Origin of the sequence: Reyranella sp. (assembly GCF_965279465.1) — a bacterium.
GTDB lineage: Bacteria > Pseudomonadota > Alphaproteobacteria > Reyranellales > Reyranellaceae > Reyranella.
In genome coordinates this window covers 1067209-1121520 of record NZ_OZ257242.1, presented here as the reverse complement: position 1 = coordinate 1121520, position 54312 = coordinate 1067209, and the positions used below count along the sequence as shown (strand labels likewise).

The 54312-nt window shown below is 66.1% G+C and carries 58 protein-coding genes (2 of these 58 cut by a window edge); 26 read left to right on the top strand and 32 right to left on the bottom strand.

Annotated features, from left to right (window positions below; genetic code table 11):
- The 3 genes in view from yidD to yihA are tightly spaced (at most 2 nt apart) and all read left to right on the top strand, a layout consistent with a single transcriptional unit that may run on beyond the window.
- On the top strand, positions 1–206 hold the 3' portion of the coding sequence (gene yidD, locus ACQY8M_RS05425) for a membrane protein insertion efficiency factor YidD (protein ID WP_428669644.1). The gene continues 100 nt to the left of window position 1, outside the view; 206 of the gene's 306 nt are visible here — the last part of the coding sequence; the start codon falls outside the window, past its left edge; the stop codon is at positions 204–206.
- Between the two features lie 2 nt (positions 207–208).
- Entirely contained in the window at positions 209–2041 is a 1833-nt protein-coding gene (yidC, locus tag ACQY8M_RS05420; protein WP_428669642.1) for a membrane protein insertase YidC, read from the top strand.
- Positions 2041–2691 (top strand): ribosome biogenesis GTP-binding protein YihA/YsxC, encoded by a 651-nt coding sequence (gene yihA / locus ACQY8M_RS05415; RefSeq protein WP_428669640.1) that lies wholly within the window; start codon positions 2041–2043, stop codon positions 2689–2691. Before yidC ends, yihA begins: the two co-directional genes overlap by 1 nt.
- A gap of 34 nt (positions 2692–2725) precedes the next feature.
- On the opposite strand, the gene ACQY8M_RS05410 is transcribed toward yihA, so the two are convergent.
- On the bottom strand, positions 2726–3397 hold the full coding sequence (locus ACQY8M_RS05410; RefSeq protein WP_428669638.1) for a 2OG-Fe(II) oxygenase: 672 nt from the start codon (positions 3395–3397) through the stop codon (positions 2726–2728).
- Between the two features lie 119 nt (positions 3398–3516).
- Here ACQY8M_RS05410 and argB point away from each other — a divergent pair, with 119 nt between their 5' ends.
- A complete protein-coding gene (gene argB / locus ACQY8M_RS05405; protein WP_428669636.1) occupies positions 3517–4431 on the top strand; it encodes an acetylglutamate kinase in 915 nt (304 codons plus the stop codon).
- A 40-nt stretch (positions 4432–4471) separates the two neighbouring features.
- Positions 4472–5053, top strand: a complete 582-nt coding sequence (gene def / locus ACQY8M_RS05400; RefSeq protein ID WP_428669634.1) for a peptide deformylase — start codon at positions 4472–4474, stop codon at positions 5051–5053.
- A gap of 2 nt (positions 5054–5055) precedes the next feature.
- Here the strand turns inward: def and ACQY8M_RS05395 are convergent, their stop codons facing one another.
- On the bottom strand, positions 5056–5439 hold the full coding sequence (locus tag ACQY8M_RS05395) for a hypothetical protein (RefSeq protein ID WP_428669632.1): 384 nt from the start codon (positions 5437–5439) through the stop codon (positions 5056–5058).
- 93 nt (positions 5440–5532) lie between these two features.
- Between ACQY8M_RS05395 and ACQY8M_RS05390 the strand changes: the two genes are divergently transcribed.
- On the top strand, positions 5533–5931 hold the full coding sequence (locus tag ACQY8M_RS05390; protein ID WP_428669630.1) for a globin family protein: 399 nt from the start codon (positions 5533–5535) through the stop codon (positions 5929–5931).
- A gap of 27 nt (positions 5932–5958) precedes the next feature.
- Here the strand turns inward: ACQY8M_RS05390 and ACQY8M_RS05385 are convergent, their stop codons facing one another.
- Positions 5959–7707 carry a cation:proton antiporter gene (locus ACQY8M_RS05385; RefSeq protein ID WP_428669628.1) on the bottom strand — a complete coding sequence of 583 codons (1749 nt, stop codon included), beginning with the start codon at positions 7705–7707 and terminating at the stop codon, positions 5959–5961.
- A 252-nt stretch (positions 7708–7959) separates the two neighbouring features.
- On the opposite strand from ACQY8M_RS05385, the gene ACQY8M_RS05380 reads away from it, so the two are divergent.
- Positions 7960–10173 carry a di-heme-cytochrome C peroxidase gene (locus tag ACQY8M_RS05380; RefSeq protein ID WP_428669626.1) on the top strand — a complete coding sequence of 738 codons (2214 nt, stop codon included), beginning with the start codon at positions 7960–7962 and terminating at the stop codon, positions 10171–10173.
- A 129-nt stretch (positions 10174–10302) separates the two neighbouring features.
- Here ACQY8M_RS05380 and ACQY8M_RS05375 read toward each other — a convergent pair whose 3' ends face one another.
- The 6 genes from ACQY8M_RS05375 to ACQY8M_RS05350 are packed head-to-tail and all read right to left on the bottom strand — an operon-like array spanning position 10303 to position 15634.
- Positions 10303–11667, bottom strand: a complete 1365-nt coding sequence (locus ACQY8M_RS05375) for an NAD(P)H-dependent oxidoreductase (protein WP_428669624.1) — start codon at positions 11665–11667, stop codon at positions 10303–10305.
- Between the two features lie 15 nt (positions 11668–11682).
- Positions 11683–12483 carry a phytanoyl-CoA dioxygenase family protein gene (locus ACQY8M_RS05370; RefSeq protein WP_428669622.1) on the bottom strand — a complete coding sequence of 267 codons (801 nt, stop codon included), beginning with the start codon at positions 12481–12483 and terminating at the stop codon, positions 11683–11685.
- 28 nt (positions 12484–12511) lie between these two features.
- Positions 12512–13183, bottom strand: a complete 672-nt coding sequence (locus ACQY8M_RS05365; protein ID WP_428669620.1) for a GntR family transcriptional regulator — start codon at positions 13181–13183, stop codon at positions 12512–12514.
- 35 nt (positions 13184–13218) lie between these two features.
- Positions 13219–14112: a glycerophosphodiester phosphodiesterase gene (locus tag ACQY8M_RS05360; RefSeq protein ID WP_428669618.1), complete on the bottom strand. Its 894-nt coding sequence runs from the start codon at positions 14110–14112 to the stop codon at positions 13219–13221.
- A 4-nt stretch (positions 14113–14116) separates the two neighbouring features.
- Positions 14117–15076, bottom strand: coding sequence for a M48 family metallopeptidase (locus tag ACQY8M_RS05355; protein ID WP_428669616.1), 960 nt, complete (start codon positions 15074–15076; stop codon positions 14117–14119).
- 6 nt (positions 15077–15082) lie between these two features.
- Complete coding sequence (locus ACQY8M_RS05350; RefSeq protein WP_428669614.1) at positions 15083–15634, bottom strand: LemA family protein; 552 nt, start codon at positions 15632–15634, stop codon at positions 15083–15085.
- Positions 15635–15700: 66 nt separating this feature from the next.
- Here ACQY8M_RS05350 and ACQY8M_RS05345 point away from each other — a divergent pair, with 66 nt between their 5' ends.
- Positions 15701–16168 (top strand): nuclear transport factor 2 family protein, encoded by a 468-nt coding sequence (locus ACQY8M_RS05345; RefSeq protein WP_428669612.1) that lies wholly within the window; start codon positions 15701–15703, stop codon positions 16166–16168.
- 74 nt (positions 16169–16242) lie between these two features.
- Here ACQY8M_RS05345 and dapD read toward each other — a convergent pair whose 3' ends face one another.
- Entirely contained in the window at positions 16243–17082 is an 840-nt protein-coding gene (gene dapD, locus ACQY8M_RS05340) for a 2,3,4,5-tetrahydropyridine-2,6-dicarboxylate N-succinyltransferase (protein ID WP_428669610.1), read from the bottom strand.
- 31 nt (positions 17083–17113) lie between these two features.
- Between dapD and nudB the strand changes: the two genes are divergently transcribed.
- From nudB to ACQY8M_RS05315, 5 genes are all read left to right on the top strand, one after another.
- Entirely contained in the window at positions 17114–17560 is a 447-nt protein-coding gene (gene nudB, locus ACQY8M_RS05335) for a dihydroneopterin triphosphate diphosphatase (protein ID WP_428669608.1), read from the top strand.
- Positions 17561–17591: 31 nt separating this feature from the next.
- On the top strand, positions 17592–17822 hold the full coding sequence (locus ACQY8M_RS05330; protein WP_428669606.1) for a FitA-like ribbon-helix-helix domain-containing protein: 231 nt from the start codon (positions 17592–17594) through the stop codon (positions 17820–17822).
- Positions 17819–18217 (top strand): type II toxin-antitoxin system VapC family toxin, encoded by a 399-nt coding sequence (locus ACQY8M_RS05325; RefSeq protein ID WP_428669603.1) that lies wholly within the window; start codon positions 17819–17821, stop codon positions 18215–18217. The genes ACQY8M_RS05330 and ACQY8M_RS05325 overlap by 4 nt, the downstream gene beginning before the upstream one ends.
- Positions 18214–19554, top strand: a complete 1341-nt coding sequence (locus ACQY8M_RS05320; protein ID WP_428669601.1) for an MFS transporter — start codon at positions 18214–18216, stop codon at positions 19552–19554. Before ACQY8M_RS05325 ends, ACQY8M_RS05320 begins: the two co-directional genes overlap by 4 nt.
- Positions 19555–19631: 77 nt before the next feature.
- Positions 19632–19898, top strand: coding sequence for a hypothetical protein (locus ACQY8M_RS05315; RefSeq protein WP_428669599.1), 267 nt, complete (start codon positions 19632–19634; stop codon positions 19896–19898).
- On the opposite strand, the gene nth is transcribed toward ACQY8M_RS05315, so the two are convergent.
- Positions 19899–20546, bottom strand: a complete 648-nt coding sequence (nth, locus tag ACQY8M_RS05310; RefSeq protein ID WP_428675313.1) for an endonuclease III — start codon at positions 20544–20546, stop codon at positions 19899–19901.
- Positions 20547–20559: 13 nt separating this feature from the next.
- On the opposite strand from nth, the gene ACQY8M_RS05305 reads away from it, so the two are divergent.
- Positions 20560–21042 (top strand): DUF2244 domain-containing protein, encoded by a 483-nt coding sequence (locus ACQY8M_RS05305; protein ID WP_428669597.1) that lies wholly within the window; start codon positions 20560–20562, stop codon positions 21040–21042.
- A gap of 168 nt (positions 21043–21210) precedes the next feature.
- Here ACQY8M_RS05305 and dapB read toward each other — a convergent pair whose 3' ends face one another.
- On the bottom strand, positions 21211–22023 hold the full coding sequence (dapB, locus tag ACQY8M_RS05300) for a 4-hydroxy-tetrahydrodipicolinate reductase (RefSeq protein ID WP_428669595.1): 813 nt from the start codon (positions 22021–22023) through the stop codon (positions 21211–21213).
- Positions 22024–22077: 54 nt separating this feature from the next.
- Here dapB and ACQY8M_RS05295 point away from each other — a divergent pair, with 54 nt between their 5' ends.
- A complete protein-coding gene (locus ACQY8M_RS05295) occupies positions 22078–22350 on the top strand; it encodes a DUF3303 domain-containing protein (protein ID WP_428669593.1) in 273 nt (90 codons plus the stop codon).
- Positions 22347–22943 (top strand): class I SAM-dependent methyltransferase, encoded by a 597-nt coding sequence (locus ACQY8M_RS05290; RefSeq protein ID WP_428669591.1) that lies wholly within the window; start codon positions 22347–22349, stop codon positions 22941–22943. The genes ACQY8M_RS05295 and ACQY8M_RS05290 overlap by 4 nt, the downstream gene beginning before the upstream one ends.
- Before the next feature lie 108 nt (positions 22944–23051).
- Here ACQY8M_RS05290 and ACQY8M_RS05285 read toward each other — a convergent pair whose 3' ends face one another.
- Complete coding sequence (locus ACQY8M_RS05285) at positions 23052–24512, bottom strand: M81 family metallopeptidase (protein WP_428669589.1); 1461 nt, start codon at positions 24510–24512, stop codon at positions 23052–23054.
- Positions 24509–25102, bottom strand: coding sequence for a DNA-3-methyladenine glycosylase I (locus ACQY8M_RS05280; RefSeq protein ID WP_428669587.1), 594 nt, complete (start codon positions 25100–25102; stop codon positions 24509–24511). Before ACQY8M_RS05280 ends, ACQY8M_RS05285 begins: the two co-directional genes overlap by 4 nt.
- A 12-nt stretch (positions 25103–25114) precedes the next feature.
- Here ACQY8M_RS05280 and ACQY8M_RS05275 point away from each other — a divergent pair, with 12 nt between their 5' ends.
- Entirely contained in the window at positions 25115–25834 is a 720-nt protein-coding gene (locus ACQY8M_RS05275; protein ID WP_428669585.1) for a haloacid dehalogenase type II, read from the top strand.
- A gap of 99 nt (positions 25835–25933) precedes the next feature.
- Here ACQY8M_RS05275 and ACQY8M_RS05270 read toward each other — a convergent pair whose 3' ends face one another.
- From ACQY8M_RS05270 to ACQY8M_RS05260, 3 genes are read right to left on the bottom strand one after another with little or no spacing between them, the layout of a single operon-like run.
- A complete protein-coding gene (locus ACQY8M_RS05270) occupies positions 25934–27532 on the bottom strand; it encodes an ABC transporter substrate-binding protein (protein ID WP_428669583.1) in 1599 nt (532 codons plus the stop codon).
- A gap of 13 nt (positions 27533–27545) precedes the next feature.
- Entirely contained in the window at positions 27546–28940 is a 1395-nt protein-coding gene (locus ACQY8M_RS05265) for an amidase (protein ID WP_428669581.1), read from the bottom strand.
- Between the two features lie 9 nt (positions 28941–28949).
- Positions 28950–29141, bottom strand: coding sequence for a hypothetical protein (locus ACQY8M_RS05260; RefSeq protein ID WP_428669579.1), 192 nt, complete (start codon positions 29139–29141; stop codon positions 28950–28952).
- A gap of 98 nt (positions 29142–29239) precedes the next feature.
- On the opposite strand from ACQY8M_RS05260, the gene ACQY8M_RS05255 reads away from it, so the two are divergent.
- From ACQY8M_RS05255 to ACQY8M_RS05230, 6 genes are all read left to right on the top strand, one after another.
- Complete coding sequence (locus ACQY8M_RS05255; protein WP_428669577.1) at positions 29240–30841, top strand: ABC transporter substrate-binding protein; 1602 nt, start codon at positions 29240–29242, stop codon at positions 30839–30841.
- Between the two features lie 115 nt (positions 30842–30956).
- Positions 30957–31910: an ABC transporter permease gene (locus ACQY8M_RS05250; RefSeq protein WP_428669575.1), complete on the top strand. Its 954-nt coding sequence runs from the start codon at positions 30957–30959 to the stop codon at positions 31908–31910.
- A gap of 2 nt (positions 31911–31912) precedes the next feature.
- A complete protein-coding gene (locus ACQY8M_RS05245) occupies positions 31913–32818 on the top strand; it encodes an ABC transporter permease (RefSeq protein WP_428669573.1) in 906 nt (301 codons plus the stop codon).
- 1 nt (position 32819) lies between these two features.
- Positions 32820–33848 carry an ABC transporter ATP-binding protein gene (locus tag ACQY8M_RS05240; RefSeq protein WP_428669571.1) on the top strand — a complete coding sequence of 343 codons (1029 nt, stop codon included), beginning with the start codon at positions 32820–32822 and terminating at the stop codon, positions 33846–33848.
- 1 nt (position 33849) lies between these two features.
- On the top strand, positions 33850–34827 hold the full coding sequence (locus ACQY8M_RS05235; protein WP_428669569.1) for an ABC transporter ATP-binding protein: 978 nt from the start codon (positions 33850–33852) through the stop codon (positions 34825–34827).
- A complete protein-coding gene (locus ACQY8M_RS05230; protein WP_428669567.1) occupies positions 34824–35960 on the top strand; it encodes an AAA family ATPase in 1137 nt (378 codons plus the stop codon). The genes ACQY8M_RS05235 and ACQY8M_RS05230 overlap by 4 nt, the downstream gene beginning before the upstream one ends.
- Before the next feature lie 99 nt (positions 35961–36059).
- On the opposite strand, the gene dnaJ is transcribed toward ACQY8M_RS05230, so the two are convergent.
- Both dnaJ and dnaK read right to left on the bottom strand, forming a co-directional pair.
- Positions 36060–37190 (bottom strand): molecular chaperone DnaJ, encoded by a 1131-nt coding sequence (gene dnaJ, locus ACQY8M_RS05225; protein WP_428669565.1) that lies wholly within the window; start codon positions 37188–37190, stop codon positions 36060–36062.
- A gap of 92 nt (positions 37191–37282) precedes the next feature.
- On the bottom strand, positions 37283–39214 hold the full coding sequence (gene dnaK, locus ACQY8M_RS05220; RefSeq protein ID WP_428669563.1) for a molecular chaperone DnaK: 1932 nt from the start codon (positions 39212–39214) through the stop codon (positions 37283–37285).
- A 210-nt stretch (positions 39215–39424) separates the two neighbouring features.
- Here dnaK and ACQY8M_RS05215 point away from each other — a divergent pair, with 210 nt between their 5' ends.
- On the top strand, positions 39425–40015 hold the full coding sequence (locus ACQY8M_RS05215; RefSeq protein WP_428669561.1) for an alpha-ketoglutarate-dependent dioxygenase AlkB: 591 nt from the start codon (positions 39425–39427) through the stop codon (positions 40013–40015).
- 101 nt (positions 40016–40116) lie between these two features.
- The gene (locus ACQY8M_RS05210) at positions 40117–40515 is read left to right on the top strand and encodes a hypothetical protein (RefSeq protein WP_428669559.1); all 399 of its coding nucleotides are present in this window, start codon (positions 40117–40119) and stop codon (positions 40513–40515) included.
- A 16-nt stretch (positions 40516–40531) separates the two neighbouring features.
- Here ACQY8M_RS05210 and ACQY8M_RS05205 read toward each other — a convergent pair whose 3' ends face one another.
- The 9 genes from ACQY8M_RS05205 to pip all read right to left on the bottom strand — a co-directional run bounded on the left by ACQY8M_RS05205 (position 40532) and on the right by pip (position 50157).
- Complete coding sequence (locus ACQY8M_RS05205) at positions 40532–41110, bottom strand: nucleotide exchange factor GrpE (RefSeq protein WP_428669557.1); 579 nt, start codon at positions 41108–41110, stop codon at positions 40532–40534.
- A gap of 278 nt (positions 41111–41388) precedes the next feature.
- Positions 41389–41757 (bottom strand): hypothetical protein, encoded by a 369-nt coding sequence (locus tag ACQY8M_RS05200; protein WP_428669555.1) that lies wholly within the window; start codon positions 41755–41757, stop codon positions 41389–41391.
- Between the two features lie 11 nt (positions 41758–41768).
- Positions 41769–42134, bottom strand: a complete 366-nt coding sequence (locus ACQY8M_RS05195) for a hypothetical protein (protein WP_428669552.1) — start codon at positions 42132–42134, stop codon at positions 41769–41771.
- Entirely contained in the window at positions 42131–45316 is a 3186-nt protein-coding gene (locus ACQY8M_RS05190) for an efflux RND transporter permease subunit (protein ID WP_428669550.1), read from the bottom strand. Before ACQY8M_RS05190 ends, ACQY8M_RS05195 begins: the two co-directional genes overlap by 4 nt.
- Before the next feature lie 9 nt (positions 45317–45325).
- Positions 45326–46288 (bottom strand): divalent metal ion exporter adaptor subunit IhpB, encoded by a 963-nt coding sequence (gene ihpB, locus ACQY8M_RS05185; protein WP_428669548.1) that lies wholly within the window; start codon positions 46286–46288, stop codon positions 45326–45328.
- Positions 46285–47460, bottom strand: coding sequence for a TolC family protein (locus ACQY8M_RS05180; RefSeq protein WP_428669546.1), 1176 nt, complete (start codon positions 47458–47460; stop codon positions 46285–46287). The genes ihpB and ACQY8M_RS05180 overlap by 4 nt, the downstream gene beginning before the upstream one ends.
- Positions 47461–47621: 161 nt before the next feature.
- Positions 47622–47963 (bottom strand): hypothetical protein, encoded by a 342-nt coding sequence (locus tag ACQY8M_RS05175; protein WP_428669544.1) that lies wholly within the window; start codon positions 47961–47963, stop codon positions 47622–47624.
- A 101-nt stretch (positions 47964–48064) separates the two neighbouring features.
- Positions 48065–49120, bottom strand: coding sequence for a TauD/TfdA family dioxygenase (locus tag ACQY8M_RS05170; protein WP_428669542.1), 1056 nt, complete (start codon positions 49118–49120; stop codon positions 48065–48067).
- 23 nt (positions 49121–49143) lie between these two features.
- Positions 49144–50157, bottom strand: a complete 1014-nt coding sequence (gene pip, locus ACQY8M_RS05165; RefSeq protein ID WP_428669540.1) for a prolyl aminopeptidase — start codon at positions 50155–50157, stop codon at positions 49144–49146.
- A 114-nt stretch (positions 50158–50271) separates the two neighbouring features.
- Here pip and ACQY8M_RS05160 point away from each other — a divergent pair, with 114 nt between their 5' ends.
- Entirely contained in the window at positions 50272–51684 is a 1413-nt protein-coding gene (locus ACQY8M_RS05160; protein WP_428669538.1) for a M48 family metalloprotease, read from the top strand.
- Positions 51685–51851: 167 nt separating this feature from the next.
- Here the strand turns inward: ACQY8M_RS05160 and ACQY8M_RS05155 are convergent, their stop codons facing one another.
- The 4 genes from ACQY8M_RS05155 to ACQY8M_RS05140 all read right to left on the bottom strand — a co-directional run.
- The gene (locus ACQY8M_RS05155; RefSeq protein WP_428669536.1) at positions 51852–52379 is read right to left on the bottom strand and encodes a CarD family transcriptional regulator; all 528 of its coding nucleotides are present in this window, start codon (positions 52377–52379) and stop codon (positions 51852–51854) included.
- 286 nt (positions 52380–52665) lie between these two features.
- Positions 52666–53001, bottom strand: a complete 336-nt coding sequence (fdxA, locus tag ACQY8M_RS05150) for a ferredoxin FdxA (protein WP_428669534.1) — start codon at positions 52999–53001, stop codon at positions 52666–52668.
- Between the two features lie 63 nt (positions 53002–53064).
- Positions 53065–53319, bottom strand: a complete 255-nt coding sequence (locus ACQY8M_RS05145) for an RNA-binding S4 domain-containing protein (protein ID WP_428669532.1) — start codon at positions 53317–53319, stop codon at positions 53065–53067.
- A gap of 12 nt (positions 53320–53331) precedes the next feature.
- On the bottom strand, positions 53332–54312 hold the end of the coding sequence (locus tag ACQY8M_RS05140; protein ID WP_428669530.1) for a helicase-related protein. It continues 2415 nt past the right edge of the window; only the last 981 of its 3396 coding nucleotides appear in the window; its start codon lies off the right edge, out of view — the gene reads right to left on this strand; the stop codon is at positions 53332–53334.

Below are 54312 nucleotides of genomic sequence, written 5' to 3'. Positions count from 1 at the left end.
TGACGCTCGCCTACTTCTTTGTCGGCGCCTGCCGATACGAACCGTCCTGCTCGGCCTATGCGGCCGAGGCAGTGACGCGCCATGGCGCCATGAAGGGCAGCTTCCTCGCCGCGCATCGTCTATGCCGCTGCGGTCCGTGGACCGCGGGCGGCTATGACCCGGTGCCGCCTTCGCCCCTTTCCTGCCATCCCGCCGAGCGCGCCTGAAAATGGACCAGAAGAACTTCATCGTCGCCATCGTGCTCTCGGTGGTCATCATCATGGGCTGGCAGACGCTGTTCCCGGCCAAGCCCACGCCGCCGCAACAGCAGGCCAGCCAGACGACCGCTCCGAACGCGCCGGCGGGCGGTGCGGGCACCGCGCCGAGCGCGCCCGGCGCTCCTTCGCCCGGCGCTCCTGCCGTCCAGCAGGTGCTGAGCCGAGCCGAAGCGCTGGCAGCCTCGCCGCGCGTGACTTTCAGCACGCCCGAGCTGCTCGGCTCGATCGCGCTCAAGGGCGCCCGCATCGACGATGTGGAGCTGGCCAAGCATCGCGAGGAGCTCGATCCCAAGAGCCCGCCGGTGTCTGTCCTGTCGCCGGTCGGCGTGGCCCATCCCTACTACGCCGAGTTCGGCTGGTCTTCGTCCGATCCGGCGGTAAAGGTGCCGGGGCCGGACACGCTGTGGACCGCCGACAAGAGCACGGTCGAGCCCGGCAAGCCGGTGCGCCTCACCTGGGACAATGGCGGCGGCCTGATCTTCGCGCTCGATATCTCGATCGACGAGCACTTCATGTTCGCGGTCAAGCAGAGCGTGGAGAACAAGACCGACAAGCCGGTGACGCTGTTCCCCTGGAGCCTCGTCGTACGCTACGGCGAGCCCAAGGCCGAGGGCACCTATGTGCTCCATGAAGGTCCCTACGGCGTGTTCAACGGCAGCCTGAAGGAGTTTGGCTACTCCGACTTCAAGGACAACAAGAGCCAGAAGTTGTCGAGCACGGGCGGCTGGGCAGGCATCACCGACAAGTACTGGATGGCGACTCTGGTGCCCGACCAGAAGGTCAAGGTCGACGCGACGTTCAAGGGGACGGGTGCCGGACCCAACATCAAGTTCCAGGTCGACTATGTCGGACCGGGCGTGACCATCGCCCCGGGTGCGTCCGGCAGCTATGAATCGCACCTCTTCGCCGGTGCCAAGATCGTGCGCGTGATCGACGCCTATCGCGAGAACCTCGGCATTGACCGCTTCGACCTGACGATCGACTGGGGCTGGTTCTGGTTCCTCACCAAGCCGATGTTCTGGGTGCTCGAGTGGCTCTATGTGCAACTCGGCAACTTCGGCGTCTCGATTTTGATCCTGACCGTGATCGTGAAGGCGATCTTCTTCCCGCTCGCCAACAAGTCCTATGCGGCGATGAGCAAGATGAAGCGCCTGCAGCCGGAGATGGAGAAGCTCAAGGCGCGCTACGGCGAGGACAAGCAGCGGATGAACCAGGAGCTGATGCAGCTTTATCGCCGCGAGAAGGTCAACCCGGCGGCGGGCTGCCTGCCGATCGTGGTGCAGATTCCGGTGTTCTTCGCGCTCTACAAGGTGCTCTACACCACGATCGAGATGCGCCATCAGCCGTTCTTCGGCTGGATCAAGGATCTCAGCGCACCCGATCCGCTCACCATCCTGACCGGCTTCGGCCTGTTCCATTGGCAGGTGCCGGAGTTCCTGCACTTCTTCAACATCGGCATCTGGCCGCTGATTATGGGTGTGACCATGTATCTGCAGCAGAAGCTGAACCCGGCGCCTACCGACCCGGTGCAGGCGCGCGTGTTCCAGTTCCTGCCGATCATGTTCACCTTCATGCTGGCGCCGTTCTCGGCCGGGCTGGTGATCTACTGGGCGTGGAGCAACACGCTGTCGATCGCTCAGCAGTATTACATCATGCGCAAGCACGGAGCCCCGATCGGCGGCAAGGCGCAACCCAATGTGGCGCTGCCGGCGACGACGCCGACGCCGGTTCCCGCCAATGGCGGCGGCGGCAGCGGCGGCAAGAAGGGTAAGAAGAAGGGCTGATGCCTCCTCAGGAGGCAAAGGGACGATCGCCTGCCGAGATCGACGCGGCGCGCCGGCTGTTCGCCGGTCCCTGCGAATTCGTGGCCGGTGCGGCGTCGTTCGAATCGCTGATCCCGATCTCGCTGCCCGAGGTCGCCTTCGCGGGCCGCTCCAACGTCGGCAAGTCAAGCCTGGTGAATGCGCTAACCGGCCGGCGCACGCTCGCCCGCACCTCGTCGAGTCCGGGACACACACGGCAGATCAATTTCTTCAATCTCGGCGACCGGCTCACCCTGGTCGACCTGCCGGGCTACGGATTCGCGCAGGTGTCGCGCTCGATGAAGGAGACCTGGCAGGACCTCGCCTCGGCCTTCCTGCGCGGCCGCCCGACGCTCAAGCGCGTCTGCCTGCTGATCGATTCGCGCCACGGCGTGAAGGACAGCGATCGCGAGACGATGAAGAACCTCGATGCGGCCGCGGTCTCGTACCAGCTCATCCTGACCAAGACCGACTATCTCAAGCATGGCGGCATTCCCCGCGCCGTCGCGATGGCGGAAGAGGTGGCGCGCAAGCATGTCGGCGCGCATCCCGTCGTGCTGCCGACCAGCAGCGAGACTGGCTTCGGCATCCCCGAGCTCAGGGCGGAAATCCTCGCCGTTGCGACCGGCTGAGTGGGCGTCCTCTCCCGGTCGTCCTGAGCGAAGCTCACGTCGCATCGTGGAAGATGATGCCGAGGGTGAAGCGCTCACCGTCCTGCAGACTGGAGACACCGTGGCGCATGGCAGTGCGGTGCCAGCCGCGCGTGCCCTTCGCGGGGCGCTGGTTGACCGCGAACAGCACGGCGTCGCCCTGCTGCAGCGGCACGACCTCGCCGCGCGACTGCATGCGCGGACGTTGCTCGACCAGCATGAACTCGCCGCCCTCGAAGTCACGGCCGGGCTGGCTCAGCAGCACGGTGGCCTGCAGCGGGAAGACCAGCTCGCCGTAGAGATCGCGATGCAGGCAGTTGTAGTCGCCCGGCCCGTACCGCAGCAGCAGCGGTGTCGGCCGCTTCTGGCCGCCGGCATGGCACTCGCCGAGCCAACCCTTCAAGGTTGGTGGAAAGCGCCGCTCGATTCCGAGCACCTCGTTCCAGCGGTTGGCCACGGCCGCCAGCTCGGGATACAGCGCCTGGCGCAGCCGCTCGACCGCTGCGGGCAGCGGGTAGGTGAAATACTGGTACTCGCCCTGCCCGTAGCCGTGGCGCTGCATGACGATATGCTTGCGGAAATGTGACGGGTCGGGCCACAACCCCGCCAGCGCCCGGCAGTCGTCGGGCCCGATCAGGCTGCGGGCCACGGCGAAGCCGCGATCGGTGAGATTTCCGCTGTCGAACATCAGGACATCCTGCCGCGCTTGCCCGGCTTCTTCTATCCGCCGCCCGCCTGATATATGATGCCGCTTTAGCCCCCTTCCGCTCCGGGAGGGGGCTTTTGCGCAACTTGGGAAGCAGTGAAATGGCCGAGCCGGTCCAGTCCGACAAGGAGCAGAAGCGGCTCATCCGCATGGCGGAGACGATCTCCAAGGCGCTGCCCTACATGCGACGCCACAACGACGCGACCTTCGTCGTGAAGTACGGCGGCCATGCCATGACAGATCCGAAGCTCGGCGACCTGGTGGCACGCGACATCGTGCTGATGAAGCAGGTCGGCATGAACCCCATCGTGGTCCACGGCGGCGGCCCGCAGATCAACAAGATGCTGGAAAGGGTAGGGCTGAAGAGCACGTTCGTGAACGGCCTGCGGGTGACCGACGCGGCGACGATGGAAATCGTCGAGATGGTTCTGGCCGGCTCGATCAACAAGGCGATCGTGGCGGACATCAACGAATGCGGCGGCATCGCCGTCGGCATCTGTGGCAAGGACGGCAACTTGATCCTGGCCACCAAGGTGACCGAGATGCGCGATCCGCGGACAGGTGAGCTGCTCAAGGTCGATCTCAAGCAGGTCGGCGAGCCGGCCAAGATCAACGTCATGGTGCTTGAGCAGCTGCGCAAGGCCGACGTGATCCCGGTGGTGGCGCCGATCGGCTTCGGTGTCGACGACGAGCTCACCTACAACATCAATGCCGATACCTCGGCCGGCGCGATCGCAGGCGCGATGAGGGCCAAGCGGCTGTTGTTCCTGACCGACGTGCCGGGCGTGCTCGACAAGGAAGGCAAGCTGATCCCCGAGATGAGCGTCGAAAAGGCCCGCGCGCTGATCGCCGACGGTACGATCTCCGGCGGCATGATCCCCAAGGTCGAGAACTGCATCGATGCCGTGAACCGCGGTGTCGAGGCGGCGGTCATCATGGACGGACGGGTACCGCACTGCCTGCTGCTTGAGGTCTTCACTGAGGCCGGCGTGGGGACCATGGTGAAGCGCGTCTGATTGGCTTGAAACTGCTGATTTCCTTGCATATTTAAGCAGAATGGCACTCCGGACCATCCTCACAGCACCCGATCCGCGCCTCAAGAAGAAGGCCGCAGCCGTCGCTGCGGTCGACGCCGAGGTGCGCCAGCTCATGGACGACATGCTGGAGACGATGTACGCGGCCCCCGGCATTGGCCTGGCCGCGCCGCAGATCGGCGAGCTGAAGCGGGTCGTTGTGCTCGATATCGACCGCGAGGACGTCAAGACTGGCCCGCTCTGCATGGCCAACCCCGAGATCGTCGAGGTCTCCGACGAGGACGTGACCTATGAGGAAGGCTGCCTGTCGGTGCCCGAGCACTATTCCGACGTGGCGCGTCCGGCCAGGGTGACTGTGCGCTACCTCGACCGCGACGGCGAGACGAAGGAACTGGCCTGCGAGGGCCTGCTGGCAACCTGCGTGCAGCACGAGATCGACCATCTCGACGGCATCCTGTTCATCGACCACATCTCCTCGCTCAAGCGCAACATGATCCTGCGCAAGCTCCTTAAGGCGCGGAAGGAGAAGGAGCGCGAGGAGGCCGAGGGCAAGCCCGCGCCCAAGCTCAAGATGACGGCGAAGGAAGAGGCCGCCGAGGCCTAAAGTCAGGCCGGCACCTCGCGGTGCATGTGCAACCAGACCTCCGCGCGCGCGACACTCGAGAATATCTTCATCGGCCGGTCGGCGGGAGCAAGGTTCAGGCACCGCCGGATGACGTCGTGTACGCCCGGCGACGTGACCACGAAGGCGATCGGGCCGAACTTGAACTGTCCCGCATAGGCGCTCATGCGGGCACCGAACCGCATGAAATCCTCGTCGCTGGCATGCTTGTCGTCGAGGCCTCTGGCGTCGAACAGCCTGGCGTAGGACAGCGCGTCGGCAGCGACGATCGCGTCGTAGTATTCCTCGACTTCCTCGACCGGGATGAAGCCCTCCGCGACGATGGTGACGCGGCGCTCCCGATGCGAAATCTCCCATTTCAATGGCATGCTTTGCCTCACTCCAAAAGCAGCCCCGACAGTCTGCCCGAACGGCACCAAGATTGCACGGCATTCGGCAACTCAACCCGCCGGAGAGAGCCGATGACGCCCGAGCAGATCACCCTGGTGCAGGCCAGCTTCCAGAAGGTCGTGCCGATCGCCGGCACCGCAGCCGATTTGTTCTACGATCGCCTGTTCGAGACCGCGCCGCAGACCCGCGCGCTCTTTCCGCAGGACATGGCCGAGCAGAAGAAGAAGCTGATGGCCATGCTGGCGACCGCCGTCACCAACCTGCACAAGCTCGATACGATCCTGCCCGCCGTGCAGGCGCTCGGCCAGCGCCACAAGGGCTATGGCGTCACCGCCGATCAGTACGCGCCGGTCGGCGCCGCTTTGCTATGGACTCTGGAGAAGGGCCTCGGCCCCGATTTCACGCCGGAGACCAAGGCGGCCTGGACCGAAGCCTATACCGCGCTTGCCGGCGTGATGACGAACGGCTGACGGCAGGCGCATCGAGCTCGTTTGGGCTCACACCGGCCGTTGGTCGGCAGGAATGCCGTCGACCGGCGGGGCGAGGTTCATTGTGCGTCGTTCCTCGGCGACGCTCGTGATCGCTGCCCGCAGGGCCGGATGGCGGGCCGTGAACTGATTGAAATCGCGCCGGTCGAGTACCAGGAAGTTGCAAAAGTCGACGGCGACGACGTCGCTGTTGCGCCGGCCGCCCGAGAGCAGTGCCATCTCACCGAAAAAGTCGCCCGGCCCGAGGAGGATATTGCGTTCCTTGACCTTCACCTCGACGGCTCCCGAGGAGATGAAGTACATGCCGTCGGCGCGGTCGCCATGGCGAATAACCTTTTGGCCCGGCGATGCCGACTTCGGCCGGAACAGCAGCAGGAGCGCCTCCTGGTCTCGCGCCTCGACAAGCTGCAGGATCGGGAAGCGCTCGAGCAGATGTTGCAGCCTTAGATTCTCCGCCCGCGTGCGTTCCTCGTGCCGTGCCTTGATGACCTCGAGCTCGCGCTCCAGCGCCCCGTAACGCTGCTGTCCGTAGAAGCGTGCCTCCTCCGGCACCGCGGCCCCGAGCCGCCGTTGCATTATTTCGACTGCGTAAAAGAACAGCGGATTCAGCATGATGGAGAACAGCGATCCGGCGACCACGAGGTCGCGGCCCTCGCCCGTCACCAGGTTGGCAGAGATGCCGAGCGCGATCAGGATGAACGAGAACTCTCCCACTTGCGCCAGGCTGGCCGAGACTACCAGCCCGGTGCTGACCGGGTACCGTAGCAGCAGGACGATCGCGAAAGCGATCAGCGACTTGCCGAACACGATCAGGGCGAGGGCTGCCAGTACCTTGCCGGGCTCGCGCAGCAGGATCGTCGGATCGAACAGCATGCCGACGGAGACGAAGAACAGCACTGAGAATGCATCCTGCAGCGGCAGGGAGCCTTCGGCCGCCTTGTGGCTGAGTGGCGATTCGCTCAGAACGACACCGGCGAAGAAGGCGCCGAGCGCGAACGACACGCCGAAAAGCTGCGCCGACCCATAGGCGATCCCCAGCGCTGCCGCGAGGACTGCGAGCGTGAACAGCTCGCGCGACCCGGTTCGCGCCACCCGTGCCAACACCCATGGCACGACCTTCGGCCCGACCAGGATGGCAATTGCGGCAAAGGCCGCCACCTTGGCTAGCGTGATGGCAAGCTCCAGCAATACCGGCATGTCGGAGTGGCCGTGGCCGCCAATCGGCTTGCCGCCGAGCATCTCGGCGAAGGCCGGCAGCAGGACCAGGGTCAGCACCATGGCCAGATCCTCGACGATCAGCCAGCCAACCGCGATACGGCCGTTCACGCTGTTGACCAGGTTGCGCTCCTCGAGCGCCTTTAGCAGCACGACCGTGCTGGCGACCGACAGGCTGAGGCCGAATACCAGGCCGGTGCCGTGGCTCCAGCCCCACAGCCAGGACACGCCGAGCCCCAGGAGCGTGGCCAGCACGATCTGGCCGACCGCACCGGGGAGGGCTATGCCGCGCACCGCCAGCAGGTCGGACGTCGAGAAGTGCAGCCCGACGCCGAACATCAGCAGGATGACACCGACCTCGGCGAGCTGGACGGCGAGGCCGCCGTCGGCGACGAAGCCCGGCGTATAGGGTCCGATCAACACGCCGGCCAGCAGATAGCCGACCAGCGGCGGCAGCCGCAGCCGGTCGGCGACATAGCCGAACGCGAAGGCGAGGACGAAGCCGATGGCGATGGTGGAGATCAACGTCGCTTCGCTATGCACTTCCCAACCCTGTCGTTGTGGCGTCGACCGAACGGCGCGGCGCGGGCGGCCAGCAGTTCGCACCGTTTGATTGCAGGCAGAGTGTTATGCCACGGATCTTCCGTCCGCCAAGCAGACCTTGGTCGACTGGCGCGCGACATCAATCGGTCCGCTCGTTCGCCGGGCCGTGTATCCAACGATACACGCCCGCGGTTGACGGTCCTGCCGGCGTTGACCAGCCTTCGTGCGAGACGAGCCGGGGGGCGGATTGCGATGCGTTGGGCCATTAAGCTTCTGCTTTGGACAGGGGGCGTTGTCGTCGGATTGGTTGCGGTCGTCTATGCCGCGATCTTCTTCGCACCGCTCACGTTCTCCCGGCTGCTGGACAAGGCGTCGCTCGCGGTCGGCGTCGCCAAGGGATTCATCCCGCCGCCGTTGCCGACCCAGAGCGAGGTCAAGGAAGCTTACTGGCTCGATCAGACCTGGTCGCACCGCGACCGGTTCTGGTTTCACCACGCTTCCCAGGGCACGGCGACCCTGCCTGTGCCCTATGACTGGTTCGTCGAGCTCCAGAGGGGCGAGCTGCCGTTGCCGACCGGCCTTCGCCGGCTGGCGGACTCCGAGTATCTGGAGCGCTTCGGTTTCATTCCGAGTCCAAGGGTCGCAAAGGGCGAGAAATTCGCCGGCGCCGCGGCTCCGGATGCCGCGAAATTCGGCTATCGCGCCGAAGGTCCGGCCGACGTCGCCGACGCGGCGGATCGCGATCGCATTGCCGGCTATCCCGACAATCCGGACGGGCTGCCGGTCGGCTTCGCGCGCCTGGCCGCGGGCCTCGATCCGACGACCAACGCCAAATATCCCGATCAGCTCGGTCTCACCTGCTCCGCCTGCCACACCGGGCATCTCGAATACAGGAACGTCAGCCTTCGCTTCGATGGCGGGCCTGCGATGGTCAATCTCGATGCCCTCTCCAAGGCCATCGGGCTGGCGATCGGTTACACGCTGGAACTGCCATGGCGCTTCGACGCCTTTGCTGAACGGGTTGCGAAACGAAATCCCGAATGGAAGGACAAGGACAAGCTCCAGGCGGAGATGAGCAGGATCGTGTCGATGCTGCTCACCATCAACGCTTGGGAAAAGCAGAGCAACGGCACGCCCGATGTCGAGGAGGGAATCGGCCGCCTCGACGCGCTCAATCGCATCGGCAACCAGGTTTTCTTCAACGATCTGCTGACGGAGGAAGATTTCAAGAATCCCAAGCGCGTGCCGGCGCGCGTCGTTTCAAACTACAGGGCGATCAACGCGCCGGTCAGCTTTCCGCCGCTCTGGGACACGCCGAGCCTGTTGTGGGTGCAGTACGACGCATCGATCTTCAACGAGCTCGTGCGCAATGCCGGCGAGTCGCTCGGCGTGACGGCCAAGATCAACATGACCGGTGCCGATCCCGGCAAACATTTCTCCTCGTCCATACGGCTCGCGGCGATGGCCGAAATGGAGAAGATGTTGCGCGGCACCGACCCGCTGGCCGGCAAGGCTTTCAACGGCTTGACCGCGCCGAAATGGAGCGACGCCGCGAAGCTATTCGGCAAGGGCGCGGGCTGGGATCTCGACGACGCGAAAGTCGACCGGGGACGGGACCTCTACCGGACATTCTGCGTCGAGTGTCATCGCGGCCCTGTGCGGGATGCCAAGTTCGATAGCCGTTGGCCGGAGCTCTCCTTCTGGGCCGCTACGAGTCCCGACCGGACCGAGCCGAATTGGCTGCAGATCGGCGACCGCAACTATTTCAACGTGGTGCAGAAGCCGGTGGCGGACATGGGGACCGACAGGCAGCAATCGCGCGTTCTCATCGAACGCCAGGTTGCGCTGCCGCCCGAGCTCAATCTCCACCCGGTGAGCGACCTCAACAAGCGATGGAACTGCCGCATACCCGACGACGAGGGACTCAATTCCTCGTTCGGCCTGGCCCTGATGGCGGTCGTTGACCGCACGATCGATCGCTGGTTCGCCGAAAATCCGACCGACCCAAAGACGGAAGCGGAGATGCGGGGGCCGCGGCCCAACTGCCCCAATCCCCGCACGTTCACGGGGATGCAAACGGCCGATCCGGCGGCTCCGGCCGCGAGCCCGATCGTGCCGCACTACCGGGCTCGACCGCTCGATGGCGTCTGGGCGACGGCGCCCTATCTCCACAATGGCTCGGTTCCAACCCTGCGGGCGATGCTGACGCCGCAGAAGGACAGGCCGACGAAATTCTGCGTCGGCTCGCGCCAATTCGATCCCGCCGCCGTCGGACTGAAGATCGACGTGCCGCCCTGCGCCACCGGCTTGACGGAGATCGACACGAGCGAGCTCGGCAACAGCAACGCCGGTCATTCGTTCGAAGGGATGCAGACCGACATCAGGAAGCTGCCGCCGGGAGTCATCGGCCGCGCCTTGACCGACGGCGAGCGCGACGATCTGGTCGAGTATCTCAAGACGCTGTAGGTCGTTGCTCCGGCGCCGTCATCCCGACCGGAGCCCGTAGGGCGGAGTGGAGGGACCATTTCTTGTGCTGCCAGCACATGAGGAGGTCCCTCGACTTCGCTTCGCTCCGCTCGGGATGACGGGGCTTTGCTACTGCGCGGCGATCTTCGACGCTGCGGGCGCGAAAGCGTGCTCCATCTCGCGGCGGAGCTTCACCGCCGTGAGGCTCTCGTCCATCGCCACGTCGGCGTAGGTCAGCGACTGGCCGGCCTTGATGGGCCGCAGCAGCTTGACGTTGTGGGCGAGGCCGAGCGGCAGGCTGCCGAGGCCGGTCGACTTCTCGGCCGGGAACAGCTTGCCGTAGACCGTGTAGCCGCCCTCGCCGTCGAGCATCTCGCCGGGCTTGAGGTCGCGCTTGGCTGTCGCGATCACGTCGGCATGGAAACCGATCGGGCAGCCGGTCGGCTCCTTGCGCAGGCCGACCGAGGCGACCGAGATGCCGACCTCGAGCCCGATCAGGTGCCAGCGCTTGTACATCACCGAGTGCCGGCCCGACGGGTCGGTCTGCAGCATGTATTCCTCGAAGCAATTCTTCTGGTACTCGGTCGACGCCTCGAACACGACCCACACGCCCTTGCGGATCTCGTAGGGGATGGCGCGGCCGTCGCGCTCGAGCGACGAGGCGACCTCGACCTGGCCCTTGTGGTGGAGATGCCCGCCCTCGGAGGCCGGCCGCATCACGAACGGCAGGTCCTCGACCGAGCAGGGCGGGAAGGCGAGCCCGTCCGGCGCCGGCGTCAGGCCGGTGGCGTTGGAGACGGCGGTCGATTCGATCGCCGGCTTGGAGCCATCGAGGAAGGAGTTGAACATCTTGGGGTTCAGTCCGCCGCGCTTGGCCTGCTCCTCGTTGAGGCCCCAGTACTTCCATACCGTCTCGGGCGTCGACTGCGCGAAGTGCGGCAGCCACTTGTGGCCGCGGCCGGCCGCCGTCACCGAGAAGCCGGACGCGCGCGCCCAATCGACCAATTCGCAGATCAGCGCCGGCTGGTCGCCGTAGGCCAGGCTGTAGATCACGCCGGCCTCGGCCGCGCGGCGCGCAAGCAACGGTCCGCAGAAGGCATCGGCCTCGACTGTCACCATCACCACGCTCTTGCCGTTGCGGAAGGCTTCGAGCGCATGCTCGACGGCGGCGATCGAATCGCCGGTCGATTCGACCACGACATCGATCTCCGGATGTGCGACCAGCGCGCGCCAGTCGTCGGTCAGGAAGGTGTTGCCAGCGCGCCGTGCCTCGGCGAACGAGCCGGCGGAGGTGACCTCGGGGCTCCAGCCGAGGCGCGCCAGGTTCTCGCGCGCCCTGGGCGGCGAGAGGTCGGCGATGCCGAGCAGATGGATGCCTGGCGTCGTCGGGATCTGGCTGAGATACATGGCGCCGAACTTGCCGGCGCCGATCAGGCCGATGCGCAGCGGATTGTTGTTGGCTGCGCGCTCCAGCAGCATGCGATGCAGGTTCATGGTTTCCTCCGATGGTTATTCAGCGGCTGCCTTGCGCCGCGCCGCCTGCGCCACCGCATTGTCCTGCCAGGCGTCGACCGGCGTGAAGTCGCGATGGGCGATATAGGCCGGCCGCTTGTAGCGGCGGATGGCGTTGGAGACGGCGTTGTAGGTCACGTAGATGATCTGGCGGTCCCACGGCGACATGTTCGGCGGGCTGCCGTGAACGAGAGTCCCGTGGAAGAATATAGCCGAGCCCGGCCCGCCCTTGGGCGCCACGATGCCGCCCTGCTCGACCAGCTTGGCGATCGTGTCGTTGTCGATCACCCATAGCGGATAGGACGTCGTGGTGAGATCGTGCTTGGCCTCGATCGCGCCCTTCTTGTGGCTCCTGGGAATGAACCAGAGCGGGCCGTTGAACTCGTTCACCTCGTCGACGAACACCGCGAGGTTCATGGCGCGCGCCGTCGGCATGTCGTCGTCGGCCTTCCAGGTGCCGTAGTCCTGGTGCCATTGCCACACGTCGCCGTCGAACGCGGCCTTCCCGTTGATCTTGAACTGGTGGATGTAGGTCTTGTCGCCGAGGAGCTGCTCGGCCGGCTCGACGAAGCGCGGATGATGGACCAGCGCCTCGAACACCGGATGATAGGTGTGCACGGCGAAGGCGGTGCGCACCACGCCGCCGGTCTTCTCGCGGACATTCTCCTCGCGGTGCTGCTGGAAGACGCCGGGAATCTCCGACTTCAGGATCTCGGTCTCTTCCGGCGAGAAATAGTTCGGAAAGAAGAGATAACCCTCCTCGTCGAATTGCCTGAGCTGCTCGGGAGTGAGCTTCATCGTTTCCTCCTGTCTTGTCGTCTTGCCATCAGGCCGCGCGTGAGATCACGACCTTCAATCGTCCGGTGAGGATGTCGGCCATCTGCTCGGCATGGCCGCGGCAGAGCGCTTCGGCCTCCTCGATTTGCCCCGCCTCGAACGCGCGCAGGATGCCCTCATGCTCGTCCCAGACGCTGACCCGCAGATCTTCCTCACTGAGCGCCGCCGCCATCACGCGGCGCAGATGCTGCCAGTGCGGCTGGGCAGTCTCGCCGATCAGCGGGTTGCCCGAGGCTTCGTAGACGAAGAGATGGAAGTCGATGTCCGCCTCGATCACCGATGGCACGTTGCCGCTCGCCACGGCGCGCCGGCCGACATCGATCAGCAGGCGGCCGCGATGGGCCAATTCCGGCGTGTAGCGCGCCGCCGCCAGGCGCCCCGCCGCCCCGTCGAGCGCACCGCGCACGACATAGAGGTTGAGGACCTGCTGCATGTCGAGCGGCGCCACGCAGACACCCTTGCGGCCGGTCTCGATGAGGAAGCCTTCGCGGCGCAGCAGCATCATGGCCTGCAGCACCGGCTGGCGTGAGACGCCAAACTGCTGGGCGAGGTCTTCCTGGGTGAGCCGCGTACCGGCTTTCAGCTCGCCCGAGCAGATCGCTTCGAGGACGGCGTCGTGGATGCGTTCGGACAGGTCGGGCTCGGGGAGGAAGGCTCGCATGGTGATTGTGTATACAGAACACAGCGCTGTCCAAGTCAACGCGTTTGGCGTGCCGTCAGACCTTTTTCGGCAACTACGGCAAGGCCTCGATCGGGGTAATCGGTGATCAGGCCGTCAACTTTCAGGTCGATCTGACGTGCCATCTCGACCGGATCATTGATGGTCCAAGGAATGACCTTCAGTCCCAGTGCGTGCGCCTCGGCCACGTTTCGCGCCGTGACGTTGCGCCAGAAGGGCGACCAGGTCGAGCAGCCGGCGGCCTTGGCGAGTTCCGGGACCGAGCTGCCGTCGAGGCCTCCCAGCCAGGGCGAGGGATTTCCGGCGACGGTGTTCATGTTCGAGGTTTCGATGGTGAGGCAGACGGTATCGATCTCCGGCGCGATCCGGCGGGCCTCGATCAGGGTGCGCCAGTCGAATGATTGGATCGATGTCCGTCGCTCCATCTTCGCCGCCCGCACCGCGTCGACGACCCGCCTCGCGAAGCGGACGGGATCGACGGTTTCGTCCGGTTTGGTCGGGTTGATCTTGGTTTCGATGTTGTAGCGCACCGCCTCCCCGCCAAGCGCAAAGAGGTCGGCCAGCGTCGGGAAGCGCTCGCCGTCGGCTGGCTTTTGTGCCGGGAACTGCTGGCCGTAGCGCGTCGCCGGATTGAGCCGGCCGATGTCGTAGCGTCGAAGCTCGTCGAGCGTCAGCGAGTGGATCGTCGGGCCGACGGCATCGAGCCATCGGCCATCAGGCGCCCGGACGAGATCGGGATTGAGCCGCGGCTCGTGGCTCAGCACGACGATATCGTCCCTGGTGATCGCGAGATCCGTCTCGAGCGTGGTGACGCCGAGCGACAGGGCGTTGCGGAAGGCGGCCAGCGTGTTCTCGGGTGCAAGCCCGCGCCCGCCGCGATGAGCTTGCAGGTCGAAGGCCTGGGCGGCCAAAGCGCTAAGCGCCCAGATTGCGCAGGCGAGCGATGCGATCGGCCACGTCGGGATGCGTAGCCATGAGCGCCGAGGATTTGGCTGTGAAGGTCTTGATCGGATTGACGATGAACAGGTGCTGTGTGGCACGGCTCACTCCGGGAAAGGGCGCGGCGGCTGCGGCAAGCTTCTGCAGCGCCGAGATCAGGCCACTGGGATTGCGGGTGAATTGCACCGAGGTCGCGTCGGCGAGGTATTCGCGCTGGCGCGACACCGCCATCTGCACCGCCTTGGCCGCGATCGGCGCGATGATCGCGACGACCACCAGGACGATGATGAGCAAGCCCGCGCCACTGCTCTTCTTGTCGCTGTTGCTGTTGCGCGAGCTCCTCGTGCCGCCCCACCGCATTGTGCGCAGGATCATGTCGGCGATCAGCGCGATCAGGCCGACCGTGACGCCGACGATCGTCATGTAGCGCGTGTCGAGGTTGGCGATATGCGCCATCTCGTGCGCGATCACGCCCTGCAGCTCGTCGCGATTGAGCGTGTTCAGCAGGCCGCGCGTCACCGCGATCGTGGCATTCGACGTCGATGTGCCGGTGGCGAAGGCATTGAGCGCGTCGGTCTCCATCACCCGCACGCCGGGCATCGGCACCCCCGAGGCGATCGACATCTCCTCGACCACGTTGAAGAGCTGCGGTGCGTCGTCTTTGGCGATCTCTTTCGCGTCGGCCATCGCCACGACGAGACGGCTGCCGTAGGTGAGCGAGATCAGGCTCCAGACGACGCTGGCGACGGCCAATCCGCTCGCCATCACCAGGCCCGCCTGGCTGACCAGCGGGACCTCGTCGGTCGCCTCGCTTTGCAGGACCCAGCCAATCAGATAGCCGAACCCGGCCGCGAAAAGGGTTAGGACGACGAGCAGGATCAGTGTGTTGCGGCGATTGGCAGCCTGCGCCGCGACGAAGTTCGTTGTTGTGGCCATCGCGCGTCAGCGCAACGCGATCTTGGGCACTTCCTTCTCGGCTTCCGGCATGTTGAACAGCTCGATCGGGCCGAAGCCGAGCGAGGCGGCGGCGAGCACGGCCGGGAAGCTCTGGCGCCGCGTGTTATAGGAGGCGACCGAGTCGTTGTAGAACTGGCGCGCGAAGGCGATCCTGTTCTCGGTGCCGGTGAGTTCCTCCTGGAGCTGCTTGATATTGTCGTTGGCCTTGAGCTGCGGGTAGCTCTCGACCAGCCCGAGCAGCCCGCGCGTCGCCTGGGTCAGCGCCGCTTCCGCCGGTCCCGCTTGCGCCGGTCCGGAAGCCGCGGCGGCCGCGTTGCGCGCCTGGATCACCTTGGTGAGCGTTTCCTGCTCGTATCCCATGGCGTCCTTCACGACCTGCACCAGGTTGGGAAGGAGATCGTGGCGGCGCTTGAGCTGGACGTCGATCTGGCGCCAGGCTGTCTGCGCCTGGTTCCGGCCGCCGACGAGGCCGTTGTAGACACTGATCAGCCACACGGCGATCAGCGCGATGACGCCGAGGACGATCCAGAAAGTCATGCCGGCAGCCTCCTTTGCAGGGGGCGGCAGTTTAGTCATGATTGCAGCCAGCTGGGAGGAACAACGATGGAAGTGTCAGCGCTGCTGAAGGAATTCACGTCGGCCGTCGAGCGTCGGGACGGCAAGAGCTTTGCCGCGCTGTTCACCGAGGACGGCGTCTATCACGACGTCTTCTATGGCGCCTTCAAGGGCCGCGAGAAGATCGCCGAGATGATCGACGACTGGTTCTACCGGACCGCACGCGACTTCCGCTGGGAGATGTTCCGGCCGGTGAGCGACGGCACGACGCTCTACGCCTATTACACCTTCAGCTATGTCTCGGTGCTGCCGGAGGCCAAGGGCAAGCGCGTCGGCTTCGATGGCGTGTCGATCATGCGGCTCGAGAACGGAAAGATCGCCGAGTACCGCGAGGTCGCCAATTCAAGCATCGGCCTGCTCGATATCGGCTTCGCACCGGAGAGGGTCGCGAAGATCCTGGGCAAGGAAGCCAGGCACATCAAGGAGCGGCCGGAGTGGCAGCGCCACGCGGGGTGAGCGGGAAAGATCCCTCGCTTCGCTCGGGATGACAAAGAAGGGTGTCATCCCGAGCGAAGCGAGGGATCCTTATCTCAATCCCGAAGGAGCTCGTTGATCGAAGTCTTCGAACGCGTGCGCTCGTCGACGGTCTTCACGATCACCGCGCAATAGGTCGAGGGGCGGTCCGGGCCGCCGCCGATATTGCCGGGAACGACCACCGAATAGGGTGGCACCTTGCCGATATGGATCTGGCCTGACGCGCGGTCGACAACTTTCGTTGTGGCCGAGATGAACACGCCCATCGACAGCACAGCGCCGGTGCCGACGATCACGCCTTCGACCACTTCCGAGCGCGCGCCGATGAAGCAGTTATCCTCGATGATCACCGGGTTGGCCTGCAGCGGCTCGAGCACGCCGCCGATGCCGACGCCGCCCGACAGGTGGCAGTTTTTGCCGATCTGCGCGCAGGAGCCGACGGTCGCCCAGGTGTCGACCATGGTGTTGCTGTCGACATGGGCGCCGAGATTGACGAACGACGGCATCAGCACGACCGACGGCGCGATGTACGAGCCGCGCCGAACGACCGAGCCCGGCACGGCGCGGAAACCCGCCTTGGCAAAGCGGGCGGCATCCCAGCCGGTGGTCTTGAGCGGCACTTTGTCGAACCATGGCGCACTGCCCATGCCCGGGAAGCTGGCGCCGCCGTCCATCGGGACCGAATCGTAGAGACGGAAGGACAGCAGCACGGCCTTCTTCAGCCACTGGTGCACGACCCACTCGTCGCCGAACTTCTCGGCGGTGCGGAAGCTGCCGTCGTCCAGGCCGGCGATCGCCGCTTCGACGGCCTCGCGCACCTCGCCCTTGGTGGCGCTGTTGACGGTGTCGCGCTTTTCCCAGGCCGCGTCGATGGCGGCTTCCAGCTGCTTGCTCATTGTCCCCTCAAAATAGGCCGGCGGACCTTATATGCTGCGCCCGATGGCGTTCAAGCTCCCCGAATCCGTGCTGGTCGTGGTCCATACGGCAGCCCTGGAGGTCCTTCTGATCGAACGGGCTGCCAATCCCGGCTTCTGGCAGTCCATCACCGGTTCGCGCGAGCCGGACGATCCCGACCTCGAGGCCACGGCACGGCGCGAGCTGCTGGAGGAAACCGGCCTGTCGGCCGGCACGCTGACCGACTGGCGGCTGATCAACCGCTACGAGATCTGGCCGCAATGGCGCGCCCGCTACGCGCCCGACGTGACGCACAATGTCGAGCACGTCTACGGCTTCCGCGTGCCGCAGATCACGGTCGCGACGCTCGATCCGGCCGAGCATACGGCGCAACTCTGGCTGCCCTGGCAGCAGGCGATGGAAAAGGTCTTCTCCCCGACCAATCGCGACGCCATCTGGCAACTGTCGCGTCGCCGATGACATGTGCAGCACATGCATGTATGTTTGGTACATGTCAGCCATGATCCAAATTCGCAACGTCCCTGACTCGCTGCACCGCCGGCTCAAATCACGCGCGGCATTATCGGGCATGTCGCTGTCTGACTACCTGCTCAGTCACCTTCGTGCCCTGGCTGATCAGCCGACAATGGAGGAGCTACGGGTGCGGCTGGAGCGCCTGCCTCCGTTCACCCCCTCCGTTTCGCCCGTCGACGTGATTCGCGCTGAACGCGACCGTCCGTGATCGTCACAGACGCTTCGGCGCTGGTCGCGGCGTTGCTGCAAACCTCGGCGGCGGAGGCGGTCAGGCGCCATCTGTTTGCGCCGAACCAATCGCTTCACGCTCCGCACTTGTTGGACGTCGAGGTCACGCACGTCCTTCGGCGCTATACCAAGAGTCGTGAGCTTGACGAGGAGCGAGGTCGCGGCGCGCTGGGCACTCTGGCCGCCTTTCCGATCCGCCGCTATGCACACGATCTTCTGCTCCCGAGGGTGTGGCAACTGCGCGACAACTTTAGCGCGTACGACGGCGTCTATGTAGCGCTTGCTGAGGCGCTGGGCGCTTCGCTGCTCACCTGTGATCGACGTCTTGCCAGTGCGGCTGGCCAGTATGTGTCGATTGCATTGATCACCGTATGACGGCAGTTCCCCGCGAAGCCTCGAGGCTCGGCCAGTTCAGCTGGGCGCTGTTCGACTGGGCCAACCAGCCGTTCTTCACCGTGGTCACGACCTTCATCTTCGCGCCCTACTTCGCCAACGTCATGGTCGGCGATCCGGTGCAGGGCCAGGCGGCGTGGGCCTTCACCCAGTCGACGTCGGGCATCCTGATCGCGTTGATGAGCCCGTTCCTCGGCGCCATGGCCGACGCCGGCGGGCGGCGCAAACCCTACGTCTTCGTCTTCCAGCTGCTGCTGTTCGTCGGCTGCGCCGCGTTGTGGTGGGCCTATCCCAACCGTCCCGACCTGACACGCCCGATCGCCTGGGCGGTCGTGCTGGCGACGGTCGGCGCGGAGATGTCGATCGTGTTCAACAACGCGCAACTGCCCAACATCGTGCGGCCCGAGCGCATGGGCTGGCTCAGCGGCTTCGGCTGGGGGATGGGCTATGTCGGCGGGCTGATCGCGCTCGGCATCGTTCTCGCGGCGCAGTTCTCGCTCGGCCCCGATCCCAACCATACGCTCGAGCGGCTGGTCGGCCCCGCCTCGGCGCTCTGGCTGGCGGTGTTCGTGATCCCGATGTTCCTGTTCACGCCGGACATGGCGAAGGACCGGCGCCTGCCGCTGCTCGACTGCGCGAAGCAGGGCGGCCTGTCGCTCCTGAACACGATCCGCAAGCTCCGCCACTACCGCAATGCGCTCACCTACCTGATCGCCTTCATGCTCTACAACGACGGGCTGGCGGCGATCATCGCCTTCGGCGGCGTCTATGCCTCGGCGACCTTCGGCTGGCCGACCATGACGCTCGGCATCTTCGGCATCATCCTGACGGTCTTCGCCATCCCCGGCGCGTTCATGGGCGGCAAGCTCGACGACCTGATCGGCAGCAAGCGGACCGTGCAGCTCGCCATCGCCGGCGTGATCCTCGCAACTGTCGGCATCGTCGGCGTCACCGCCGACCGCGTGCTGTTCGTGGTTCCGGCCGATCCGCTCAGCCCGACCCGCGGCCTGTTCGGCTCGGCGCAGGAGAAGGTGTTCATGGCCTTCGCCCTGTTGCTGGGGTTCTGCATGGGGCCGATGCAGGCAGCCAGCCGCACCCTGATCGGCCGGCTCGCGCCCGCAGGCATGTCCGGCGAGTTCTACGGCCTGTTCGCCCTGTCGGGCCGCGCCACAGCCTGGATGGCGCCGACCGCGATCGGCATCATCACGGTCGCGACCCAGTCCAATCGGCTGGGCGTGGCCTGCGTGCTGTTCTTCCTGATGCTGGGCTTCGGCCTGTTGTGGACGGTGCGAGAGGAGCGTGCACCTGCCCCTCCCTGACTCTCGCCTCAGGTTTGTCACGGCACGCGGGCCAGGATTTCGCGTAGACTGCATACCCGATGAACTTGGAGAGCCCAATGCGTCTTGCACACCAGTTGTCGATCGCTGCCGGCCTGATCGCCGTAGCCGTTTCGGCGGTCGGGATCATGCCCGCCCACGCGCACGACGGCTGGAAGCACCGCCACAAGCACCATCATCATGACTATTATGCGCCCCCAGGGCACGTCCGCTACTACTCGGCTCCACGGGTGATTTACGAGCGGCCGGTCGTCTATCGCGAAGCGCCGGTGTACTACGCGCCGTCCGGGCCGCCGTCGCTGAATCTCATCATTCCATTGCGCTGATCAGGCGGGGGTCGTCTTTGCCTTGAACGTGCAAAGGTCGTTGACCACGCAGACCGGGCAGTCGGGCTTGCGCGCCTTGCAGGTATAGCGGCCGTGCAAAATCAGCCAGTGGTGCGCGTGCAGCCGGTATTCGTCGGGCACGCGCTTCAGTAGCTTCAGCTCGACCTGGAGCGGGTTCCTGCCCGGCGCCAGGCCGGTACGGTTGCCGACCCGGAAGATGTGCGTGTCGACGGCGATCGTCGCCTCGCCGAAGGCCACGTTCATCACCACGTTGGCGGTCTTGCGGCCGACGCCCGGCAACGCCTGCAGCTCCTCGTGGGTGTGCGGCACCTCGCCGCCGTGCCGCTCGATCAGCAGCTGCGACAGGCCCATCACGTTCTTCGCCTTGGTGCGGAAAAGGCCGATGGTCTTGATGTGGTCGATCAGCTTCTTTTCGCCCAGCGACAGCATGTCGGCCGGCGTCTTGACGATCTTGAACAGCGGGCCGGTCGCGCGGTTGACGCCGACATCGGTCGCCTGTGCCGACAGCACGACGGCGACCAGCAGATGGTAGACATTCTCGTACTCGAGCTCGGTCTCCGGCTCCGGCATCGCTTTCTTCAGGCGGGCGAAGAACTCGGGGATGACGGCGGGCTTCATCAGGGCCATATAGCTTTGTAGCATGGACGAGACAGTCCACTTTTCCACCTCGCTGCGGCCCCATCGCAGCCTGTCGCCGCTCGGCTTCAAATGGCTGATCAGGGCGGTGCTGCTGGCCAATCTGCTGGTCGCCCTGCCGATGTACTGGCTCGGCGCCTGGCCGATCGCGGGCTTCTGCGGGCTCGACGTGGCGCTCTTGTGGTGGCTGTTCGACCGCAATTATGCCGACGCCCGTCGCAGCGAAACACTGACATTGACCGACCGCGAGCTGGTGGTCGAACGGGTATCGCCGGAGGGTGAGCGCGAGGTGCATCGGCTCGAGGCCTATTGGCTCAAGATCTACGACGGCGAACGGCTGATCCTGACCTCGCGCCGCAACCGCGTGGTGATCGGTCGCTTCCTGGCTCCGGACGCTCGGGCCGAGGTTGCGGAAGCCCTGAAGGCCGCGCTCGCCGCCATGCGCGCCCCGCGCTACGAGCACGACTGGGACCGCGACGAAGCTTAAATCGGTCGGGCTTGCTGGGGGGCGCGCTTTCTCATGTTCTTCCGGACCGCGAGCCTCTGGCTCGCTCATGATCATGAGCGAGCCAGAGGCTCGCGGTCCGGAAGAACGTGAAGTTGCCTCATCGAGGGTGTCAGTGGCGCGCTCCCAGCGCGTCGCCATTCTTATGGTTCAGAGCCCCAGCACGTCCTTCATGCCGTACAGGCCAGGCGCCTTGCCCTGCAGCCATAGCGCGGAGCGCACTGCACCCGAGGCATAGGTCTCGCGGCTGAAGGCGCGATGATTGAGTTCCAGCCGCTCGCCCGCGGCGGCGAACATCACCGTGTGCACGCCGACTTCCTCGCCGCCGCGCAGGGTGGCGAAGCCGATCTCGCCCGAGGGCCGCGCGCCGGTATGGCCGTCACGGCTCTTGCGCCAGACATCCTCCAGCTTGACCCCGCGGCCGGCCGCGGCGGCGCGGCCCAGCGCCAGCGCGGTGCCCGAGGGTGCGTCGATCTTGTGGCGATGGTGCATTTCCAGCACCTCGATGTCGTAGGCGGGATCGAGCATCGAGGCGGTCTTTTCGACCAGGGCCAGCAGGATGTTGATGCCGAGCGACATGTTGGCGGCCCACAGGATCGGCACCTTCTTCGCCGCCTCGTGGATCGCCGCCGTCTGCTGCGGATCGAGGCCGGTCGTGCCGATCACCATCGAGACACCCTTCTCGGCGGCGACCTTGGCATGCTCGACCGTCGCTGCCGGCACGGTGAAATCGATCACCGCGTCCGCCGCGCCGATTGCCGCGGCGGGGTCGGACACGATCTTGATGCCCTTGATGCTGCGATGGCTGGTGCCGACGCCGGCAACCTCGCCGGCGTCGCGGCCGAGCATGGTGCTGCCGGCGCCTTCGAGCGCGCCGGCCAGGGTGGCGCCCTCTGTGCGGGCGATCTCGCGGACCAGCATCTGGCCCATGCGGCCGGCCGCGCCGGCAATGGCGATCTTCATGTGTTTCCTCACAATTCCCTTGGCCTAGACTAGCCGTTCGAACGGGAGACGGACATGCTGTTCATGGTGGTCGAGACGTTTCGCAATCAGGACGGCAAGGCTGTCTATCGCAAGCTGCGCGACGATGGGCGTGCCCTGCCCGACGGGCTGAAGTTCGTCTCGAGTTACGTCTCGGCAGATCTCAGCCGCTGCTTCCAGCTCATGGAAGCCGACGACGTGACCTTGTTCCAGCGCTGGATCGCCGACTGGCAGGGCGTGGTGGAGTTCGAGGTCGTGCCCGTGGTCGAAGGCAAGACCACGCGCGCCGCACTGGAGCCGCTGCTGTGACCGACAGCATCGCGGGCTATGCGAAGGAGGCGTCATCGCTGCTCGTGACCTACGAGCGAATCCCGCCCGACACCCTGCATCGTCCGGTCTGGCACCTGATCCCCACCATTCCGTCGCGCGTGCTCGACATCGGCGCCGGCAGCGGGCGTGACGCCGCGCACTTCGCCGCGATGGGGCATCAGGTCTTGGCGGTCGAACCCGTCGATGCGCTACGTGAGGGCGCGATGAAGCTCCATCCGTCACCGCGCATCGAATGGCTGGCCGATACCCTGCCGTCGCTGGAGCGGGTGCGGGCGCGCGGCGAGACCTTCGATGCCGTGCTGGCGACGGCGGTCTGGATGCATCTCGACGAGCGCGAGCGCGCTGACGCGATGCCGGCCGTGGCGTCCCTGGTGGCGTCCGGCGGCGTGCTGATCCTGTCGCTGCGCCACGGGCCGATTCCGCCGGGCCGGCGCATGTTCGATGTTTCCGCCGAGGAGACGATCGCGCTCGCCGCGCGCGAGGGCCTCGCCTGCCTCGTCAACGCCGTCACCGGCTCGGTCCAGGCCAAACAGCCGGATGTGACCTGGACACGGCTCGGTTTCCGCAAATGAACGGGATCAGCTCATGGTCTTCCGGACCGCGAGCTTCCAGCTCGCTCATGAATCCGAGCGAGCTGGAAGCTCGCGGTCCGGAAGAGGATGAGACCGCGAAACGACTCGCTATTTCCACGGATCGGCGACCTTCGGCCAGAACGGTGTCTTGCGCTTGGTGTAGGGCCAGCGCGTGACGTCGGGGTCGGCGGCGCCGGGCGAAGCGACGTAGAGGATCTCCTTCGCGACGCCGACGAAGCCGTTATAGAAATGCTGCGCCGACTTCACGATCACGACGCGATAGTCGGCCGGCTCGGCGCCGACCGCCCGGAAGGCGTCGGCATGGAAGGTCTGGTTGCGCCGGGTGCAGATCGCGATGTCGACATGCTCCGACGACAGCAGCGCCATGTCGCCCAGCGGCGACATCACCGGTCCATAGGGTTGGAAGACGTTGCGCGTGATCCTCTTCACCGTGACATCGAGGTCGACCGGGTCGCCGCTCACCGCGCCCGACTTGCCGCCGAGCCGCATGCGGATGCGCGCGCCCTCGCCGGCCTCCTCGGCGATCTGGAAGGCCATCGGGTCCCACATCACGCCGAACAGCGCGGGACCGATCTGCTTCTCGACAAGGGCCTTCAGCACGAAGGTCGAATCGCCCGGCGCGCCCGAGCCTGGATTGTCGGCGCGATCGGCCAGCACCAGCGGGCCCTGATTGTGCGAGGCGGCGCGGTCCATCGCCTCGTCGATGGTGAGATACTTCGTGGCGTAGCGCTCGCGGTTGGCCCACAGCTCCTCGCCGAGCTGCCTGGCGAGCTTCTCCGCCTTCTCCCTGTCGCCGTCGGCCACGATCAGCGTGCGCGTGCCGATATCCTCGACATCGGCGAAGGAGAAGCCGTGGCTCAGCGACACGGAGAGAATACCATCCTTGCCTTCGAGCGACTTCATGCGCACGACGAACTCGCTGATCGGCGGCACGGAGGTGCGGTACTGCGCAATCATGCGGCAGTCGTAGCGCGCCATCACCGGCTTCACCTTGCCCTCGACCGTGTCGGCGATGATCGCGAACAACTCCTCGGCGCGCTCCATAGGATCGGTGTGTGGGTATTCCTTGTAACCGACCAGCACATCGGCACTGTCGAGCATCAGCGCGCTTAGGTGGCAGTGCAGGTCGAACTCCGCGCCGATCGCGACCTTGGGTCCAACGATGGCGCGGATCCTCGACAGCAGGTCGCCCTCGCAGTCGTCGTAGCCGTCCGCGACCATCGCGCCGTGCACGTTGATCAGCACGGCGTCGAGCGGCAGCGCGGCTTTCACGCCGGCGAGCATCTCGTCGCGAAAGCCTTCATAGACCGAGCGCACGGTCGTGCCCGAGGGGGCGGCGAAGGTGCTGAGACCCTCGATCACGGTCCAGCCGCGCTTCTCGGCCTCGCGGCGCCAGACATGGACTGGCGCGGTGAAGTTGGTCGGCGCGTGTTTCGTCGCATCGCCGCGCCAGATGCCGTGCTCCTGATAGCCGCGCAGGCCGGTCGGGAACGGCACGAACTGGTTGGTCTCGGTGCCCAGGGCACCGATGTAGACGCGACGGGTCATGCTTTGCTCCGGTGGCAGCCCTCGACATGGTCGTCGACCATGCCTGATGCCTGCATGAAGGCATAACAGATGGTCGAGCCGACGAACTTGAAGCCGGCCTTCTGCAGCGCCTTCGACATCGCGTCGGACTCCGGCGATTTGGCCGGCACGTCCTTCAGGGTCTTGGGATGGTTATGCTTCGGCTTGCCGCCGACGAAGCTCCACAGGAACTTGGCGAACGAGCCTTCGCGCTCGACCAGTGCCAGGTAGGCCTTGGCATTGCTGACGCTGGCGTCGATCTTGCCCTTGTGGCGGATGATGCCGGGGTCCTCGAGCAGCTTCTTGAGCTTGGCCGGCGTGTAGCGCGCGATCTTGGCCGGGTCGAAATCGTCGTAGACCTTGCGGTAGTGCTCGCGCTTGCGCAGCACCGTGATCCACGACAGGCCGGCTTGGCAGCCTTCGAGAGTCAGCAGCTCGAATAGCGCCCGGTCGTCCTTGAGCGGGCGACCCCACTCCGAGTCATGATATTTCTGGTAGAGCGGGTCTGCAGACGCCCACCCGCATCTCGCCTTGCCGTCTGCGCCGGCAACCGTATCGTGCTTCCAAACCATGTGAGGAAACTAATGCCCAAGGATCTCAGCGACCTCAAGGTCTGCATTTTCGACGTATTCGGCACAGTGGTGGACTGGCGCGGCAGCCTGATCGAGGACCTGCCCGGGCTCGGCAAAAAATACGGCCTGGAAACCGACTGGACGAGCTTCGCCGACGACTGGCGCGGGCTGTACCAGCCGCAGATGGCGCGCGTCCGCAAGCGCGAGCTGCCGTGGACGCGGATCGACGATCTCCACAAGGAAGCCTTCGAGATGCTGCTGACCAAGCGCGGTCTCAAGCACCCGGGCGAGGAAGGCGCGTGGGAGTTCACCCATCTCTGGCACAAGCTACGGCCGTGGCCCGATTCGGTCGAGGGCATCGGCCTGATGAAGAAGAAGTTCGTCGTGGCGACGCTCAGCAACGGCAACGTTGCCCTGCTGATCAACATGGCCAAGCACAGCGGCATTCCCTGGGATCACTGCTTCTCGGGCGAGACATTCCATCATTACAAGCCCGATCCCGAATCCTATCTCGGCGTGGTCGACAGCATGTATCTCAAGCCGCACCAGGTGATGCTGTGTGCCGCCCACAACGGCGACCTCGCGGCAGCGCAGAAATGCGGCCTGTCGACGGGCTATATCAACCGTCCCTACGAGCACGGCCCTGGCCAGAAGCGCGACTTCAAGGCCGAAGGCGACTGGGACGCCGTCGGCGACACGATCATCGAGCTCGCAAAGAAGATCGGAGCGTGACTTCCTTGTCGTCCTGAGCGCAAGCGAAGGACCTCAAACCAGCTTCGCAGAACGCCTCTGGAATTGGCGCTAGATCCTTCGCTGCGCTCAGGATGACATCTAGACCCCGATCGTCGTCAGGTCCTGGAACCAGTGCTGGGCCTGGACGTATGATTTGATCTTGGGCGAGAGGGCGTGCGGGTTGGTGTCGTGGACGACCCAGATCAAGACCGCGTCGTCGACCACCTTCTCGTGCACCTTGGCCATCAGCGCGTCCTGCTTGGCGGCATCGAAGGTGTTGAGCGCCTCGTTCACGAGCTTGTCGACGTCCTCGTTCTTGTAATAGCTCCAGTTCACGCCGACCGGCGCGGCCTGATTGGAGGCGAAGAAGCGAGTGATGGCGTAGACCGGGTCGGACGTCACGTACGCGATGTTGTTGGCGGTGATGTCCTTGTTCATGTCGGCCTTCGCGCCGGCGCGCCAGGCGGTGTACATCGCCTCGAGCTCGACCACCTTGAACTCGACGTCGATATAGACCTCCTTGAACATTTCCTGGATCGCCTCGTTCATCGGCAGCGACAGCATCTGGCCGGTGCCGCCGGAGGCGACGACGAACTTGGTCCTGAGCGGGTTCGACTTGCTGAACCCCGCCGCGGTCGTGAGCTTGCGCGCCTCGTCCGGCGCATACTTGAGCTCGAAGGTCGGCTTGCCGAACCACGGATTGGTCCTGTCGACCTGGCCGTAGGCGGGACGGGCGAGGCCGTTCAGCAGCTTCACGATGGACTCGCGGTCGATCGCCAGGTTGGCGGCCTTACGCAGGCGGATATCGGTCCACGGCGAGCCCTCGACCAGCGACGGATGGTAGTTCCAGACATGCGGCGTGACGTTCTGCTCGATCCGCATGCCGCCCTGCTTGAGGCGCGCCACTGCATCGGGCGGCGGCGTCTCGATCATGTCGACCGAATTCGATAGAAGCGCCGCGGTGCGCGCCGAATCCTCTGGCGCCACGATCAGCACCAGCCGATCGGTCTTCGGGATGCGCTTGGGATTCCAGTAACCGTCGTTCTTCACCAGCTCGGCGCGCTCGCGCGGCACCAGGCGGGCCAGCTTGAACGGGCCGGTGCCCGACGGCTCCGACGCGAATTTGTTCCAGTCCTTGCCGAGCTTCTCCCACTGGGTCGGGCTCGACACCAGGAACCACAGCATCTGATAGGGGAAGAGCGCGTCGACCGCCTTGGTCTTGATCTCGACCTCCATGTCGCCGGTCTTCTTGTAGCTGGCGATCGAGGGCAGGCGCGGCCGTACCTGCGCGGCCTGGCGCTGGTCGAACTGCGGCGCGTCCTTGTTGAAGACCTTTTCCAGGTTCCAGACAACGGCATCGGCGTTGAAGGCGGAGCCGTCGTGGAACTTCACGCCATCGCGCAGCTTGAAGATCCACAGTGTCTTGTCCGCCTCGTTCACCGTCCATTCGGTGGCGAGGCCGGGGATCAGCTTGCCCGGCCGGTCGGCGACATCGAGCTCCCAGGCGACGAGCGGATCGTAGAGCGTGAGGCCGGTGAACTTGTAGGCCCCGGCGCCGCGGTCGGGCTGGCCCGTCGTCAACGGTACGTCGGCCATCGAGATGCCGAAGCGCACCACCTTCTCCTGCGCGAGCGCGGGAAACGGCAGGGCGGCGAGGGCGCCAGCGCCGACGATGACGGAACGACGGGACAACTTCATTGCTGACTCCAGGTCAGAGCTTGGGTCGGTGCGAACGCCATTCGGTGGCGCGTTCGTAGGCGGAGCCGGCGGCGAATACGCTGGCCTCGTCGAAGGCGCGGCCGGCGAGCTGGAAGGCAAGCGGGAAACCATCGCTGCCGAAGCCGCAGCAGATCGTTGCTGCCGGCTGGCCGGTGACGTTGAACGGCATGCTGAGCGAGGGCTTGCCGAGGAAGTGGAAGATCGGCTGCGGCTCCTCGAAGGTCTCCGGCGCGCCCCACTGGTTGGCGCACATCACCAGGTCGTAGCCGCGCATCGTCGCGCGCGTGTCCTGCTGGAGCTGGCGGCGGAAGCGCAACGCGGACAGATACTGCTCGGCGGTGAGGAAGGCGCCGAGCTGGAAGCGGCGCCGCGTCGTGTACCCAAACTTCTCCGGGGTCTCGATCACCTCCTGGCGATGGATCGCATGCGCCTCGGCGGTGATAACGACCCTGCCGCAGATGTGATAGTCGCGGATGTCCGGGAAGACGACATCCTCGACCGTTGCGCCGAGATCTGCGAGGACGCGCGCCGCTTCGTCGATGCCCGTCTTCATCTCGGGCGTGACGGCGTGCTCGCCCTCGTACCAGCTCCGCGCCAGCGCGATGCGCATGCCCTTCAGCGAGCCGTAGCAGGACGCGCCGTAATCGACCTTCGCCGCTTTCACCGAGCCCTGGTCGTTGGGGTCGTAGCCAGCCAGCACGTCGAGCATCAGCGCGCAGTCTTCCGACGTCCAGGCGAGCGGACCGGCCGTGTCGAAGCTGAAGCTGAGCGGATAGATGCCGCAACGGCTGACCAGCCCGTAGGTCGGCTTGATGCCGGCCGTGGCGCAGTAGCCGGCAGGATTGCGGATCGAGCCCCCGGTGTCGGAGCCCATCGCGCCCATGCAGAGCTGGGCGGCGACGGCAGCGCCCGAGCCGCTCGAGGAGCCGCCCGGCTGGTAGTCGGTGTTCCAGGGATTGCGCACGGCGGGGAACGGCTGGTCCGGCGTCATGGCGCCGTTGGCGAATTCGTGCGTGCCGAGCTTGCCCAGGATGACCGCACCGGCGTCCTTCAGGCGCCGGACCGTCTCGGCGTCGATCGCCGGCACGTAGTCCTTCTTGAGATTCGAGTGTCCGGTCGTCCTGACGCCGGCGGTCTCGTATATATCCTTCAGCGCGACTGGAATGCCGTGCATCGGCCCGCGGCGCAGCCCGCCTTTCATCTCCAGGTCGGCTTGGTGTGCCGCGTTACGCGCCATGTCGGCCGTGACGGTGATGTAACTGGCGATCTTGTGATCGACGGCTTCGATGCGTTTAAGGAACGCCTCGGTGAGATCGGTCGAGGTGAGCTCGCCGCGCGCCATCAGGCGACCGGCTTCGGCGATGCCGAGCAGAGTGAGGTCGGTCATGGTACGGCTCTACTCGGCGGCGCGGAAGATTTGCGGCGGCTCGGCGGCCCAGGCCCAATGGGTGGGGATGCGCTCCATCAAAGCAAGCAACCCGACATAGCCCTTGTGCAGATGCTCGATATCCTCGGGCGTCAGCGTCAGTCCTGTCTGCGCTGCGCGCACGCGGAACTCCTCGAGTGTTGGTGCCATTGGCGACGACATTGTCCTTGCCCTCCCGACGCCAGACCGCATGCAAGCGACATGCCGCAGCGGCTTGGCTTGCCCCTTGCATATCTCTGTCCCGAACAGGGGAGTAGTGAATGTTCAAACGGTTTCGCCTTGCTGCCGCCATCGGTCTCCTCGCGGCGTCTGCAACGCCTGCCTTCTCGCAGGGCACACTGCGCATCGGCATGACAGCGGCCGATATTCCGCAGACCACCGGGCAGCCCGACCAGGGCTTCGAAGGCTTTCGCTTCGCCGGCTACACGATCTACGACGGTCTGGTGAACTGGGACCTGTCGAAGTCCGATACCATCGCCGATATCAAGCCCGGCCTCGCCACCGAATGGTCGGCGGTCGAGGGCGACGGCAAGCGCTGGATCTTCAAGCTGCGCGAGGGTGTGAAGTTCCACGACGGAACGGACTTCGACTCCGCCGTGGTGGTCTGGAATCTCGAGAAGATCCTGAACGACAAGTCGCCGCAATTCGATCCCAAGCAGGCCGCCCAGGCGCGTGGTCGCGTGCCGACGCTGGTCGGCTGGAAGGCGATCGATAAATACACCGTCGAGCTCACCACCCGTGTCGTGAACTCGCTGTTCCCCTACGACATGTCCTACATTTTCTATTCGAGCCCGACGCAGTGGGAGAAGGTCGGCAAGGACTGGGTGAAGTACGGGCTGCAGCCGGTCGGCACCGGGCCGTTCAAGGTCGACCGCGTCGTGCCGCGCGAGCGTCTCGAGCTGTCGCGCTTCGACGGCTACTGGGACAAGGCGAGGGTGCCGAAGCTCGACAAGGTGCTGCTGTTCCCGATGCCGGAAGCGGCGACGCGCACGGCAGCGCTGCTCGCGGGCCAGGTCGACTGGATCGAGGTTCCGGCGCCCGACGCGATCCCGCGCCTCAAGCAGGGCGGCATGAGCATCGTCACCAACAAGTATCCGCATAACTGGGCCTACCAGCCCAGCATGGTCGAGGGCTCGCCCTGGACCGACATCCGCGTGCGCAAGGCGGCCAATCTCGCGATCGACCGCGCTGGCCTCAAGAAGCTGCTCGGCGGCTTGATGGACGAGGGCAAGGGTGCGGTCTATCCCGGCCATCCCTGGTTCGGTTCGCCGAGCTTCGACATCAAGTATGATCCGGCCGCGGCCAAGAAGCTGCTGGCCGAGGCGGGCTATAGCGCGACGAAGAAGCCCAAGATCAAGATCGCGATCTCGACGTCCGGGTCGGGCCAGATGCTGCCGCTGCCGATGAATGAGTACGTGCAGGAGAACCTCAACGCCGTCGGCTTCGACTGCACGTTCGAGGTCATGGAATGGAACGCGCTGGTCACCTTCTCCTTTCAGCCGGTGACGGGCGACGTCGCCGCCAAGGCGGGCGTCAACGGGATCAACATCAGCCGCGCGACGGTCGATCCCTACTCGGCCTTCATGCGGCTCTATCACGGCGACTACGTGCCGCCGAGAGGGTCCAACTGGGGCATCCTGAAGGACCCGAAGCTCGACGAGCTGATCAACAAGGCGCATACGTCGTTCGATCGCGCCGCGCAGACCAAGGCGCTGGCCGACGTCCACACTTACATCGTCGACCAGTCCTACTGGGTGTATATCGCCTACGATCTCAACCCACGCGCGATGAGCCCGAAGGTGAAGGGTTTCGTCCAGGCCCAGAGTTGGTTCCAGGACCTCACCCCGATCACGATCCAGTAGCCGCAACCATGACGCCTTCGCCAGGAGCGCGGCTCTCCAGAGCCGCTCTTCTTCGGACTGACACACTCCATGGGCGGCTCTGGAGAGCCGCGCTCCCAGCGATGCGAGGGGCCTGATGCTGCTCTATGCCCTGCGACGGCTGATCTACCTGGTGCCGGTCGCTTTCGGCGTGTCGCTGCTCGTCTTCGCGCTGGTCCATCTCGCGCCGGGCGACCCGATCTCGGCGATCGTGCCGCCCGATGCGCCGAAGGAAGTGGTCGACAAGCTCAAGGAATATTACGGCTTCGACAAGCCGCTGCCGGTTCAGTACGGCCGCTGGCTGCTGGTCACCCTGAGCGGCGACTTCGGCACCTCGATCGGCACCGGCCGGTCGGTCGCGCAGGAAGTCGGCTCGGCCTTCGGCAACACCATCATCCTGGCGATCTCCGCCTGCACCCTCGCCTTCTCGCTGGCGGTCTTCCTCGGCACCGCGGCGGCCTACGCGAAGTCGCGCATCGTCGACCGGCTCGTCACTTCGATCTCGCTGGTCGGCGTGAGCGTGCCGCATTTCTGGCTGGCGATCGTGCTGGTGATCGTCTTCTCGGTCGAGCTCGGCATGCTGCCGCCGATGGGGCTGGGGCCGGAGAACGCGACCGGCTGGCGTCTCGATTGGCCGCACATCCAGCACATGATCCTGCCGACCATCGCCCTGTCGGTGATCCCGCTCGGCGTGATGACCCGCACGGTGCGCTCGACGATCAAGGAAATCCTCAGCATGGAGTTCGTCACCGCGCTCCAGGCCAAGGGCATGAACGACCGCCAGATCCTGTTCCACGTGCTGAAGAACGCGGCGCCCGTCTGCCTCGCTGTCATGGGCTTGCAGGCCGGCAACCTGATCGGCGGCTCGATCCTGATCGAGACTGTGTTCGCCTGGCCGGGCACCGGCTTCCTGCTCAACAGCGCCATCTTCCGCCGTGACCTGCCGATCCTGCAGGGCACGACCCTGGTGCTGGCCTTCTTCTTCATGATGCTCAATCTCACCGTCGATGTGATCCAGACCATGGTGGATCCGCGCATCAAGCGAGGCTGACGATGGCGATCCAAAGTCCGTCGCTCGACATGACCGCCGGTGCCGCTGTGCCGGTGGTCCGCTCGGGAGGGAGGAGCTACTGGCAGCAGGTTGGCCGGCGCCTGCGGCGCGATCCGGTGACCCTGGTCTGCGGCGGCATCCTGGTGCTGATCGTGCTGTCGGCCTTGGCGGCGCCGTGGCTCGGACTGGCTGACCCCTACAAGACGTCGATGATCCGCCGGCTCTATCCGATCGGCTCGCCGAATTTCTGGCTCGGCACGGACGAGCTGGGCCGCGACATGTTCTCCCGCCTGATCTACGGCGGGCGGCTGTCGTTGTTCATGGGTGTGACGCCGGTTGCCTGTGCGCTCCTGATCGGCGGCGCGCTGGGCATCACCGCGGGCTTCCTCGGCGGCCGGGTGAACATGCTGATCATGCGCATCATGGACGTATTCTATGCTTTCCCTTCGGTCCTGCTCGCGATCTCGCTGTCCGGCGCGATGGGTGCCGGCGCGGAGAACACGCTGCTGGCGCTGACCCTGGTCTTCATCCCGCCGGTCTGCCGCGTCTCGGAGAGCGTGACGACCCAGGTGCGCGGCTTTGATTTCGTCGATGCTGCCCGCGCTTCGGGCGCGGGCACGCTCACCATCGTGCGCGTCCATGTGCTTGGCAACGTGCTGGGACCGATCCTGGTCTATGCGACCTCCCTGATCAGCGTGGCGATCATCCTGGCCGCCGGCCTCTCCTTCCTTGGCCTGGGCGTCAAGCCGCCCGAGCCGGAATGGGGGCTGATGCTGAACACGCTGCGCCAGGCGATTTACGTCAATCCGGTGCTGGCGGCGCTGCCCGGCGTGATGATTTTCATCACTTCGATCTGCTTCAACCTGATGAGCGACGGCCTCCGCGCCGCCATGGACGTGAAGGCCTGACATGGACAGCGTGCTTTCCACCGCCGACCGCGGCGGCCCGAGCCAGCCTCTCCTGCTCGCGAACGGCCTGCGCAAGCATTTCCCGATCCCGGGCGGCTTGCTCGGCCGGGCAACCAAGGTGGTGCGCGCCGTCGACGACCTTTCGCTCTCCGTCGCCAAGGGCGAGACCCTCGGTGTGGTGGGCGAGTCCGGCTGCGGCAAGTCGACCGTCGCGCGCCTGCTGATGCGCCTGATCCAGCCGGACAAGGGCACGATGGTGCTGGACGGCGATCCGGTCGACGAGCCGCACGGCATCACCGTCAACGAGCTGCGCCGCCAGGTGCAGATGGTGTTCCAGGATTCCTACGCCTCGCTCAATCCGCGACTCACCATCGTCGAGACGCTGGCCTTCGCACCCAAGGCGCACGGCCTCGCCAACGCCGAAGCCAGGGCGCGCTCGCGCGACCTGCTGGCCAAGGTCGGGCTCGATCCCGACAACTTCGCGGATCGCTATCCGCATGAACTGTCGGGCGGCCAGCGCCAGCGGGTCAATATCGCCCGCGCGCTGGCGCTGCGGCCGCGGCTGGTGATCCTCGACGAGGCGGTGTCGGCGCTCGACAAGTCGGTCGAGGCGCAGGTGCTGAACATGCTGGTCGACCTCAAGGAAGAGTTCGGCCTGACCTACATCTTCATCAGCCATGATCTCAACGTCGTGCAGTATCTCAGCGACCGCGTGATGGTCATGTATCTCGGCAAGATCGTCGAGATCGGCGCGGTCGAGGCGATCTACGGCAGCCCGCAGCATCCCTACACGCGCGCGCTGCTCTCGGCGCGGCCGACCATGGACCCGCGCCGACGCACCAAGGAGGCGCCGATTCAGGGCGACCCGCCCAATCCGATCGATCCGCCATCGGGCTGCCGCTTCCGCACCCGCTGTCCTTTCGCCGAGGATGTCTGCGCCAGGGCGGAGCCCTTGCTGACTGACACCGGCGCACAGGAGGTGGCGTGCCATATGCGCATCCGCGGCTCCGGCCACACCAAGGCGCCCTGACATGACCGGACTCCTCGAGGTCAAGGACCTCCACGTCACCTTCGTGACGCCCGACCGCACCGTGCATGCGGTGAACGGCGTCAGCTTCGAGCTGAAGCGCGGCGAGACGCTCGGCATCCTGGGCGAATCGGGCTCGGGCAAGAGTGTCACCCTGCGCTCGATCCTGAAGCTTCATCCCGAGCACCGCACGCGCTGGTCTGGCAGCATCAAGCTCGAGGGTGACGAAGTTCTCGGCATGACCGGCAGCGCGCTGGCCAACCTGCGCGGCAATCGCGTGTCGATGATCTTTCAGGAGCCGGCGACCGCCTTCGATCCGGTCTTCACCATCGGCCAGCAGATCACCGAGACGATCAGGCGGCACACCGGCAAGTCGGAGTCCGACGCCTGGAAGCGCGCCAAGGAGCTGCTCGAGCTGGTGCGCATCCCCTCGCCGGCGCAGCGCCTGAAGGCCTATCCGCACGAGATGTCGGGCGGCATGCGGCAGCGCGCCATGATCGCGCTGGCGCTTTCGTGCAATCCGAGCCTGCTGCTGGCGGACGAGCCAACCACCGCGCTCGACGCCACCGTCCAGATCCAGGTGCTCCTGCTCATCCGCGAGCTGCAGCGCGAGCTCGATCTCGGCGTGATCTTCGTGACCCACGACATCGGCGTGGCCGTCGAGGTTTCGGACCGGATCGGCGTGATGTATGCCGGCAAGCTGGTCGAGCTGGGCGGCGTCGAGCAGATGGTCGACGCGCCGCGCCATCCCTACACGCGCGGCCTGCTCGCCTCGACGGTGCATGGCGGCATGCGCGGCCAGCGGCTCGAGGCGATTCCGGGCGCACCGCCCGATCTTGCCGAGGTGCCGGCTGCCTGCAGCTTCGCGCCGCGCTGCAAGTACGTCGAGCCGAAATGCCTGGCCGCGCCGCCGCCGCTGACGGCGACGACCGAAGGCCATCTCGTGCGCTGCGTCGGAAGGGTTGATAGCCTCGTGGCGTGATTGTCCGCGAGATTCACGCCGCCAACTACAGGTCGCTCCGCTCGATCCGCTTCCCGACGGGACGGCTCACCGTGTTCGTCGGCGCCAACGGCGTCGGCAAGACCAACCTCTATCGTGCGCTGCAGTTGCTGCAAGCTTCGGCCGCCGGAACTCTGGCGCGGGAGCTCGCGGCAGAGGGCGGCATGGAGTCGGCCTTCTGGGCCGGCAAGCGGCGCAACGGTGAGCCGGCACGCATCAAGCTGTCGGTCGGCTTCGGCGCGCCGGCGGAAGAGGGAGTCCTCTACGTCTACGAGGTCGAAATCGGCGTCCCGTCCCCAGGGGGTCCTGGCGCCTTCCCGCTGGAGCCCGCAGTGAAGGAAGAGACGTTGTTGTTCCATCACCGTGGCCGCAGCCACAGGCTGCTCGAACGGCGTGCCCGCTCGGTGATGGCGCGCGATGCCGACGGCAAAAGGATCGAGATCAGCCGCGATCTGCTGGCCTCGGAGACGGCACTGGGGGCATTCGACGAGCCGCAGCGCTTTCCCGACGTGCACGCGCTCCGGCAGCTCATGCTCGACTGGCGCTTCTATCACGACCTCAGGACCGACAGCGCCTCGCCGCTGCGTCGGCCCTGCCTCGCGGTGGCGACGCCGACCATGGCGTCGGACGGCTCGAACCTCGCAGCGGTGCTGGCGACGCTGATCCATATCCGCCGTGACACGATCGATCTCGACCGCGCGATCGAAGACGCTTTTCCCGGCGCGCGACTGGAGGTGCCGTTGCCGGGAAAGGAGGCCGTGTTCGGCATGGTCTTCCCCGATCATCCGCGGCGCGTGTTCGAGGCGCAGGAGCTGTCCGATGGCACGCTGCGCTATCTCGCGCTCGCGGGCGCGCTGCTGTCGCTGCGTCTGCCGTCGTTCATTGCGCTCAACGAGCCGGAGAGCAGCCTGCATCCTGATCTTCTCGACCCGCTCGCCCGTTTGATTGGAAAGGCCTCCGAGCGAACGCAGCTCTGGCTTGTGACGCACTCTGAGCGCCTCGCCGGCGCGCTCGAGAAGCACGGCGGCGTCCTGCCGCGCACGGTGATCAAGAAGGACGGCGAAACCTGGATCGAGGGCCTCAAGCAAATCGGCCGCTTCGACGACGAGGCGTAGCGCTCATGCTCTTCCGGACCGCTAGCCTCCGGCTCGCTCATGAGCTTGAGCGAGCCGGAGGCTCGCGGTCCGGAAGAGCATGACCCCAGCGGAAGACCTTCAGTCGCCGCCGAACATCTCCTTCACCTTGCTGAAGAAGCCGTCGGCTTCGGGGCTGGTCTTGCCGGCCTTCTCGAATTCCTTGAGCAGTTCTTTCTGCTTGGCAGTGAGGTTGGTCGGCGTCTCGACGTTGATCTCGATGTACATGTCGCCGCGCTGGGTCGAGCGCACGATCGGCATGCCCTTGGCGCGCAGGCGGAACTGGTGGCCGGCCTGGGCGCCGGCCGGGATGTTGATCCGCGCCGCCTTGCCGTCGAGCGTCGGCACCTCGATGTTGCCGCCGAGCGTGGCCTGCACCATCGATATCGGCACCCGGCAATGCACGTCGGCGCCCTCGCGCTCGAACATCTGATGGCGGCGCACCGACAGGAAGACATAGAGATCGCCCGCCGGTCCGCCGCGCGTGCCGGCCTCGCCCTCGCCGGTCAGGCGGATGCGCGTGCCGTCCTCGACGCCGGCCGGAATATTGACCTTGAGCGTCTTCTCGCGCCGCACGCGGCCCTGACCTGCGCAGCTCTTGCACGGCTTGTCGATGACCTGGCCCGCGCCCTGGCAAGTGTGGCAGGTGCGCTCGACGGTGAAGAACCCTTGCTGCGCGCGCAGCCGGCCGTGGCCTTTGCAGGTTGGGCACTGGTGCGGCTTGGAGCCGGCCTCGGCGCCGGAGCCATGGCAGGTCTCGCAGGAGACCGAACTCGGCACCCGGACCGTGGCTTCGGTGCCGCCATAGGCCTGCTCGAGCGTGATCTCGAGATTGAAACGCAGATCCTGGCCGCGCATGTCGCCACGCGCACCGGGACGCCCGCCGCCGCGGCCTCCGTTGAACATCTCATCGAAGATGTCGCCGAACACCGAGCCGAAATCGAAGCCCTGGCCGTTCATGCCGCCCGGCCCGCCGGGACCGTGGCCGCTTTCGAACGCCGCGGCGCCGTAGCGGTCGTAGGCCGCCCGCTTGTCGGGGTCCTTCAAGATGTCGTAGGCGTGGCTGAGTTCCTTGAACTTCTTCTCGGCGTCCTTGTTGCCCTGATTGCGGTCAGGGTGATGCTCCATGGCGAGCTTGCGGTACGCCTTCTTGATGTCTTCGGGGCTCGCAGTCCGTTTGCAGCCCAACATCTCATAAAAGTCTTGCGACATGTGTCCTTACGCAGCCCCCGCTTGCGCTACCCAACTAGCAGATCGGCCCCCCGCTTGCGCGGGGGGCCGGTTCCTTGATCGACCGTCCGGTATCAGCCGGAGCCGGTCTTCTTGTTCTTGTCGGTGACGTCCTCGAACTCGGCGTCGACGACCTTCTCGCCCTTCGCCTCGTTCGCGGCCGCGCCCGGCCCCGCGCCGGCACCCGCCTGCGCGTCGCCCTGCTGGGCCTTGTACATCGCCTCGCCGAGCTTCATCGCCGACTGGGCGAGCGCGTTGGTCTTGGTCTTGATCGCCTCGACGTCCTCGGCCTTCAGAGCTTCCTTCAGCCCTTCCAGCCCACCCTCGATCTCGGCCTTCTCGGTGGGGCTCACCTTGTCGCCGAACTCCTTCAGGTGCTTCTCGGTCGAGTGGACCATCGCCTCGCCCTGGTTGCGGGCGTCGATCAGCTCGCGCTTCTTCTTGTCTTCCTCGGCATGCAGCTCGGCGTCCTTCACCATCTTCTGGATGTCGGCCTCGCTGAGGCCGCCCGAAGCCTGGATGCGGATCTGCTGCTCCTTGCCGGTGGCCTTGTCCTTGGCCGAGACCTGGACGATGCCGTTGGCATCGATGTCGAAGGTCACCTCGACCTGCGGCATGCCGCGCGGTGCGGGTGGTATGCCCATCAGATCGAACTGGCCCAGCATCTTGTTCTGGGCGGCGATCTCGCGCTCGCCCTGGAAGACGCGGATGGTCACTGCGGTCTGGTTGTCGTCCGCCGTCGAGAAGGTCTGGCTCTTCTTCGTCGGGATCGTGGTGTTACGCTCGATCAGCCGGGTGAACACACCACCCAGCGTCTCGATGCCGAGCGACAGCGGCGTCACGTCGAGCAGCAGTACGTCCTTGACGTCACCCTTCAGCACGGCGGCCTGCACGGCCGCGCCGACCGCGACGACCTCGTCGGGATTGACGTTGCGAGCCGGCTCCTTGCCGAAGAACTGCTTCACGACCTCGATGACCTTCGGCATGCGCGTCATGCCGCCGACCAGGATGACCTCGTCGATCTGGCCGGCCTGCAGGCCCGCATCCTTGAGCGCCGCACGGCACGGCTCGAGGGTCCGCTGCACCAGGTCGTCGACCAGCGACTCGAGCTTGGCGCGCGAGAGCTTGATCACGAGATGCTTGGGACCTGAGGCGTCGGCCGTAATGAACGGCAGGTTGATCTCAGTCTCCTTGGAGTTGGAGAGCTCGATCTTGGCCTTCTCGGCCGCTTCCTTGAGGCGCTGCAGGGCGAGCTTGTCGTTGCGCAGGTCGATGCCCTGCTCCTTCTTGAACTCGTCCGCGAGATAGCTGATCACCCGCTGGTCGAAATCCTCGCCGCCCAGGAAGGTGTCGCCGTTGGTTGCCTTGACCTCGAACACGCCGTCGCCGATCTCGAGGATCGACACGTCGAACGTGCCGCCGCCCAGATCGTAGACCGCGATCACGCCGCTCTTGCGCTTGTCCATGCCGTAGGCGAGGGCCGCCGCGGTCGGCTCGTTGATGATGCGCAGGACCTCGAGGCCGGCGATGCGGCCGGCGTCCTTGGTCGCCTGGCGCTGGGCGTCGTTGAAGTAGGCCGGGACAGTGATCACCGCCTGGTCGACCTTCTCACCGAGATAGGATTCGGCGGTCTCCTTCATCTTGCCGAGGATGAAGGCCGAGATTTGGCTCGGGCTGTATTGCTGGCCGTTGACCTCGACCCACGCATCGCCGCTCGAGGCCTTCACGATATTGAAGGGCACCAGCGACTTCTCCTTCGCGACCATCGGGTCGTCGAAGCGGCGGCCGATCAGACGCTTCACCGAATAGAGCGTCTTCATCGGGTTCGTGACCGCCTGGCGCTTGGCGGACTGGCCCACCAGCCGTTCGCCGGAGTCGGCGAAGGCGACCATGGACGGCGTGGTCCGTGCGCCTTCGGAATTCTCGATGACCTTCGTGTCGCCGCCTTCCATGACTGCGACGCAGGAGTTGGTCGTACCCAAGTCGATGCCGATGACTTTCGCCATGATTCTACTCTCTTTTCCCAGCAAGTCGGCCCAGCCCCAAAGGCGCCGGTTCGACCCCCGTTGATGTTGTTACCTGCCGGAAAGACCGGGTCAGGACAGGGGCTATATAGGTCCTGTGGGGCGGCCTGCAATGGCATCGCCTCACCGGAGCCGCGAAATTCACCCCAGCGGATATCACATAGGCATGGAGCGGTCTAAAAGCGAGCGTCCATGCGCCTTTTGCCCGGTTTTCTCTCCGTCGAACGACAACGCACCCTCCTGGCCGAGGTGCGCGCCGTCGTGGCACGTGCGCCCCTCTACAGCCCAGCCATGCCGCGCTCAGGCAGCCCCTATTCGGTGCGGATGTCGAACTGCGGATCGCATGGCTGGTTGTCGGATCGCAGCGGCTATCGCTACAGCGAAACTCATCCGGTCACCGGGGCGCTCTGGCCCGGGATTCCGAGCCCGATCCTCGAACTATGGAACGAGACGACGGGGGTGGCCTATGCCCCCGAGGCCTGCCTCATCAACTGCTACGGGCCGACGGCCAGGCTGGGGTTGCATCGCGACCAGGACGAGGCAGCCAAGGACGCGCCCATCCTCTCGATATCGCTGGGCGACACGGCGCTGTTCCGGCTCGGCGGCCCCGAGCGCAAGAGCCCGACCCGGTCGTTCCGGCTGGGCAGCGGCGATCTGATGATCCTCGAAGGCCCGTCGCGCCACTGGTTCCACGGCGTCGACCGCATCCTGCCCGGTACCAGCCAACTCCTGCCCGAGGGCGGCCGCATCAACCTCACCCTGCGCCGAGTGACGATACCATAGGCCGACAGACAATCGCCTCTGTGCTCGGTCGCGGCAGCCCGGTTACGGACCTTCACACTTCAGATCGGCGACAGTAGGCTCCCCTGTGCAAGCGAGGCCCCGTGGCGTTCACCCTTTTCCTTGAACAAACCCACCGAGTCCTCCTCAGCTGTTTCCAAGGCTCCTTTACGCTGGCCGACATTGCCCGTTGCGACAGAGCCGTCATGCTGACGATCGGCCGGGAGGGGGCTGTCCGCGGAATCATCGATCTCACCGACGTGGTGACGGTCGCCATTCCCCATGATCAGCTGGTCGAGCGCTCCCGGCAGCCGCCAATGGCCGCAGGACAAGCCCGGATTTTCGTGGCGACGACGCCGGCCGCCCTCGATTTCGCCCAGTCCTTTCTGGCGGCGCAGCAAGAGTTCGGCGGCGTTGGGCCCCAGGTCGTCAGCACGCGCGCCGAGGCCTACCGAATTCTCGGAATGGCCGATCCCCAATTCGAACCGCTGGAACTTCCCTGACTAGACCGTCCCTCGTCTAGGCGTCGTTGCTCGCGTCAGCGGCGGCAACGCGGGGCGGGCCGCCCTTGGAGACGGCGACCATGGCGGCGCGCAAGAGGCGGCCGGCCAGCAGGTAGCCCGGGATCAGCTCCTGCACGACAGTGCCGCTCGGAACCGACGGATCCTGGACTTCCATCATCGCTTGGTGGAAGTCGGCATTGAACGGTTTGCCGACTGCTTCGATCCTGGTCACGCCATGACGCTCGAGGACCGACTGCAGCTCACGCTCGGTCGCCTGCACGCCCACGATCACGTTCTTGACCGCCGGATCGACATTGGCCGGGAGGGCCGACAGGGCCCGGCCGAGATTGTCGGCGACCGACAGCACGTCGCGCGCAAAGCGCTCGATGCCGAACTTGCGCTCCTTCTCGACGTCCTGTTGGGCGCGGCGGCGGATGTTCTGGCTCTCCGCGACCGCCCGCAGATGCTTGTCCTGCAGCTCGGCATTCTCGGCCTGCAGCCCTTCCACGACCCTCTGAAGCACGTCGAGGGTGGGTTCGGGGCTGTCGAGCGGCATGTCAGCCGGGGCGCCGCCCGCGGTTGAATCGCTGGCCATATTTTGTCCCTAGTAAGAGTGATACTTTTGCGGCCTTCACTTAGGGACGACGCCGCGTACGGTCAACCCGTTGATCGCACCCGGAATCGGCGTGTCTCTGCTTCAAGTATGCAATGGCCAGACGGCCGCCTCGCCCGTTCAGCTGGACGGCCTCCGAACAGGGCGTACTCTTGATGCAAGCCACTCTCGAGGATGCCGCTGACGATGGTGCCAAAATGCAGCCCGATGCCCGCATCGAGGCCTTTTAGGTCCGACGAGACGCGAGTCCCCTTCCAGGATTAGAGCGCAAGCCTCAGTTCGAGGGCGCAGCGCAACGCCCGCGCTGCGTCGTCACTGGATGGGCGCGGATGCTTGCGCTCGCTCGATACCGCACCTCTCAGCAGGATGTCGTGGTCCTCGGTCAGCAGCCAGCAGACCAGCGCGGCGAAGGCGAATGCGGTGGCAAGGGCTCCTTCGCTGCCAATGTCGTGCCAGCGGTGCCTGGCGCCGGCGTGGCTTCCTGCAGCACCGGCAGGCGCAACCAGGCCGAACAGCGTTCGCGTCGCCGCCGGCGCTGATCCCGCGTCAGGCTCGGTTCTTCGGAAGCAAGATCGAACATGTTCCGTGAACGAGCTCACGAGCGCTGCTGTAGCCATTTGCTGCGCCACGACCGACGGCTCTAGAATTTGGCCTGGCCGGACTTGCCTGCCGCCGTCCTGATGACGAGCAGATAGGTCGCGTTGGCAAGTGGCGGCGTCCGGGCTTCTCCCTTGAGGGACGATCCGGCCGGCGCGAGCTGGACGGTCTCGCGGCTGCTCCCTGCGCTGATCTGGATGGATGCCGTATAGCCCGCCGTGCTGAGCGGCTTGTTGTCCTCGTCCAGGGCATTGAGCGTCAGTGCATTGCCGGAAACGAGCAGCTCGATGTGCACGCCGGCTACGTCCTGCATCTTGCCGCCGTTAGGTCCCTTCGTGCCGTGGTTGTGCTGTGCGCCGGCCAGTCCGGACCAAAGGACTAGCGCCAGGACGATCATGAGTCTTTTCACGTGTTCTCTCCTTGTCGAATATCGTCTCGATGGAAGAGCGCGTAGAGCGCGGGCAGAACGAGCAGCGTCAGGATCGTCGAGGAGGCAATCCCGCCGATCACGACGGTCGCGAGCGGACGCTGCACCTCGGCGCCAGCGCCGGTTGCCAGGGCCATCGGGATGAAGCCGAGCGAGGCGACCAGCGCGGTCATCAGCACCGGCCTCAGCCGCGTGATCGCGCCCTGCCGGACGGCGTCGCCGACCGGCAGGCCTTCGCCGCGCAGCTTCTGGATGAACGAGATGATCACCAGCCCGTTGAGGACGGCGACGCCGCTCAACGCGATGAAGCCGACGCCGGCGCTGATCGATAGCGGAATGTCGCGCAGCAGCAGCGCGGCGATGCCGCCGGTGAGCGCCAGCGGCACGCCGCTGAAGACCAGCGAAGCGTCGGCGACGGAATTCAGGCTGGTCGCGAGCAGGATGAAGATCAGGAGCAACACCACGGGCACGACGATCGCCAGGCGCTCCGAGGCTGCGACAAGCTGCTCGAATTGGCCGCCCCAGCCGATCCAGTAACCCGCCGGCAGCTTCACCTTTTCCGCTACCAGGCGTTGGACCTCGGCGACGAACGACCCCAGGTCGCGCTCGCGGACGTTGGCGGTCACGACGACGCGCCGCTTGCCGTTCTCGCGGCTGATCTGGTTCGGTCCTGGCGCCACGTCGATCTCCGCGACGGCCGAAAGCGGAACGTAGGGCGGGGCGGCGACCATTCCGGTCTGGACGACCGCGCGGCGGTTCGGATTGGCCGATGGCGGGGGCGGCGGCACCGGCACGGGAAGCGAGGCGATCGCATCGACATCGACCCGCAGATGCTCGGGCAGGCGCACGACGATGTCGAAGCGCCGATCGCCCTCGAAGATCAGGCCGGCCTCCTTGCCGCCCACCGCGACGGCAACGACCTCCTGGAGCTCGGCGAGGGAAATGCCGTAGCGCCCCAGCGCCGCCCGGTTCGGCTTGACGGTCAGCATCGGCAAGCCGGTCACCTGCTCGACGCGAACGTCGGCCGCTCCCGGAACGCCCTGCACGACCGCCTGGACGCGGTTGGCAATCGACACCAGCGTATCGAGGTCGTCGCCGAAGACCTTGATGCCGAGATCGCTGCGCACGCCCGAAATCAGCTCGTTGAACCGCATCTGGATGGGCTGAGTGAACTCGTAGCTGTTGCCGGGCACCTGCTCGATCCGCTTTTCGATGGCCGCGACGAGATCGGCCTTTGGACGCCGGGGATCGGGCCATTCGCCGCGCGGCTTGAGCATGACGTAATTGTCGGCGACGTTCGGCGGCATGGGGTCGGTCGCCACCTCGGCAGTGCCGATCTTGGAGATCACCTCCTTCACCTCCGGAAACTCGAGGATCGCCCTCTCGAGCGTCGCCTGCATCTGCACGGATTGGGTAAGGCTCGTGCCGGGAATCCGCAGGGCATGCAGGGCGATGTCGCCTTCGTCGAGCGACGGGATGAACTCGCCGCCCATGCGGGTGGCGGCGATCCCGCTGACCGCGACCAGCAGCAACGCAAGGCCGACCACGACGTGACGAAAGCGGATGGCCTGTCCGAGGGCGGGCACGTAGAGCCGCAACGCGCCGCGCATGAAGAGGCTTTCCTTCTCCGCGACCCGGCCGGTGACCAGCAGCGCGACGGCGGCCGGCACCAGGGTCATCGACGCCACGGCCGCGGCGCCCAGGGCGATCAGCACCGTGAGCGCCATCGGCGTGAACATCTTTCCCTCGACCCCGGTCAGGGTGAGGATCGGCAGGTAGACCACGCCGATGATAAGGGTGCCGAACAGGCTGGGGCGGATGACTTCCCGCGCGCCCGCGAGGATGGTCGCAAACCGTTCCTGCTGGGTCAGGAGCCGGCCCCGCCGATGCTGTTCCTGGGCGAGTAGCCGCAGGCAATTCTCGACCACGATCACGGCGCCGTCGACGATGATGCCGAAGTCGATCGCGCCAAGGCTCATCAGGTTGGCGCTGATGCGGTTCTCCACCATGCCGGTGATGGTGACGAGCATGGACAGCGGGATAACGCAGGCGGTGACGAAGGCCGCCCGGAAGTTGCCGAGGATCAGGAACAGCACCGCCACGACCAGAAGCGCGCCTTCCAGGAGGTTCTTCTCGACCGTGGCGATGGTCGCCTCGACCAGCCTGGTGCGATCGTAGACGGTGCGCGCCACCACCCCCTCGGGCAGGGAGGGGGCGATCTCGGCCAGCTTGGCCGCGACGCGCTGCGCGGCGGTACGGCTGTTCTCGCCGATCAGAAGCATCGTGGTGCCGACGACCGCCTCGTGGCCGTTCACGCTTGCCGCGCCAGTCCGAAGGTCGGTGCCTTCCTTGACCTCGGCCACATCGCGGATGTGCACCGGCACGGTCCCACGTGTGCCGACCACAATGTCGCCGATCTCCTCGAGGGTGGCGACCTGCCCCGGCGTGCGGACCAGATACTGCTCGCCGTTGCGTTCGATGTAGCCCGCGCCGACGTTGGCGTTGTGGGTCGTCAGCGCGGTCATGACATCGCGCAGGGTGAGCTTGTACGCGACCAGCCGGCCCGGGTCGGGCAGCACGTGGAACTGCCGCTCGTAGCCGCCGATCGTGTTCACCTCGACGATCCCCGGCACGGTGCGAAGCTGCGGCTTGATGATCCAGTCCTGAATGGTCCGCAGGTCGGTGGCGGTATAGGGCTCACCGGAGGCCTTGCGGGCGCCGGGCATGGCATCCACCGAGTACATGAAGATCTCGCCCAGGCCAGTCGAGACCGGTCCCATCGAGATTTCCGTGCCGGGCGGCAGCTTGTCCCTCGCCTGCTGGATCCGCTCGTTCACGAGCTGGCGGGCGAAATAGATGTCGGTCCCGTCGTTGAATACGACGGTCACCTGGCTGAGGCCGTAGCGCGACAGCGAGCGCGTATGGTCGAGCTTCGGCAAGCCACCCATCGCCGTTTCGAGCGGGAAGGTGATGCGCTGCTCGACTTCCAGGGGCGAGTAGCCCGGCGCGACCGAGTTCACCTGGACCTGGACGTTCGTGATGTCGGGCACGGCGTCGATTGGCAGGCGCGTGAAGTTCCATGCCCCCAGCGCGCCGATCACGACCGCCGAGAAGAGGACGAGCCACCGGTTTGCGATGGAGAACACGAGAATTCGGTCGATCATCGGGGCCGCTCAGTGCTCATGGGACGCGCTGCCCTTGCCGATCTCGGCCTTGATCACGAAGCTGTTCCTGGCCGCGTAGATGTCGCCGGGCAGCAGCCCGAACCTGATCTCGACCCAGCCGGCATACCGCCCGCCGAGCTCGACCTCGCGCACGTCGAAGGTCTCGCCGTCGCGCACGAACACGACGGTCTTGCCTTCCAGCGTCTGAATAGCGCTGGCGCTGATGGCGATGTCGACCGGGCGAGCCGACAGCACGATGCGGCCGCTCACGAAAAGGCCTGTCCTCAGCCGGCCGCCGTTGGCAACGATGGCACGTGCCAAGCCGCTCTGGGTGTCGCTGACGCCGATCGGCGAGACGTAGTCGATCTTGCCGTAGATGGGATCGCCGCCGTCACCGATATCGATCGTGACGGCGTCGCCCGGCCGCACCCGGCTGAAGTCGTTCCGGTGAACGGCGAAATCGATCCACATCGTCGACAGGTCGGCGATGGTGAAAAGCGGCTTCTGCTCCGAGGCGAACTCGCCGAGTGTGCCGTCGCGATCGATCACCGTACCGTCCATTGGCGCCTTGAGCTCGAAGGCCGTGAGGCTCTGGTTGCTCTCGACCGTGGCCAGGACCTCGTCCTTTCTCACCTTGTCGCCCAGCCGCTTGCGCATGCTGCGGATCACGCCGGGAAAGCGCGGCGCCACCTTGACCATGGTTTCCTGGTTGGGCTGGATGAGGCCGTTGAGCCGCAGGATTTCCTTCAGCTCGCGTGGGCCGGCCTGGAGCAGCTCGATGCCGGCGGCAGCGACCTGTGCGTCGCTGAGCTTCACCGCCTCTTCGTGCCCGTGCTCCTCCGCGCCGGCTTCGCCTGCCGTCGTGGCCGCGGCCTTGGGCGCGGTGATCGTCTCCCGGAAGTACCAGGCCGCTCCGGCGAGTGCCGCGAGGCACACCAGCCCGACGATGGTGAATTCGACCGAGCGCTTCATCGGGACCGTGCCTGGGCTTGAACGGCAGGTCCGCCGATCAGGCCTTCGATGGTTGCGAGAGCGATATGCAGGCCGGCCAGCGCGTCGTGCTCCATCAGCTCGGCGTCGGCGACCTTCTGATAGGCATCGAGGATTTCGAGCGCGGTGAAGCGGCCTTGGTCGTAACCGGCCTCGATGGTGCCCAACGTTCGGCGCGCCGCTGGCAGCACCACCCGCCGCAACAGGTCGACCTGCACCAGCGCGCTGTAGGCGCTGTCGTGCGCCTTGCCGACGATTCCGATCAGCGTTTGCCGGTTGATCGCGCGCTCGGCCTCGGTCTTCCGGGCGCTCTCCTGTGCTTCGCGAATGCCGCCGCGATTGCGGTCAAGCACCGGAATGGGCATCGACAGTCCCAGCCGCAGCGCGTTCTCCGGCGTATCGTCATAGCGCCGCCAGCCCACGGAAGCCGTGACGTCCGGCACTGCCTTCAGCCGCGCCGACAGCAGCTCCGCGTCGCGTCGCGCACGCACGGCCGTCCATCGCGTGAGCTGCGGACTGGCCTCGATCGCCTTGACGATCGCATCGAACGGCGCCGGCCGCGACAGCCGGCCGAAATCGCCGGCGACCGCGGCGAAATCGGGCGCATCGGTGCCGATCAAAATCGCGAGCTCGCGGCGCGATTGGGCAAGCGCCAGCCGGGTGCGTTCGCGCTCGAGCTGGGTGAAGCCGATCGCCGCCTGGACCCGCGTCACCTCGGCAGGCGAGGAAGCGCCGGCGTCGACGCGACGCTGCATCAGCGGCAGCAGCCGTTCCAGGGCCGACACGTGGCGATCGAGCACGGCGATGCGCCGCTGAGTGGCAAGCGCGCCGACGAAGGCGATGGTCACTTCGGAGAAGAGCTCGAGGCGCGTGGCCTCGCGCTCGAGCCGTGCAGCGTCGTAGTCGCCGAGGGCGGCTGTCACCCGGGCGTCGCGCTTGCCGCCAAGCTCGATGAGCTGGCTCAGCAGCAGCGTCGTCTGGACCGGTTGCCCCGGCACCGCGCCGCCGGGCGCGAGATTGTCGACGTCGAACCCCAGGGTCGGGTTCGGCAGCGCCCGGGCTTGCTCGCGCCGCCCGTCGCTCATGCCGATGGTGCGGTCGGCCGCGCTCAGGCGCGGACTGGTGCTCGCAGCCTGCTGCAATGCCTGCGGCAACGTGAGGGGAGCCGGCCGTTGCGGCTGGGCAGCGGCGGGGGACGCGCAAGCAGCAACGGCTGCGCAAAGCGTCCAAATGAAACGCAATGTCATAACGAGACCTGAACACCGATGATCGGGGCGCAGCGTCCGGAGGAGGCCGCGCGACTAGGCGATCGGGATCAGGCTCGGGGAGGAGGGCCGATGGCGGGTTGGTCGAACGGCGTGACTTGCAGAGTCGCCCCTGCCGGGATCGCGTGAACGACCTCGACGACTTGGTCGACGGAAAGGATCACGGGCAGCGACGCGAGCGCACAGGTATGGCACTTCTCGACAACTTTGAGCGGCGACGGGCAGCCGCCGTCGGATTCGGCCGACACCGTCACGACATCGACGATCCTGCCGCTCGCGGCATTGCAGACGTGGAACGTCGTCACGAGAGCAACAGCGAACGCGCAAACCAGCCGCAACGCACGCTCAAACGAACGCTTTGTTTCAGAGGCGAGCGACGGGCCGATCGACACCCTTGGACACTAGGGATCGTGTCGCTGTTACACAATCACCTTGCCGGGCGCCTTGCACGGGCTCCTCTCGCCTGCTCGTGCGATCGGCGCAAGAACTCCCGTCAAACCGCTGCCAGCGGTGCCTGCAGCTTTGTGCCGCGCACGATGATGCCGCCGCGATCGCCAATCTCGACGCTGCCGTAGCGTTGCGCGAACACCGGCGGCAGCGGCCGGGCATGGTCGGCCGCGAGCCACAGGCGCAGCAGATGACGCCGCCGCTCGGGTTCGGGCCAGTCCACGAAGGCGGTGCGGTCGTGCAGGATCGTATGGTTGTGCACCAGCTGCACGTCGCCCGGCTTGAACTCCATGAACATGTTGAGCGCAGGGTCGTTGGTCAGCGCGTCGAACATGTCGAGCGCCTCGACATGCGCCGGCGCGAGCCGCGGCGCGTCGGGGAAGCGCTGCGCCGAATCGATGTACTGGCGTTGGTAGATTGCCGTCAGATAGCCTTGGAACCAGTTGAACAGCGGGATTTCGAAATAGGGCTTCTGGCCTTCCGGCACCTCGCCGCGCCGATCGGTGGGGGCCGGTTCGAACAGCAGCTTCAGCAGGTCGGGCCGCCGGCGGCGCATCTCGTTGAAGATCGTGGTTGAGCTGACCAGCGCCGACAGGCCACCCGACTTCGCGGTCCGTAGGCAGAGCAGGCCGACGATGTCGCAGGAATCGGTGTGGAAGGTCTGCCGCTCGTGCGTCTGGTAGATGCGCACGTTGGGATCGTTCGAGGCGAGGCCGAGATCCTGGACGTGGCCCAGCACATGGCCCTTGCCGTTCTGAGAGCGCGCGCTGCCGAGATGCGCGCCGAGGCCGTAGAAGGCGGTCGCCGACTCGCGCATCGTCCAGCGCTCGACCGGCAGGCCACGCAGCAGAAGGAAGCCGCGACCATTCAACACTTCGTCCTCGACCCGCGCCTTGAGCCGAGCGCCCAGCGTCGGCAGCGGGAACGCCGCGGGCGTGATCGCGGCGATGTCGGCTTCTCGTGACGCTAGCGCCCTGGTGGCGGCTTCGACTTCGGCGACCTCGGCCGGCGACAACGGCATCTGCCAATCCGTGCGCCTGGCCATCTCGGGCCCGTACCAGGCGGCGGCGCCGGTCTGCTCCGGCGGCAGCTCGAATGTCATGGCGATTCCTCCCTCTGGGAGCGTCAGGCAGCTTCCCAGGGGAAGCGCGGCGCGAACAGCTGTTCGTCGGCAACCGACAGGCGGTGGCTTTCGGTGGCGTTGACCAGCGCGGCACGGATGCCGGGTTCGAGCGCACTGTGGCCGGCATCGGGCACGATCACGAAACGCGCCTCGGGCCAGGCGCGGGACAGCGCCTCGGCGGTGACCGGCGGGCAGACGATGTCGTAGCGGCCCTGGACGATCGTGCAGGGCAGGTTGCGCACCTTGCCGAGATCGTTCCACGGCCAGCCTTCGGGCACGAAGGTGGCGTTGCAGAAGTAATGGGCCTCGATGCGCGACAGTGCCAGGGCGAACCCGCCGTGGTCGGACTCGAACGGCGCGCGCGCGGTCGGATAAAGCGTAGAGCAGGCCGCTTCGTAGCGGCTCCAGGCGCGCGCCGCGGGCCGGTGGATGTCGGGGCTGCGATCGATCAGGCGGCGATAGTAGTTGCCCAGCAGATCGCCGCGCTCGCTGGCCGGCAGATGCTCGGCGAACTCGCGCCAAGCCTCGGGGAAGATCGCGCGCATGCCGTGGAGGAACCAGTCGATCTCCGGCTTCGCGCCGAGGAAGATGCCGCGCAGGATGAATCCGGTGGTGCGTTCCGGATGGCTGATGCCGTAGGCCAGCGCAAGCGTGCTGCCCCACGAGCCGCCGAACAGCAGCCAGCGCGGGATGCCGAGATGAACGCGCAGCTTCTCCATGTCGCCGACGAGGTGGCCGGTCGTGTTGTCGCGCAGGTCGCCGAGCGGCATCGAGCGGCCGCAGCCGCGCTGATCGAACACCACGATGCGATAGAACTGCGGATCGAAGAAGCGGCGATGGACCGGCGCCGAGCCGGCGCCCGGCCCGCCGTGCAGGAAGACGACCGGAACGCCTTCGGGATTGCCGCTCTGCTCCCAATAGATCGTGTGCCGCCCGTCGACCGCCAGCATGCCGCTGGCATAGGGCGAGATTTCCGAGAACAGGTCGGAACGAAGAGGTGTCTCTGAACGCGGCATGCGACTTTCCGTCCTCATCAGTGCCACAGCGGCTGTTGTCATTCCAGCCTCGCGACCGTTTGCTTGTGCGGCGCGCGGGCGCATAACCTCATGGCGGGCGTGGTTGGAGGCATAGTGGTTTTTCGCAGTCTTGTCGCTCTCCTGCTGCTGGCGGCGCTGGCCTGCGGTTGCACGCCCGGCAGCATTTCACCGCAAACCGCCGGTCCTGTCGCGCAAGGCGGCGACACGCTGCCGAGCGAGGTCGAGAAGGCGGTCGGGCCGGCCTATCGCTCCCCGGAGCTGCAGGCTTTCGTCAACCGGGTCGGACAGCGGCTGGTCAGCCAGGCCAGCGTGCCCGGCAGCTATCGCTTTTTCGTCCTCGACCAGCCGGTGGCCAACGCCCACGCCTTGTCGAACGGCTACGTTTTCGTGACGCGAGGCCTGCTCGCCCTGATGGATGACGAGGCCGAGCTCGCCGCCGCGATGGCCCACGAGCTCGGGCACCTCACCGAACGCCATGCCGCCCAGCGCGAGCGGGAGCGCCGCGTCGTGATGGATGCCGCCGTCGAAGCCGCGATGAAGACCGGCTCGATCACGGTCGGCCGCTCGGTGGCGCGCGACGGGCTGATCAGGCTGCGCCGCTATTCGCGTGACCAGGAACTCGAGGCCGATCGAGTCGGCGTCGGATACATCACGCGCGCCGGCTATCGCGGCGATGCCATGATCACGCTGATCGAGAAATTGCGGCGCCAGTCGGCTCTCGAGGACCAGATCTACGGGCAGCCCGAGGACAGCCGCGAGCCGAGTGCCTTGTCGACCCATCCGGCAGCCGACGACCGTCTCGTGGCGCTGCGCGGCGCCGCCGGGGTCGGGCCGACAGGCGAGAGCGGCCGGGCCGGCTATCTCGCGGTGATCGACGGCATGTCGGTCGACGATCCGCCCGAGGAAGGCTTTGTGCGCGGGCCGACCTTCCAGCATCCCACGATGCGCATCGCGTTCAGCGCCCCGCGCGATTTCAGGCTCTACAACGACCACGAGGGTGTGCTGGGCGTCGGCAGCGATCGCTCGCTGCTTTATTTCACCTGCAAGGCCGGCAGCGTGCCGGGCAGGCTGGACGACTGGATGCGCAACAAGCTGCAACCGACACCGACCGACATCCAGTCGACCGAGATCGGTGGCGCGGAGGCGGCAATCGGCGCCCGCCCGCGCGGCTCCGACACCGGCCTCAGCCAGGTGCGCTACGTAATCATCCGGCGGCCCGACGGCATCTGCTATTTCAATCTTTTGAGCGACGGAGCCGACCGCGACCGGCGGATCGCCGCCATGGTCGAGGCGACGCGCAGCTTCCGTGACCTGACGCCGGCGGAAGCGGCGGCGCTGCGGCCCTATCGTCTGCGTGTCGTGCCCCGCAGCGGTGGCTCGGCGGCGGCCTATGCCGCCCGGATGCCCTATCCCGACCTCAAGCTCGAGCGATTGCTTGCCCTGAACGGGGTCGACGATGCGGCGGGCTTTGCGCGGCGCGACCAGGTGAAGATCGTCGAGCCCTGATGCTCATGCACTTCCGGACCGCGAGCCTCTGGCTCGCTCATGCGCGTGAGCGAGCCAGAGGCTCGCGGTCCGGAAGTGCATGAGCACTTGCTGGAGGCGCACGCTCCCATGAAAAAAGCGGCCGGTTTTCGCCGGCCGCTCTTTCGTAGATATCGGACGATCGCCGATCAGGCGACCTTCTGCAGGACGCTGTTCAGCTTCTGCGTCGCCAGATCCTTGTCGATCCGCTCGACGGCGGCGAGCTCGCGGGCCAAGCGGTCGAGGGCGGCCTCGTAGATCTGCCGCTCGCTGTAGGACTGGTCGGGCTGGCCGGCATTGCGATGCAGATCACGCACGACCTCGGCGATCGACACCGGGTCGCCCGAGTTGATTTTGGCTTCGTATTCCTGCGCGCGGCGGTTCCACATCGCGCGGCTGACGCGGCTGCGGCCCTTCAGGGTTACCAGCGCGCTCTCCATGATCTTGCGCGAGCTGAGCTTGCGCAGACCCGAGATCTTCGCCTTGGCAACGGGAACGCGCAGCATCATGCGCTCCTGCTCGAACGAGATCACGAACAGCTCCAGCTTGTGCCCGGCGATCTCCTTCGCCTCGATATCGACCACCCGGCCCACACCATGGGTCGGGTAAACGACGAAATCGCCCTTCTCGAAAGCAAACACAGTAGCCTTCGGCACTGCCTTCTTCGGCTTGGCCATGTCGAGTTCCTTCACTCTTCAACCCCGCATTTGGCGATACCGCGACCCGTCACACACGCTCCCCTGCGTGCTTGACCCGATGCCCAGTATCGGTAAGTTGCAATCGGATACCGATGAGGCGCCGAGCCAGTGACGACCCGGACCCCGGACCGCTTCCAGCCCCATCTTTATAACAGAATTTCCTCTCGGAGTCGCGCAAAATGTTGCATTTTGGCAACGCTCCGCCCATGCGGAGGCTGCATGCCTATCGCAAAGGACGCGTAAAAGGACTGAGGAACGGCTAAATCTAGCGCTTCGCGGGCTTATTGCTAAAGTATTTAGCGTACTTGTCCGGCACGTCCCGGAATTCGTCGGCGTCGGCTGGGGCCTCGCCTTTGCGGGTAATATTGGGCCACTGCGCCGAGAGGTCGCGGTTGACCTCCAGCCATTGCTCCATGCCCTTCTCGGTGTCGGGTACGATCGCCTTGGGCGGGCATTCCGGCTCGCAGACGCCGCAGTCGATGCACTCATCCGGATTGATGACCAGCATGTTCTCGCCCTCGTAGAAGCAATCGACAGGGCAGACTTCAACGCAGTCCATGTACTTGCACTTGATGCAAGCTTCGGTCACGACGTAGGTCATCACTAGCTCCAGGAACGAGCGGCGGGCTGCTTAACGTGTGCGAGACGCAGACGCAAGGCTGCATCACACCCCTTCGATTTCGTCATACAACGTGCGCGCTTCGGGCGCCGGTCCACGACGCTCGCCCAGTGCGAGAATCCGGACCACGCGCACCTTTGGCCCGAGCGCGAAGGTCAGCACCATGCCTGGCGCCACGGTAGCATGCGGCTTGTCGGTGACCCGGCCGTCGAGCCGGCAGCGTGCCTTCTCGACATAGCGCTGGGCAAGCGAACGGGTCTTGAAGAAGCGCGCATGCCAGAGCCATTTGTCGAGCCGCATCGGCGCGACGGATTATTTCTTTCCACCGAGCTTGAGCTCGAGCAGCTTGGCGAAGGGCGAATCGGACGCCGTCTCGCCCTTCTTCTCCGTCGTGGCGTAAAGTCGCAGCGCCGGTCCCCCGGTGTCGCGGCGCGGCGGGCGCGGACCCCGGCGATCGTCCCGTGGCGGTCCATCCTTGCGCGGACCGTCCTTGCGATCGGTCCGCGGCCCATCGGGCCTCTGGCCTTCCGGCCGAGGGCCGCGATCGGCGCCGCCACGGGGCGGCCCACTGCGGTTGGCGCCGTCGCGAGGAGGCCCATCGCGATGGGGACCATCTCGACGGGGCGCGTCGGCGAAGAATTGCCGTTCGTTCGGCCGTTCCGGCCGTTCTCGACGGCGCTGCTCGCGACGTTCGCGCTCTTCCAGGCGCTGCCGCTCGCGCTGCTCCTCGCGCTCGCGCACGAAGCGTGGCTTGACCGAAAACGCATGCAGCGGCCCGGTCTCGTCGGTCGGCGGATGCACGCGGTAGCCCAAGCCGCGCAGCACGTCGGCCATCTCGGGCTCGGAGCAGCCGACCAGCGACATCATCTGCGGCGTGGCGCGGAACCAGCCGGGCGGCAGCGGCCGCGGACCGGCGGGCCTCGCCGCTTGCGCTTTCCTCGCCTCGAGCGGCTGCTCCTCTTCGGGCCGTGCCTCCTCGGGTGCAGTCTCTTCGCTTGCTGGCGCTTCTGCCGTCACCTCGTCGGGCGTCGCGTTATCAGCCGGAGGCGGAGTCTCCTCGGTCGCATAGGCGGTCTCGGTCGCAGACGCAGATACCGGCTCGGACTCCGCAGCGGCCTCGACGACAGGAGCGACCTCCGCGCTCGGAGCAACCTCGACAGGCGGCGCCGTTTCGGCGACAGGCTCCTCGTTGCGGGCGGGAGCGGAGTCGCTGGCCGGTTCCCGGGTCGGATCGTTCTCGCCGAACGCAGCGGCAACAATCGCCCATTCACTGATCTCGGCATCGGTCGCCGG

Coding starts and splice junctions, on each gene's coding strand:
- ACQY8M_RS05145 (WP_428669532.1), bottom strand. CDS start 53,319: ATGCGGCTCGACAAATGGCTCTGGCATGCGCGCTTCTTCAAGACCCGT.
- yihA (WP_428669640.1), top strand. CDS start 2,041: ATGCCTCCTCAGGAGGCAAAGGGACGATCGCCTGCCGAGATCGACGCG.
- ACQY8M_RS05205 (WP_428669557.1), bottom strand. CDS start 41,110: ATGGCCAGCGATTCAACCGCGGGCGGCGCCCCGGCTGACATGCCGCTC.
- ACQY8M_RS05285 (WP_428669589.1), bottom strand. CDS start 24,512: ATGACCCGTCGCGTCTACATCGGTGCCCTGGGCACCGAGACCAACCAG.
- ACQY8M_RS05245 (WP_428669573.1), top strand. CDS start 31,913: ATGGCGATCCAAAGTCCGTCGCTCGACATGACCGCCGGTGCCGCTGTG.
- ihpB (WP_428669548.1), bottom strand. CDS start 46,288: ATGAAGCGCTCGGTCGAATTCACCATCGTCGGGCTGGTGTGCCTCGCG.
- ACQY8M_RS05240 (WP_428669571.1), top strand. CDS start 32,820: ATGGACAGCGTGCTTTCCACCGCCGACCGCGGCGGCCCGAGCCAGCCT.
- ACQY8M_RS05255 (WP_428669577.1), top strand. CDS start 29,240: ATGTTCAAACGGTTTCGCCTTGCTGCCGCCATCGGTCTCCTCGCGGCG.
- ACQY8M_RS05320 (WP_428669601.1), top strand. CDS start 18,214: ATGACGGCAGTTCCCCGCGAAGCCTCGAGGCTCGGCCAGTTCAGCTGG.
- ACQY8M_RS05215 (WP_428669561.1), top strand. CDS start 39,425: ATGCGCCTTTTGCCCGGTTTTCTCTCCGTCGAACGACAACGCACCCTC.
- fdxA (WP_428669534.1), bottom strand. CDS start 53,001: ATGACCTACGTCGTGACCGAAGCTTGCATCAAGTGCAAGTACATGGAC.
- ACQY8M_RS05170 (WP_428669542.1), bottom strand. CDS start 49,120: ATGACATTCGAGCTGCCGCCGGAGCAGACCGGCGCCGCCGCCTGGTAC.
- nudB (WP_428669608.1), top strand. CDS start 17,114: ATGCTGCGCCCGATGGCGTTCAAGCTCCCCGAATCCGTGCTGGTCGTG.
- ACQY8M_RS05155 (WP_428669536.1), bottom strand. CDS start 52,379: ATGGCCAAGCCGAAGAAGGCAGTGCCGAAGGCTACTGTGTTTGCTTTC.
- def (WP_428669634.1), top strand. CDS start 4,472: ATGGCACTCCGGACCATCCTCACAGCACCCGATCCGCGCCTCAAGAAG.
- dnaK (WP_428669563.1), bottom strand. CDS start 39,214: ATGGCGAAAGTCATCGGCATCGACTTGGGTACGACCAACTCCTGCGTC.
- ACQY8M_RS05275 (WP_428669585.1), top strand. CDS start 25,115: ATGCCCAAGGATCTCAGCGACCTCAAGGTCTGCATTTTCGACGTATTC.
- ACQY8M_RS05370 (WP_428669622.1), bottom strand. CDS start 12,483: ATGAAGCTCACTCCCGAGCAGCTCAGGCAATTCGACGAGGAGGGTTAT.
- ACQY8M_RS05270 (WP_428669583.1), bottom strand. CDS start 27,532: ATGAAGTTGTCCCGTCGTTCCGTCATCGTCGGCGCTGGCGCCCTCGCC.
- dapD (WP_428669610.1), bottom strand. CDS start 17,082: ATGAGCAAGCAGCTGGAAGCCGCCATCGACGCGGCCTGGGAAAAGCGC.
- ACQY8M_RS05355 (WP_428669616.1), bottom strand. CDS start 15,076: ATGGCCACAACAACGAACTTCGTCGCGGCGCAGGCTGCCAATCGCCGC.
- ACQY8M_RS05380 (WP_428669626.1), top strand. CDS start 7,960: ATGCGTTGGGCCATTAAGCTTCTGCTTTGGACAGGGGGCGTTGTCGTC.
- ACQY8M_RS05190 (WP_428669550.1), bottom strand. CDS start 45,316: ATGATCGACCGAATTCTCGTGTTCTCCATCGCAAACCGGTGGCTCGTC.
- dnaJ (WP_428669565.1), bottom strand. CDS start 37,190: ATGTCGCAAGACTTTTATGAGATGTTGGGCTGCAAACGGACTGCGAGC.
- ACQY8M_RS05410 (WP_428669638.1), bottom strand. CDS start 3,397: ATGTTCGACAGCGGAAATCTCACCGATCGCGGCTTCGCCGTGGCCCGC.
- ACQY8M_RS05305 (WP_428669597.1), top strand. CDS start 20,560: ATGGACGAGACAGTCCACTTTTCCACCTCGCTGCGGCCCCATCGCAGC.
- ACQY8M_RS05365 (WP_428669620.1), bottom strand. CDS start 13,183: ATGCGAGCCTTCCTCCCCGAGCCCGACCTGTCCGAACGCATCCACGAC.
- pip (WP_428669540.1), bottom strand. CDS start 50,157: ATGCCGCGTTCAGAGACACCTCTTCGTTCCGACCTGTTCTCGGAAATC.
- ACQY8M_RS05250 (WP_428669575.1), top strand. CDS start 30,957: ATGCTGCTCTATGCCCTGCGACGGCTGATCTACCTGGTGCCGGTCGCT.
- ACQY8M_RS05265 (WP_428669581.1), bottom strand. CDS start 28,940: ATGACCGACCTCACTCTGCTCGGCATCGCCGAAGCCGGTCGCCTGATG.
- dapB (WP_428669595.1), bottom strand. CDS start 22,023: ATGAAGATCGCCATTGCCGGCGCGGCCGGCCGCATGGGCCAGATGCTG.
- argB (WP_428669636.1), top strand. CDS start 3,517: ATGGCCGAGCCGGTCCAGTCCGACAAGGAGCAGAAGCGGCTCATCCGC.
- ACQY8M_RS05350 (WP_428669614.1), bottom strand. CDS start 15,634: ATGACTTTCTGGATCGTCCTCGGCGTCATCGCGCTGATCGCCGTGTGG.
- ACQY8M_RS05280 (WP_428669587.1), bottom strand. CDS start 25,102: ATGGTTTGGAAGCACGATACGGTTGCCGGCGCAGACGGCAAGGCGAGA.
- nth (WP_428675313.1), bottom strand. CDS start 20,546: ATGGCCCTGATGAAGCCCGCCGTCATCCCCGAGTTCTTCGCCCGCCTG.
- ACQY8M_RS05235 (WP_428669569.1), top strand. CDS start 33,850: ATGACCGGACTCCTCGAGGTCAAGGACCTCCACGTCACCTTCGTGACG.
- ACQY8M_RS05345 (WP_428669612.1), top strand. CDS start 15,701: ATGGAAGTGTCAGCGCTGCTGAAGGAATTCACGTCGGCCGTCGAGCGT.
- ACQY8M_RS05330 (WP_428669606.1), top strand. CDS start 17,592: ATGTCAGCCATGATCCAAATTCGCAACGTCCCTGACTCGCTGCACCGC.
- ACQY8M_RS05295 (WP_428669593.1), top strand. CDS start 22,078: ATGCTGTTCATGGTGGTCGAGACGTTTCGCAATCAGGACGGCAAGGCT.
- ACQY8M_RS05315 (WP_428669599.1), top strand. CDS start 19,632: ATGCGTCTTGCACACCAGTTGTCGATCGCTGCCGGCCTGATCGCCGTA.
- ACQY8M_RS05260 (WP_428669579.1), bottom strand. CDS start 29,141: ATGTCGTCGCCAATGGCACCAACACTCGAGGAGTTCCGCGTGCGCGCA.
- ACQY8M_RS05395 (WP_428669632.1), bottom strand. CDS start 5,439: ATGCCATTGAAATGGGAGATTTCGCATCGGGAGCGCCGCGTCACCATC.
- ACQY8M_RS05390 (WP_428669630.1), top strand. CDS start 5,533: ATGACGCCCGAGCAGATCACCCTGGTGCAGGCCAGCTTCCAGAAGGTC.
- ACQY8M_RS05375 (WP_428669624.1), bottom strand. CDS start 11,667: ATGAACCTGCATCGCATGCTGCTGGAGCGCGCAGCCAACAACAATCCG.
- yidC (WP_428669642.1), top strand. CDS start 209: ATGGACCAGAAGAACTTCATCGTCGCCATCGTGCTCTCGGTGGTCATC.